Origin of the sequence: Amycolatopsis sp. lyj-84 (assembly GCF_046549075.1) — a bacterium.
Classification (GTDB): Bacteria; Actinomycetota; Actinomycetes; order Mycobacteriales; family Pseudonocardiaceae; genus Amycolatopsis.
On sequence record NZ_JAJPWO010000009.1, the window covers coordinates 1 to 57,149 of the forward strand.

Annotated in this window: 49 protein-coding genes; 16 read left to right on the plus strand and 33 right to left on the minus strand. The window is 68.8% G+C overall.

Annotation, left to right across the window (positions count from 1 at the left end; all coding sequences use genetic code 11):
- Positions 1-277: 277 nt before the first annotated feature.
- From ACLJRM_RS26160 to ACLJRM_RS26170, 3 genes are all read right to left on the minus strand, one after another.
- The gene (locus ACLJRM_RS26160) at positions 278-1,177 is read right to left on the minus strand and encodes an alpha/beta fold hydrolase (RefSeq protein ID WP_410664542.1); all 900 of its coding nucleotides are present in this window, start codon (positions 1,175-1,177) and stop codon (positions 278-280) included.
- A 145-nt stretch (positions 1,178-1,322) separates the two neighbouring features.
- Entirely contained in the window at positions 1,323-2,099 is a 777-nt protein-coding gene (locus ACLJRM_RS26165) for a hypothetical protein (protein ID WP_410664543.1), read from the minus strand.
- Positions 2,100-2,191: 92 nt separating this feature from the next.
- A complete protein-coding gene (locus tag ACLJRM_RS26170; protein ID WP_410664544.1) occupies positions 2,192-5,389 on the minus strand; it encodes an ATP-binding protein in 3,198 nt (1,065 codons plus the stop codon).
- Between the two features lie 72 nt (positions 5,390-5,461).
- Between ACLJRM_RS26170 and ACLJRM_RS26175 the strand changes: the two genes are divergently transcribed.
- The 3 genes from ACLJRM_RS26175 to ACLJRM_RS26185 all read left to right on the plus strand — a co-directional run bounded on the left by ACLJRM_RS26175 (position 5,462) and on the right by ACLJRM_RS26185 (position 9,254).
- Positions 5,462-6,964 carry an MFS transporter gene (locus ACLJRM_RS26175; RefSeq protein ID WP_101607231.1) on the plus strand — a complete coding sequence of 501 codons (1,503 nt, stop codon included), beginning with the start codon at positions 5,462-5,464 and terminating at the stop codon, positions 6,962-6,964.
- Positions 6,965-7,208: 244 nt separating this feature from the next.
- The gene (locus ACLJRM_RS26180; RefSeq protein WP_101607230.1) at positions 7,209-8,354 is read left to right on the plus strand and encodes a hypothetical protein; all 1,146 of its coding nucleotides are present in this window, start codon (positions 7,209-7,211) and stop codon (positions 8,352-8,354) included.
- 147 nt (positions 8,355-8,501) lie between these two features.
- A complete protein-coding gene (locus ACLJRM_RS26185) occupies positions 8,502-9,254 on the plus strand; it encodes a nucleotidyltransferase domain-containing protein (RefSeq protein WP_410664545.1) in 753 nt (250 codons plus the stop codon).
- Positions 9,255-9,275: 21 nt separating this feature from the next.
- Here the strand turns inward: ACLJRM_RS26185 and ACLJRM_RS26190 are convergent, their stop codons facing one another.
- The gene (locus tag ACLJRM_RS26190) at positions 9,276-10,064 is read right to left on the minus strand and encodes an LLM class flavin-dependent oxidoreductase (protein WP_101607228.1); all 789 of its coding nucleotides are present in this window, start codon (positions 10,062-10,064) and stop codon (positions 9,276-9,278) included.
- Between the two features lie 104 nt (positions 10,065-10,168).
- Between ACLJRM_RS26190 and ACLJRM_RS26195 the strand changes: the two genes are divergently transcribed.
- Complete coding sequence (locus ACLJRM_RS26195; protein WP_410664546.1) at positions 10,169-10,753, plus strand: dihydrofolate reductase family protein; 585 nt, start codon at positions 10,169-10,171, stop codon at positions 10,751-10,753.
- Positions 10,754-10,768: 15 nt separating this feature from the next.
- Here ACLJRM_RS26195 and ACLJRM_RS26200 read toward each other — a convergent pair whose 3' ends face one another.
- On the minus strand, positions 10,769-11,776 hold the full coding sequence (locus ACLJRM_RS26200) for an RNA polymerase subunit sigma-70 (protein ID WP_410664547.1): 1,008 nt from the start codon (positions 11,774-11,776) through the stop codon (positions 10,769-10,771).
- Between the two features lie 180 nt (positions 11,777-11,956).
- Positions 11,957-12,358, minus strand: a complete 402-nt coding sequence (locus ACLJRM_RS26205; RefSeq protein WP_101613132.1) for an HPF/RaiA family ribosome-associated protein — start codon at positions 12,356-12,358, stop codon at positions 11,957-11,959.
- Positions 12,359-12,774: 416 nt separating this feature from the next.
- Between ACLJRM_RS26205 and ACLJRM_RS26210 the strand changes: the two genes are divergently transcribed.
- Entirely contained in the window at positions 12,775-12,930 is a 156-nt protein-coding gene (locus tag ACLJRM_RS26210; RefSeq protein ID WP_101607226.1) for a hypothetical protein, read from the plus strand.
- A 207-nt stretch (positions 12,931-13,137) separates the two neighbouring features.
- Here the strand turns inward: ACLJRM_RS26210 and ACLJRM_RS26215 are convergent, their stop codons facing one another.
- The 3 genes from ACLJRM_RS26215 to ACLJRM_RS26225 all read right to left on the minus strand — a co-directional run bounded on the left by ACLJRM_RS26215 (position 13,138) and on the right by ACLJRM_RS26225 (position 15,686).
- The gene (locus tag ACLJRM_RS26215) at positions 13,138-13,905 is read right to left on the minus strand and encodes a twin-arginine translocation pathway signal protein (protein ID WP_101607225.1); all 768 of its coding nucleotides are present in this window, start codon (positions 13,903-13,905) and stop codon (positions 13,138-13,140) included.
- A 331-nt stretch (positions 13,906-14,236) separates the two neighbouring features.
- Positions 14,237-15,121: a CU044_5270 family protein gene (locus tag ACLJRM_RS26220; RefSeq protein ID WP_410664548.1), complete on the minus strand. Its 885-nt coding sequence runs from the start codon at positions 15,119-15,121 to the stop codon at positions 14,237-14,239.
- Positions 15,114-15,686, minus strand: a complete 573-nt coding sequence (locus ACLJRM_RS26225; RefSeq protein ID WP_168214296.1) for an RNA polymerase sigma factor — start codon at positions 15,684-15,686, stop codon at positions 15,114-15,116. Before ACLJRM_RS26225 ends, ACLJRM_RS26220 begins: the two co-directional genes overlap by 8 nt.
- Before the next feature lie 209 nt (positions 15,687-15,895).
- Between ACLJRM_RS26225 and ACLJRM_RS26230 the strand changes: the two genes are divergently transcribed.
- The gene (locus ACLJRM_RS26230) at positions 15,896-16,840 is read left to right on the plus strand and encodes an RNA-binding protein (protein WP_101607223.1); all 945 of its coding nucleotides are present in this window, start codon (positions 15,896-15,898) and stop codon (positions 16,838-16,840) included.
- Positions 16,841-17,030: 190 nt separating this feature from the next.
- On the opposite strand, the gene ACLJRM_RS26235 is transcribed toward ACLJRM_RS26230, so the two are convergent.
- Both ACLJRM_RS26235 and ACLJRM_RS26240 read right to left on the minus strand, forming a co-directional pair.
- Positions 17,031-17,540, minus strand: coding sequence for a hypothetical protein (locus ACLJRM_RS26235; protein ID WP_410664549.1), 510 nt, complete (start codon positions 17,538-17,540; stop codon positions 17,031-17,033).
- Between the two features lie 184 nt (positions 17,541-17,724).
- Entirely contained in the window at positions 17,725-18,582 is an 858-nt protein-coding gene (locus ACLJRM_RS26240) for a phosphotransferase family protein (protein ID WP_199193109.1), read from the minus strand.
- A 246-nt stretch (positions 18,583-18,828) separates the two neighbouring features.
- Between ACLJRM_RS26240 and ACLJRM_RS26245 the strand changes: the two genes are divergently transcribed.
- A complete protein-coding gene (locus ACLJRM_RS26245) occupies positions 18,829-19,434 on the plus strand; it encodes a hypothetical protein (protein WP_410664550.1) in 606 nt (201 codons plus the stop codon).
- A 98-nt stretch (positions 19,435-19,532) separates the two neighbouring features.
- Here the strand turns inward: ACLJRM_RS26245 and ACLJRM_RS26250 are convergent, their stop codons facing one another.
- The 5 genes from ACLJRM_RS26250 to ACLJRM_RS26270 all read right to left on the minus strand — a co-directional run bounded on the left by ACLJRM_RS26250 (position 19,533) and on the right by ACLJRM_RS26270 (position 28,142).
- On the minus strand, positions 19,533-20,654 hold the full coding sequence (locus tag ACLJRM_RS26250) for a hypothetical protein (protein ID WP_410664551.1): 1,122 nt from the start codon (positions 20,652-20,654) through the stop codon (positions 19,533-19,535).
- A gap of 241 nt (positions 20,655-20,895) precedes the next feature.
- Positions 20,896-24,999: a hypothetical protein gene (locus ACLJRM_RS26255; protein WP_410664552.1), complete on the minus strand. Its 4,104-nt coding sequence runs from the start codon at positions 24,997-24,999 to the stop codon at positions 20,896-20,898.
- 389 nt (positions 25,000-25,388) lie between these two features.
- Entirely contained in the window at positions 25,389-25,682 is a 294-nt protein-coding gene (locus ACLJRM_RS26260; protein ID WP_410664553.1) for a hypothetical protein, read from the minus strand.
- 401 nt (positions 25,683-26,083) lie between these two features.
- Positions 26,084-26,710, minus strand: a complete 627-nt coding sequence (locus ACLJRM_RS26265; protein ID WP_101607216.1) for a helix-turn-helix transcriptional regulator — start codon at positions 26,708-26,710, stop codon at positions 26,084-26,086.
- Between the two features lie 136 nt (positions 26,711-26,846).
- On the minus strand, positions 26,847-28,142 hold the full coding sequence (locus tag ACLJRM_RS26270; protein ID WP_158255815.1) for a hypothetical protein: 1,296 nt from the start codon (positions 28,140-28,142) through the stop codon (positions 26,847-26,849).
- Between the two features lie 162 nt (positions 28,143-28,304).
- Between ACLJRM_RS26270 and ACLJRM_RS26275 the strand changes: the two genes are divergently transcribed.
- Positions 28,305-30,569, plus strand: a complete 2,265-nt coding sequence (locus ACLJRM_RS26275) for a choice-of-anchor D domain-containing protein (protein WP_410664554.1) — start codon at positions 28,305-28,307, stop codon at positions 30,567-30,569.
- Here ACLJRM_RS26275 and ACLJRM_RS26280 read toward each other — a convergent pair.
- From ACLJRM_RS26280 to ACLJRM_RS26340, 13 genes are read right to left on the minus strand one after another with little or no spacing between them, the layout of a single operon-like run.
- Positions 30,553-31,083, minus strand: coding sequence for a phage tail protein (locus ACLJRM_RS26280; RefSeq protein WP_101607213.1), 531 nt, complete (start codon positions 31,081-31,083; stop codon positions 30,553-30,555). The two genes, ACLJRM_RS26275 and ACLJRM_RS26280, sit on opposite strands and share 17 nt — an antisense overlap.
- An 18-nt stretch (positions 31,084-31,101) precedes the next feature.
- Complete coding sequence (locus ACLJRM_RS26285; protein ID WP_410664555.1) at positions 31,102-32,433, minus strand: NADase-type glycan-binding domain-containing protein; 1,332 nt, start codon at positions 32,431-32,433, stop codon at positions 31,102-31,104.
- Positions 32,433-34,376 carry a putative baseplate assembly protein gene (locus tag ACLJRM_RS26290; RefSeq protein WP_410664556.1) on the minus strand — a complete coding sequence of 648 codons (1,944 nt, stop codon included), beginning with the start codon at positions 34,374-34,376 and terminating at the stop codon, positions 32,433-32,435. The genes ACLJRM_RS26285 and ACLJRM_RS26290 overlap by 1 nt, the downstream gene beginning before the upstream one ends.
- A complete protein-coding gene (locus ACLJRM_RS26295; protein ID WP_101607209.1) occupies positions 34,376-34,768 on the minus strand; it encodes a GPW/gp25 family protein in 393 nt (130 codons plus the stop codon). Before ACLJRM_RS26295 ends, ACLJRM_RS26290 begins: the two co-directional genes overlap by 1 nt.
- A gap of 8 nt (positions 34,769-34,776) precedes the next feature.
- Positions 34,777-36,597, minus strand: a complete 1,821-nt coding sequence (locus ACLJRM_RS26300) for a VgrG-related protein (protein ID WP_410664557.1) — start codon at positions 36,595-36,597, stop codon at positions 34,777-34,779.
- Positions 36,594-37,709 carry a phage tail protein gene (locus tag ACLJRM_RS26305; protein WP_101607207.1) on the minus strand — a complete coding sequence of 372 codons (1,116 nt, stop codon included), beginning with the start codon at positions 37,707-37,709 and terminating at the stop codon, positions 36,594-36,596. Before ACLJRM_RS26305 ends, ACLJRM_RS26300 begins: the two co-directional genes overlap by 4 nt.
- Complete coding sequence (locus ACLJRM_RS26310; RefSeq protein ID WP_101607206.1) at positions 37,706-38,200, minus strand: phage tail protein; 495 nt, start codon at positions 38,198-38,200, stop codon at positions 37,706-37,708. The genes ACLJRM_RS26305 and ACLJRM_RS26310 overlap by 4 nt, the downstream gene beginning before the upstream one ends.
- A gap of 7 nt (positions 38,201-38,207) precedes the next feature.
- Positions 38,208-40,292, minus strand: a complete 2,085-nt coding sequence (locus tag ACLJRM_RS26315) for a DUF4157 domain-containing protein (RefSeq protein ID WP_410664558.1) — start codon at positions 40,290-40,292, stop codon at positions 38,208-38,210.
- Positions 40,293-40,309: 17 nt separating this feature from the next.
- Positions 40,310-40,462, minus strand: a complete 153-nt coding sequence (locus tag ACLJRM_RS26320; protein ID WP_168214295.1) for a DUF6760 family protein — start codon at positions 40,460-40,462, stop codon at positions 40,310-40,312.
- Entirely contained in the window at positions 40,459-40,866 is a 408-nt protein-coding gene (locus tag ACLJRM_RS26325) for a hypothetical protein (protein ID WP_101607204.1), read from the minus strand. Before ACLJRM_RS26325 ends, ACLJRM_RS26320 begins: the two co-directional genes overlap by 4 nt.
- Entirely contained in the window at positions 40,866-41,336 is a 471-nt protein-coding gene (locus ACLJRM_RS26330; RefSeq protein WP_101607203.1) for a phage tail protein, read from the minus strand. Before ACLJRM_RS26330 ends, ACLJRM_RS26325 begins: the two co-directional genes overlap by 1 nt.
- Before the next feature lie 28 nt (positions 41,337-41,364).
- The gene (locus ACLJRM_RS26335) at positions 41,365-41,832 is read right to left on the minus strand and encodes a phage tail protein (RefSeq protein ID WP_101607202.1); all 468 of its coding nucleotides are present in this window, start codon (positions 41,830-41,832) and stop codon (positions 41,365-41,367) included.
- Positions 41,829-43,337 carry a phage tail sheath family protein gene (locus ACLJRM_RS26340; RefSeq protein ID WP_410664559.1) on the minus strand — a complete coding sequence of 503 codons (1,509 nt, stop codon included), beginning with the start codon at positions 43,335-43,337 and terminating at the stop codon, positions 41,829-41,831. Before ACLJRM_RS26340 ends, ACLJRM_RS26335 begins: the two co-directional genes overlap by 4 nt.
- A gap of 170 nt (positions 43,338-43,507) precedes the next feature.
- Between ACLJRM_RS26340 and ACLJRM_RS26345 the strand changes: the two genes are divergently transcribed.
- From ACLJRM_RS26345 to ACLJRM_RS26370, 6 genes are all read left to right on the plus strand, one after another.
- On the plus strand, positions 43,508-44,167 hold the full coding sequence (locus ACLJRM_RS26345) for a DUF4255 domain-containing protein (RefSeq protein ID WP_158255817.1): 660 nt from the start codon (positions 43,508-43,510) through the stop codon (positions 44,165-44,167).
- Positions 44,139-44,531 (plus strand): PAAR domain-containing protein, encoded by a 393-nt coding sequence (locus tag ACLJRM_RS26350; RefSeq protein WP_101607199.1) that lies wholly within the window; start codon positions 44,139-44,141, stop codon positions 44,529-44,531. Before ACLJRM_RS26345 ends, ACLJRM_RS26350 begins: the two co-directional genes overlap by 29 nt.
- A 31-nt stretch (positions 44,532-44,562) precedes the next feature.
- On the plus strand, positions 44,563-45,735 hold the full coding sequence (locus tag ACLJRM_RS26355) for a hypothetical protein (RefSeq protein ID WP_101607198.1): 1,173 nt from the start codon (positions 44,563-44,565) through the stop codon (positions 45,733-45,735).
- Between the two features lie 25 nt (positions 45,736-45,760).
- On the plus strand, positions 45,761-47,404 hold the full coding sequence (locus tag ACLJRM_RS26360) for a hypothetical protein (RefSeq protein WP_410664560.1): 1,644 nt from the start codon (positions 45,761-45,763) through the stop codon (positions 47,402-47,404).
- A gap of 95 nt (positions 47,405-47,499) precedes the next feature.
- Entirely contained in the window at positions 47,500-50,298 is a 2,799-nt protein-coding gene (locus tag ACLJRM_RS26365) for a helix-turn-helix transcriptional regulator (protein WP_101607195.1), read from the plus strand.
- 69 nt (positions 50,299-50,367) lie between these two features.
- On the plus strand, positions 50,368-51,594 hold the full coding sequence (locus ACLJRM_RS26370) for an acyltransferase family protein (RefSeq protein ID WP_101607193.1): 1,227 nt from the start codon (positions 50,368-50,370) through the stop codon (positions 51,592-51,594).
- Here ACLJRM_RS26370 and ACLJRM_RS26375 read toward each other — a convergent pair whose 3' ends face one another.
- Genes ACLJRM_RS26375 through ACLJRM_RS26385 form a run of 3 tightly spaced genes read right to left on the minus strand, consistent with a single transcriptional unit; the run spans position 51,595 to position 54,124 of the window.
- On the minus strand, positions 51,595-52,068 hold the full coding sequence (locus ACLJRM_RS26375) for a hypothetical protein (protein ID WP_101607187.1): 474 nt from the start codon (positions 52,066-52,068) through the stop codon (positions 51,595-51,597).
- On the minus strand, positions 52,065-53,453 hold the full coding sequence (locus tag ACLJRM_RS26380; protein WP_101607186.1) for a sensor histidine kinase: 1,389 nt from the start codon (positions 53,451-53,453) through the stop codon (positions 52,065-52,067). The genes ACLJRM_RS26375 and ACLJRM_RS26380 overlap by 4 nt, the downstream gene beginning before the upstream one ends.
- Entirely contained in the window at positions 53,450-54,124 is a 675-nt protein-coding gene (locus ACLJRM_RS26385; RefSeq protein ID WP_101607184.1) for a response regulator transcription factor, read from the minus strand. The genes ACLJRM_RS26380 and ACLJRM_RS26385 overlap by 4 nt, the downstream gene beginning before the upstream one ends.
- Before the next feature lie 111 nt (positions 54,125-54,235).
- On the opposite strand from ACLJRM_RS26385, the gene ACLJRM_RS26390 reads away from it, so the two are divergent.
- Positions 54,236-54,982: an SGNH/GDSL hydrolase family protein gene (locus tag ACLJRM_RS26390; RefSeq protein ID WP_174720404.1), complete on the plus strand. Its 747-nt coding sequence runs from the start codon at positions 54,236-54,238 to the stop codon at positions 54,980-54,982.
- Between the two features lie 218 nt (positions 54,983-55,200).
- Here ACLJRM_RS26390 and ACLJRM_RS26395 read toward each other — a convergent pair whose 3' ends face one another.
- Positions 55,201-55,680: a MarR family winged helix-turn-helix transcriptional regulator gene (locus ACLJRM_RS26395; RefSeq protein WP_410664561.1), complete on the minus strand. Its 480-nt coding sequence runs from the start codon at positions 55,678-55,680 to the stop codon at positions 55,201-55,203.
- A 57-nt stretch (positions 55,681-55,737) separates the two neighbouring features.
- On the opposite strand from ACLJRM_RS26395, the gene ACLJRM_RS26400 reads away from it, so the two are divergent.
- On the plus strand, positions 55,738-56,961 hold the full coding sequence (locus tag ACLJRM_RS26400; protein WP_410664562.1) for a multidrug effflux MFS transporter: 1,224 nt from the start codon (positions 55,738-55,740) through the stop codon (positions 56,959-56,961).
- Positions 56,962-57,149: the final 188 nt, after the last annotated feature.

Below are 57,149 nucleotides of genomic sequence, written 5' to 3' on the forward strand. Positions count from 1 at the left end.
CTCGCCGCGGTCGCCGCACGACTCAACAACCGCCCCCGCAAAACACTCGACTGGCACACCCCACTCGAGAAACTCACCACGCTACTGTCCTAACAGAGCACGTTGCGACCACCACATGAATCCGCCCCACTTTCGCGACATCTGATGTCCCGAAAGTGGCTTTCGCGACACGGCCACACGGCATCGGACGCGGCGAAGGACACCTTCATCCGTCACCGGCCCCGCCACCTTTGACTTACCCCTCAATAGAACATCCAGCCAGCAGTCCTTGGCCTTCCTAGGAACACACCGACGCGAGATGTGCGAGGAGCAGTGCCGTCGTGGTCTCGGCGGCCTCTTCGGGGATGTTGTGCCCGATCCCTTCGAGATTCTCCAGCCGGTACGGTCCGGTGACCCAGTTCTTGGTCGCCGCCACACCCGAGGGGGCGACCATGCGATCCTTCGTGCTCGCGATGAAGAGCGTCGGCACGGTGACCCGCTGCTCGTAACCCGTGAAATCGTTGGCCCGGTACCAGTTCAACGCGGCGGTCAGGGCGCCCGGTTCGGAAAGCCGCCGGAAGTACTCCGCGCACTTCTCCGGCGAGGCACCCGGAATCTTGGGCGGCCCGCCCGAGAGAATCCAGTTCTCCGGGATCGGGGCCGGCGCCCGGAAGTCGTCCATGTACTTGGACGCCTCCTGCTGCACGGGATCGGTCCGCAGCGCCTCGGCGAAGGCGCCGAGATGCGGCACGGAAACAGCGGTCAGCGACCGCACCCGGCGTGCGTACTTCGCCGCGGCGACCCAGGCGACCGCGGCGCCCCAGTCGTGTCCGACCAGGTCGAACCGGTGCCAGCCGAGGGAATCGGCCATCGCCCGGACGTCCCGGACGGCGTGATCCAGGTGGTAGTTCTCGATCCCGAGAGGGCGTACGCCCGGTGAGTAGCCCCGTTGGTCGGGAGCCACCGCCCGGTAACCGGCGGCGGCGAGTGCGCTCAACTGATGCTCCCACTCGATGCCGAACTCCGGGAATCCGTGCAACAACAGTACTTTCCGGCCGTGCCGCGGACCGGCGGCCACCGCGTCAAAGGTCCCGGCGGGAGTGGGGATCCGCAGCGGTTTGATCCGCGCCGGCTCGGCGGCTTGTGCGGTGCCCGCGATGCCCAGGGACGCCACGCCGATGGCGGCCGTGGCACTCATGGTGAGGAAACCGCGACGAGAAGGAGAGAACGACATGCGGCCAGCCTGTCGGCCGAGCAAGACGAAGAACATCGGGAACACCCCCGTCATCCCACTGGTGCAGGCCCTACCAACGGCGGGCCTGGCTTCGTCGGAGGCTCTGGCGTCACCCTGCCGGGATCCGCCGGGTTTCGACGATCTTGGCGTTGTAGTGGGCACCGTTCACGACCGTGGTCTCGAGAAGAACCTCGAAGTGCTCCATCTTCTTCATCGTGCGAAGAAACTTCCGGTCTCCGAGCTTTTCCGCCGCAGCGGCGGTGCCGTGTTCCCAGCACCCCGCCACGATGACGATCTCCGAGGTGTCCGGCGCCAAGGGATTTCGCGTCCGGATGATCAAGGCGTGGTCACTGACCGGATACCCTGACTCGTCGTACTGCGGCGCGAACACGCGGCCGGTGCGCACATCGTGCACCACGGCCGCCTCATGGTCCCGATCTTCAGCGAAACCGTAGGAGATCACTCCGGTCAGGTTCTCCAACATCGTCCTCGCCACGGCATTCGCCACCGGCCCGCCGATCAGGACCAGGTCCGAACTCAGCTCACGCGGCGACAGCTGCCTCGACTCCGCGATCCTGCCGGCGAACCCCAGTTTGCGGAGCTGGGCCTCGATTTCCACCAGCGCCCCGATATCTCCCATCCCCACCACACCCGCCCTGGCCCACCGCCGTTGCTGCCCCAAGTCATGAGCCCCCAGGACGATCAACGGATGACGACCACCCAGCGCCCGCCAGAACCTGCGCGCACGGACCAGGCCGAGGCGCCGTCTCGCATTCGTCGACAACCAGACCAGGACGCCCCCGATGGCCGCCGCGATCAGATTGCTGGAGATGTCGGGCAAAGCTTGGACCAGCCAACCGCCGACACCCCCGACAGCCAGGCCCATACACAGCCACCCCTCACCGACACGATCCCCTCCCCCAGTCGCACCCGGCCCGCGCCCTGTTACCGCCGGTTCAAACCGCCGACGTCATCGGCTCACACGCTCGACCACGAGGAATGACCGTCGGCGCCCCGGGCGAATTCGGCGGCGTACGCGGCTTCGCCCAAGGCATCGCGCGCTCGCGCCGCGATGCGGTCGACGTCGTCCTGTTCACCGGCGGGCAGGGGCATCCCGACCGAACGCCGGGCCGCCTCGGCCTGTCCGAGCAGCCTCGCCGCCTCCCCCGCGTGGCCCGCCAGTCCCTGTGCACCGGCCAGGCCCTCCAGCGCCAGGGCGATCGTGCGGGGATCCCCGGTGCCGCGGGCGACGGACAGGCCTTCCTGCTGGAGCTTCAGCGCGGAAGCCGCCTCGCCCCTCAGCTCGGCGACGAATCCCAGTTCGGCGAGGATCAACGCGGGCAGACCGGTTTCGTGCGCCATCTTCCGGTGCAGGTCGAGCACGTTCCGCAGGTGTGTCTCCGCGGCATCGAGGTCGCCTTCCCGGCGCGCTCCCATTCCGAGCCCGATCTCGGCGAACAACTCGGCGACCACGTTCGACAGCTCGACCGCGAGCAGCCTTCCGCGCTCGTGGAACTCCCGGGCTCGCGGATAGTCCCTGGTGAGCAAGGCGATCCGGCCCAGCCCCGAAAGCCGGAAGGACACCTCCGTCCACAGCCCGAGCTCCTCGGCCATCCGCAGTCCCTCACGGCACAGCCGTCCGGCGCGTTCGTAGTCGCCCGTCGACTCGGCCAGTGCCTGGAGCGGCTCCATGGCCTTCACCTGCCCCCACTGATCACCCAGCTCGCGAAAGAGCTCCAGGCTCTGCTCACCGTGGCGCCGCAGCGCGTCAAAGTCCCCCACCAGCATGGCGTAGAACGCCAGGCTGCTCAGCGCGGCTGCTGTGCCCCATCGGTCGTCGAGCAACCGGAATGTCGCCAGCGCCGATTCGGCCAGCTTCCGGCTCGGCGACACATCGCTGATGGCGAACAGGTTCAACCCCAGGAACCATTCGGCGCGAGCCTTGCCGAGCGGATCGTCGATCTCCTCGTACGGTCGCAGCGCTTCGCGGCATTTCGCGACCGGGTCGGCGCTTCCGCCGAGCAGCAGCCGGACGCCGCCCAGCCGGCCCGAGGCACCGGCCACCAGTGCGGGCGGCGCTTCGTCGCCGACCGACAGCGCCAGCGCCAGCGACCGCTCGGCCTCGCCGTTCCGCCCGCGCAGGTACCAGTACCAGGCCATCGCGTTGACCAGGCGCAGGGCGTGTCCGCCGTCTTCGGCCCGTACGGCGCCTTCCAATGCGGTCCGCAGATTCGCGGCCTCGGCGTCCAGCAGGCGAAGCCACCGGCGCTGCCCGTGCTCCCGCAGCCGCGGCTCGGCCCGCTCGGCCAGTTCCGTGTAGTACGCGCGATGCCGGAGCTGGAGCGCGTCGAACTCACCGGCTTCGGTCAGCCGTTCGAGGCAGTAGGCGGTGACCGACTCCAGCATCCGGTACCGGGCGCCGTCGTGCGTGTCGATCAGGACGACCAGCGAACAGTCCACCAGCCGGGCGAGGAGGTCGAGGACCTCCGCCCGGTCCACCCCGTCCCCCGCACAGACCTCCTCGGCCGCGGCGAGCGTGCAGCCGTCGGCGTGCACGGCCAGGCGCCGCAGCACCACCCGCTCCGGCTCGCCCAGCAGGTCCCAGGTCCAGTCGATGACCGCCCGCAGCGTCCGCTGGCGTGCCGGGGCGCCTCGCGTGCTCACCAGCAGGCGGAAACGGTCGTCCAGCCGGGCGGCCAGTTCGTGCACGCCCAGGGTCCGGACCCGGGTCGCGGCCATCTCCAACGCCAGGGGAAGCCCGTCGAGGCGGCGGCAGAGGGAGACGACGGCGTCGACGGTGGTCTCGTCGAGGACGAACCGTGGCGCGGACGCCGCCGCTCGCGCCACGAACAGCTCCACGGCGCTGAACCCGCGTATCTCCTCAAGGCTCAGGCCCGCCTCGGCCGCCGGGCGTACCAGCGGAGGCACTTCACTGAGCCGTTCACCGGCGACACCGAGCGGGAGCTGGCTGGTGGCCAGGAAATGCAGGGCAGGCGCCACCTTCAGCAACTGCTCGGCGAGTTCCGCGACGGGCGTGGCGACGTGCTCGCAGTTGTCCAAGATCAGCAGGGTGGGCCGGTCACCCACGGCGCGTGCGACGCGTTCGGCCCGCGGCAGCGGCTTCCCGGAATCGTCGCGGACCCCGAGTGCCGCGTCGACCACCGAGGTCACCTCGGTCCGCCCCGGTGACGGATCGAGCGCGGAGAACTCTGCCAGGTGGACGCCGCCGGGAAACGCCGAGCCGAGCCGAGCGGCGACAGCCAGCGCCAGCCGCGTCTTGCCGACGCCGCCGGGCCCGGTCAGCGTCACCAGCCGATGCGCGCTCAGCAGCGAACGCAGCTCCTCGATCGCCTCGTCGCGGCCGACGAGGCCGGTCAGTGGGGCCGGCAGGGTGGCCGGCGGGCGGGCCACGGTGGTCGCGGGGACGGGCGGGGCGGCCAGCGCCGGATCCTGGGTGAGGATCGCCTGGTACAGCGCGGTGAGTTCGGCGCCGGGATCGACCCCCAGTTCCTCGACCAGCCGGGTGCGCAGATCGGTGTAGCTGCCGAGCGCGGCGCTCTGCCGTCCGGCCAGGTACAGCGCCCGGACGTGGACCGCGCGCAACCGCTCCCGTAGCGGATGCAGGGCGACGAGGTCTCCCAGCTCGTCGGCCACCAGCGCGTGTTCGCCCAGCTCGACCCGAGTCTCGGCGGCTTCCTCGATCGCGGTCAGCCGCTGCTCCTCCCACCGGGCGGCCACGGCACGCGCGAACTCCTCGTCGGCGAAGCCGGCGAACGCGGGCCCGCGCCAGACGGCCAGCGCGTCCGCGAGCAGAACGGCCCGTACGTGTGGTTCGACGGCCTTGCGGGCCCGGGTCAGCAGTTCCTGGAAGTGGTCCGCGTCCGTACCGCCCCGCAGTTCGTAGCCGAGCGGGCCCGACACCACCAGGGAGCGCGCGCCCGGCTCGGCGTCCTCCAGCGCTCGCCGCAGCTGCCACACCTTGGTCTGCAGCACGGCGAGCGGATCACCCGGCCGCTTGGCGCCCCACAGGAACTCGACGAGCCGGTCGGCGGAGACCGGGCGTCCGGCGTGCGCCAGGAGACAGGCCAGCAGCGCACGGACCTTCCGTCCGGGGACCGCCACCGTCGCCCCGCCGGCCGCCCACACCACGAGTGGCCCGAGCACTCCGAAACGCATACGGCCAGGCTAACCCCCGGACCGAGAGCGAACCGAGAGCGGCTCAGGAGCGGCACGGCGCACCGTTCGGGCATGTCATCGAACACCGAGGAAACCGGCATCCGGAAAGCCGGGACCCGGGAATGGCTGGGGCTCGCCGCGCTGGCCCTGCCCACCCTGCTGATCGCCCTCGACCAGAGCGTCCTGTACCTGGCGTTGCCGCATCTCGCCGAGGGATTGCGTCCCACCGGCACCCAGACGCTGTGGATCATGGACATCTACGGCTTCATGATCGCCGGCTTTCTCATCACCATGGGCAGGCTCGGGGACCGGGTCGGCCGCCGCAAGCTGCTGATGATCGGCGCCGCGGCCGTCGGCGTCACCTCGGTGCTGGCCGCCTTCTCCGGCAGTGCCGAGCAGCTCATCGTCACCCGCGCGCTGCTCGGTATCGCCGCCGCGACGCTGATGCCCTCCACTCTCGCGCTGATCGGCACCCTGTTCCACGACCCGGCCCAGCGCGGCCGCGCCATCGCGGTCTGGGCCGGATGCTTCATGGGAGGCACCGCGCTCGGACCGGTGATCGGCGGCGCGCTGCTCGAGTTCTTCTGGTGGGGCTCGGTGTTCCTGATCGGCGTGCCGGTCATGGTGATCCTGCTGATCGTCGCCCCGCTCGTGCTGCCGGAGTACAAGGACCCCGACGCCGAACGACTCGATCTGGTCAGCGTCGTGTTGTCGCTGGCGTCGATCCTGCTGACCATCTACGGGCTGAAGGAGCTGGCACGCCACGGCCTGGCGACCACACCGGTCGCCGCGCTCGTCGCAGGCATCGTCCTCGGCGCGGTGTTCGTGAGGCGGCAACGCAAACTGGCGGACCCGCTGCTGGACCTGGGCCTGTTCAAGATCAGCGCGTTCGCCGCGGCACTGGTGATCCTGGTCGTCACGATGATCGGCACCGGCGGGGCGTACCTCTTCGTCACCGGGTTCCTCCAGATGGTCGAAGGGCTCTCGCCGCTGGACGCGGGCCTGTGGCTGGTGCCCGCGGCCCTCGCGTCGATCCTCGCCGCGCAACTGGCCCCGATCGTCGCCAAGCGGTATCCACTCGGGACCGTCCTCGGGGCGGGCCTGCTCGTCGGCGTAGTCGGCTACCTGCTGCTCGCCTTCGTCGAACCGGGCGGGATGCCGCTGCTGGTGACCGGTTTCGTGATCGTCTTCGTCGGCGTCGGCACCCTCGGCGCGCTCGGCACCGACCTGGTCGTCGGATCCGCCCCACCGGAGCGGGGCGGATCCGCCGCGGCCCTCTCGTCCATCGGCGGTGACCTGGGCACCGCGCTCGGCATCGCCTTGTTCGGCAGCCTCGGTAACGCCGTCTACCGCGGTGTCGTCGAGATACCCGGCGGCGGGCCCGCCGTGGAAAGCATGGAGAACGCCGTCACGACCGCCCAGTCCCTGCCCGGCGATGCCGCCGCCGGGCTGCTGACCGCCGCCGGGGAGGCCTACACCAGCGGACTCAACGCGATCGCCCTCGCCTGCGCCGTCGTCTCCGCGATCAGCGCGGCCATCGCACTGACCGTGCTGCGCAAGAAGGCCGCGGCATGAGAACACCGGCTCGACAGATCGAGCCCCACTTGTGCCCATCGCGCTCCTGCCCACTACACCAGGTCAAGACGTAGCATGGTGATCAGGCGGCGGCGGTCGATCGGCCGCCGCTGTCATCCTTCTTCGGTTCTCCTCGCATGCCACAGCCGGTTCTGACCGGTCCGACTCACTCCACAGGAGACCCTCCATCACTGTTCCCGTCGTTCTGCCGTACGCCGTCAGCGCTCCTCGTTCCCTCACCGATGTGTACGGTCCCGGCATCGCCGTCTGCGCACGCCCCGAACTGGCCGCCACCGAACCTGTGAACAGGCACCGCCACACCCGCGACGTGGTTTCCGCGCGACCGATCGCTGTCGCGGCCGACATGCCCGTGATCTGCAGCGCCGGTGGCACGGACCCGGATTTGCTGGCACACCTGCGTGACAGCGGCCTGCCTGTCGGCACCGACCTGCGCGAGTTCCGAACCGAAAGGGAATTCGCCACCCGCGTGACCGAAGCGATATCCGACGGCCTGCTGATGTCGATGGAATACCCGCAGCCGACCACGCTGTGCCCGGACGAACGCGCGCTCAAAAGCGCGCAACTCGTCGGCTATTTGAACAACAAAGCCAGCATCACCACGTTGGTCGATCCACGTTTCCAAGCGCACCGCAGCGTCGTGACCCGCGGGCAACTCGCGGAGGCAGCACCGGCGGAGAAGTCGTGGGTTCTCAAGGCCGCGACCAACGACGCGCACGGCGGCAGCCTCGATGTCTATCTGCATCAGGCCGACGAACAGATCACGCTGCCGGCTTTCACCGATGTTCTCAACGAGTTCGTCGTCGAGGAGTACCTGCAGATCCTGCGCAACTGGGGCCTGCAGTTCTACGTGGCAGCGGACGCGCGGGCCCGCCTGCTGGCCGTGACCGAACAACGCGTCGACGCGATCGGGGTCTATGCCGGCGGCAGATTCGGTGCGGTCACCACTCCTCCTGCCGAACTGCTCGCCGAATGCCTGGCGATCACCCAGCGCGCGGCCGATGTCGGCTATCGCGGCCTGTGCAGTCTCGACTGCGCCGAAACCCGGGACGGCCAGCAGGTCGTACTCGACCTGAACTTCCGGATCACCAGTGGCTCGATCCCTTTGCTGGCTATGCAGTCCGCCCGCCCCGACACCCTTGACCACCCCGCCGAATCCGTGAAGCTGACCGTCGCCGGTGCACTCACCGACCTGCTCGCCGAGATCCGTCCGGCCTTGGCCGCCGGCGGCCTGCTCGTCGTGGCTGGTCATGACACCGGCCACACGGACAATCCGATCCGGCAAAGCACCCTGCAACTACTGGTCCTCGGGGACGACCCCGACGAGGTGACCGCTCGACGCCGTGCGCTGGAAGAGAAAATCGGCCAATAGCGTTCGGCCGCGGAGTGAAATCCTTACCCCGCAAGAAGTCCTGAACGAGCAGGATCCCACTCTTGACGTGTCTTTCTCTGGTTATCAGGGAAAGACACGTCAAGGACAGGATGGTTTGTTCGCATGTCACTGGTAACGTACGGCGTCGTGTTCACAACAGTCGAGCGAGACCGTGTCCGTGACGAGCTGGTGGCGGCGGCAAAGGCCGAACCGAGGGTCACGGCGGCGGGATTCGCCGGATCAAGTGCACACGGCAAAGAAGACCGCTGGTCGGACATCGACCTGGCGCTGCGCTTGGCTCCCGACGTCGACTACGACGAATTCGTCGCACTATGGACCGAATCGCTCTATCGCAAGCACAATGCGATCACCCATCTGGATGTGCGGGCGGGAAACACGTTGTTCAGGGTGTTCTTGCTGCCCGGCACTCTCCAGGTCGATATCGCGTTCTGGCACGACGAAGACTTCGGCGCGACCGGTCCGCGTTTCGAAGTGCTTTTCGGTGAAGCGAACGATGTCGAGAAGACAAAGTCACCGATGGCGCGGGACCTCATCGACTGGGCTTGGCTCTACGCGCTGCATGCCAGGTCGAGCATCGCCAGGCGTCGAGTCCGGCAGGCGGAATACATGATCAGCGGAATGCGCGACGGGATCTTCACTCTCGCTTGCCTGCGCCACGATGTGCCCGCCACTCAAGGCCGGGGCATCGACGATCTCCCCGCCGAGACGGCCGACCCGATCATGGACGCGCTGGTGCGCTCGGTGGACCCCGCCGAGCTGAGCCGGGCGTTCACTGCCGCGTGCGAGGCTTTGCTGACCGAGGCCGAGCAGGTCGATCCGGACTACGCCGAGCGGCTCGCACCCTCACTCCGTGAGTTGGCCGCCGGCGCAAACCCGTGACCGACGAGGGCCGCCCGGTTGTCAGCGGGACAGCGCGGCGATGAGCGGGCCCGGGTCGGGGTGCTCCGACGTGCCTTGCAGGATGACGGAGGTGGCGCCGGCCGCGCCCAGTTCGGCGATCAGGGCGCGGGCCCGGTCGCCGAGGGCGGGTGCGTCCTGCTCGATCTCCGCGAAGGTGACTACCTGCGGCGCCGGCCGTCCCGCGGCCCGTGCGGCCTCCGTGGCACGGGCTTTCTCCGACGCGACGTACTCGGGGGTGGCGAGCGGGGAGTCGAGGAGCACGCCGTCGCCCACCTCTCCGGCCAGCGCGACGGTCTTCGGCCCCCGCGCGCCGATGATCAGGGGCGGGACCTGCACCGGCGGCCAGTCCAGTGCCACCGCGTCGAGGGTCACATAGCGTCCGGTCACGCTGACGGTCTCGCCGTGCAGCAGCCGCCGGACGGCGTCGGCGTGCTCGCGCAGCAACGTCATCGGCGACGCGGCCCGGGCGCCGACCTGCGCCATCCAGTCGAGCACCCCGTGCCCGACGGCCGGGACGAACCGGCCGGGGAACAGCCGCGCCAGCGTCGCGATCTCCATGGCGGCGACGGCCGGGTTGCGCAGCGGCACCGGCATCAGCCCGATCCCGACGGTGAGCCGCTCGCTCCACGCCAGCGCGGCCGCGGCACTGGTGGGACCACCTTCGAGAAAGCAGTCTTCCCACAGCCACAACTCGTCGATACCGGCCTCGTCAGCCGCGACGACGGTCTTTCGCAGCTCCTCCGGCGGCAACTGCGGACGGAACACCACACCAACACGAACCTCGGCCATACCTTCTACGCTAGTCCCACCTCCCGGATCTCCGCCGCAGAACCGATCAGGTTTTCGCGCCGCACCCGTCTGTACAGGTGAGATCGACTCACGGAGGCTGACGCATGCGGAAACTGACCTTTGGCATGAACGTGACCCTGGACGGCTACATCGCCGCGCCCGGCGACGACCTCGGGTGGAGCGGGGGTGAGGGCCCGGACTCGTCACCGAGCGACGAGCTGTTCCAGTGGTGGTCCGACCGGGTGGCGGCGACGGGTCTGGCGCTGTACGGGCGCAAACTGTGGGAGGCGATGAGTTCCCACTGGCCGACCGCCGACCGGCGGCCCGGCGCCACACCGGCGGTGATCGAGTACGCCCGTCGCTGGCGGGACATGCCGAAGGTGGTGTTCTCCTCGACGACCGGCACGGTCGACGGGAACACCCGCCTGGTCACCGGCGACGCGGTCACCGAGATCACCCGGCTCAAGGCCGAGGACGCCGGCCCGATGGACATCGGCGGCGCGACGCTCGCCGGGGCGGCCATGCGGGCCGGGCTGATCGACGAGTACGTGCTGGTCACCGTGCCGGTCTTGGTGGGCGGCGGCACGCCGTTCTTCACGGCGCTGGACAGCTGGGTGAACCTGAACCTGGTGGAGACCCGGACGTTTCCCGGCGGCGTGATGTTGACCCGATACGAGACGCGGCACTGATGGGGACTCGGGTGATCACAGTGTCCGCGGCAGGCCCAGCCATGGTTTGCCGGCGGCGTCGAATCCGGTGAGATCGGCGATCTTCCCGTCGACGATGTGCAGGACCGCGATGGCGAACAGCCGGTACTCCGGGTCGTCGGGGGTGCGCAGGTACAGCACGGCGGCGGGCATGCGGTTGACGGTCGTGGCGATACCGCGCCAGTCGTCGTGGCCGCGCTGGAAGAGCCCACCGGAGACCCAGCCGTCCACCGCTTCCTCGGCCGTCATGAGCACGGTGCCCGACTCGGGCAGCATCGCGAAGCGCAGGTCGTCGCGCAGCAGGGACATCAGCCCGTCGAGGTCGTTGCGCTCGTGGGCATCGATGTAGGACTTCACCACGCCGCGCTCGTCACTCGACAGCTCGTGGGTGGCGGGGCTCCGCCAGTCGAGGCGGCGGTCGGGCAGCTGTTCGCGCATCGTCACGCGCGCCCGTTGCAGTGCGCTGGTCACCGAGGCGACGGTCAGCTCGAGGGCTTCGGCGGCCTTCGACGCCGGCCAGCCGAGGACGTCGCGCAGGATGAACACCGCCCGCTGCCGCGGCGGCAGGTACTGGACGGCGACGATGAACGCCAGTTCGATCGTCTCCCGCGCCACCACCGATTCCTGCGGGTCCTCGGGGAGCATCCGGTCGGGGTACGGCTGCAGGTACAGCAGCTCGGAGCCGGGGTCCGACAGCCCGGCCGGTACGGGTGTGCGGTCGTTGCGCTTCTCCAGGAAGTCGAGACAGGCGTTCGTCGCGATCCGGTACAGCCAAGTCCGCAGCGCGGCGTGGCCTTTGAACGACTCCCGCTTGTTCCACACTCGCAGGAACGTCTCCTGCGTCATGTCCTGGGCGTCTTCGTAGTTCGCGAGCATCCGGTAGCAGTGCACCTGCAGCTCACGCCGGTGGCGCTCCGTGATGAGCGCGAATCGCGCCGTATCGCCTGAGCGGGCCACCGCGATGAACGCGGCCTCGTCGGCGCCCAGCGGTCCAGCGTCGGTCATGGTCATCGATCCTTCCACCGGGGCGAGGGGGTCACCAGAAATGACGACGCGGCGGAGGATTTCTGATCGGTGGAGTCGCTGACGCTGGGCCGTCGTCAGGGAGGCCGGGTCAGGTAGGTGGCCGCGGACGGCCGAGCGGGTGCACCGGATCCCGGCACACCCGCTCGGCGAACAGCGAAGTCAGTTAGTGGTCGTAGCCTGCGTTTCGCTCTCGATCACGCCGACCTGCTCAGGATCCTCCGGGGCGGCCATGTGGCGAATGCTTTCGCTGCCCTTGTGGTCGTGGGCGCGGGAATGCCGGGAATCCAGCAGACTCCTCAGTTTGTGCGCCGCACCGGCGTACGCGTCGTCCACCGTCGCCGCATGATGGGTGACCACGACGGGTTGCTTGCCTCCGGGGCGCGCTTCGATCACGCACTTCTTGTCTTCCGCCTTGGCACCTCCGTTGTCGCTGAGGTGCACCTCCACCCGGGTCAACCACCCTACGAACCTGGACAGGCTGCTCTCCAGATCCGTCTTCACGTAGGTAGCCAGGCGTTCGCCGCCGTGGACGTTGTGGTCGGTGTTGACTTGGATCTGCACGAGCACCCCTCCGCAGGAAGACAGCGATGATCTCCTTCAGTACCACGGGGACGAGTGGTTCAAACCGCACACGAGGATCGCGCCACCAAGGCCGCATAGCGTGACAGCGAGATGTGCCGCCGGCGCGCCATCTCCCTCAACTCCGCACCCGCCCGCCCACGACTGACCCCGCGGGCGACCAGCACGGCGATCGCTCGCTCGACATCACCAACGGGCACGAGCGCTTTCCTGCGAAACGACAACAAGATTCCTCCAGCGAGCCTTCACAACGACTCATCGCCACGTACCCATCGGCGGACGGATGAAACCTCCTACTTCGATGTTTGGCGCGGCACAGGCAGGGGAACAGGTAGGCAACGGTCCCCAATCGTGCCGGCAGATTCGTTTCGGCCGCGCAAAGAAAAGAGAGAGTCACCATGATCGTGCTCGGAGTCATCATCCTCGTGATCGGCCTGATCGTCGGCATTCCCGTGCTGACCACCATCGGCGCCGTACTCGCCGTCGTGGGTGTCGTTCTCGCGATCCTCGGCGGCACGGGACGCAAGGTGGGCGGCCGCGCTCACTGGTTCTGAGCCGGCCCTTCCCGCGAGGCCCCGGTCCACGCTCGATCGGACCGGGGCCTGTTCCGCTCCGGCCACGCTTCGAGCGCGGCCGGACTCAGTCTTCGCCTGGTCTCCTTCGATCCGAAGAACGGACATGCCGTCCGCCGCGTCAGCCCGTGACTGCGCGGCGGACGGCATGTCCGCTGTGACCTCAGATTCAGAGCAGCAGGGCTTGCGCTAGTCGGGACGGCCGACCTGGGTGTTCGCCAGGTCGAGACCGATCGCGAAGTCCGCCGTATAGCTGGTTCCGACCTGCTGTGGACGCAACAGCATTTGAGCTCCGCCACTGCGGTAGATCGAGTCGCGGCTGTTGGTCGTGTCGGCCGGACCTTTCCGCCGGTACGGTTCGGTCCGCAGATAGGCCGCGCCGAACTCGGGCGTGAAGTAAAGCTGCGACGTGAACTCGTACGGCCGGCCGTTGGTTCCGGTGGTTCGAATTTTGACGTGGATATGCAGCGTACGTCCCGTATACCAGCCTGGCAGAATGGTAGTGAACCGGGCAACCCCCGATTGGTCGGTATTCTGATAGCCGCGCAGGAATCGGCGGCCGGAACTTCCCTGCGACGGAATGTCCGAATACAGCCCGAACGCGTCGCACTGCCAGAGGTCGATCATCGCTCCCGGCAGTGGCGTGCACACCTGCTGGCGAATCTGCTGAATGGTGAAGTTGATTGCCAGCGCAGTGCCGGGAACCAGTTGTCCAGTGGCCGGCTCACTGCGGATATCGGAGCGGTTGAGCCGCTCGTCCACGAAGTACGGGCCCTCCATTTGTTCTGGCTTGACCACGCAATCCAGCGTGCAGATCTCGGGTGTGCCCGTGGTGGAGGTGGTGGCACTCGCCGTCGCGGATCCAGCGGCGGCGAGTGTCGCACCGGCGGCGCCGAGCAGAATCAACGCCTGCCGCCTACCGAGCACTCGTCCTACTGGCTCGTCATCGTCATGCATGGATTTCCTTTTCGCCGAATGATGGGAGCGGGAACTGAGCGCGACAAGAGCTTGCCGCAGGGTGCCGCGCGGATCCGATTGTCCGTCATGGCCAGTCCACTGTCGAGAAAGTTCACTCTGGCGCATCATACTTCGACATGAGCAGTATCTTTGATGGGCCAAATTCTCGAACCTCTACTACGGCATTTCGCCTACGACTTTATGAGGTTCAGGTTGAAAAAGTACAACAACAGCGACTATTTTCGCTTACCGCGTTTCGGGGAGGCAACTCATTTCGCATGCGGGGCGCGGAAGTGGCCGGGAGCGGGACACGCTCCCGGCCACCGATCCGCTACCCGGGCAGGACGTTGGTCCACTCGGCGTTGATCCCGGCGCCGGCGGGGTTGGCCACCTTGTACACCGCCCCGTCCATGGTGACGAAGACCGACGTCCCGTTCACCCGTCCGGTCGCCGGATCGACGACGAGCCGCTCGCCCTCGGGCAGCAACAGGCCATGCCCGCCCGGCACCGCACCGAGGTTTTGGACACCTGGATAGCCGGCGATCAAGCGGAAGGCCGTGGCCCGGACCTCCGGGGTGGCCGGCAGTGTGGACACCAGTGAGATCAACGACTGGAAGCCGGCTCGTTCCCGGTCGCTCGCGGTGAGCCTGCCCGCGCTCGTCCTGGCGTCGCTGCGCTCGAGGGCCTCGGCGATCCAGGCCTTCAACGCGTCCGGGTCCGCCGGCAGGGCACGCAACTGCTCGAGGGTCAGATCGACGGCGACCAGCGAGAACGGAGTGGCCGAATGCGCCCCGATCGGCATGACCTCGCCTCCCGTCTTCGCTCCCCGCATCCACGACTGGCCGTCCGGCTTGATCCAGTACTCGTACCCACTCGAAACAGCGGCGCCGTCCGCCTCGGTCACCTTCACGTGCCAGTAGGTGCCAGACCCCTCGGGGGAACGCTCGGCGGCGGTGGCGGCCGCGAGCAGGATCTCCTGCCCACTGACCGTTCGCACCGGCGGACCGTCGACCGGTGCGACCGGCATGGCCGCGATCGCCACGGCGGCAGCGGCGGCCGCCGTGAGCCCGGCCCCCGCGATCAGCCATCCGGTCCGCCGCCGGGAGACCCGGCCGCCGCGGATCCGGTTCTGGAGCCGGTGCCTGCTGCGGTCGACCACGTCCTGGGACGGCTCGTCCGTGGCCAGCGCGGCGCGCAGCGTCTGCAGGTCATTCATCGAGTGCCTCCGGGGTGAGGATGAAGTTGAGCTTCTTGCGTGCGCGGTTGAGCCGGGAACCGACCGTGCCGGAGGAGATACCGAGCGCCGCGGCCACTTCCTCGTACCCGAGCTGGCCGAGCGCCACGAGCATCAGCACGTCCCGTTCCCCGGCCGACAGCCGCGACAGCGCGTTCGCGAGCTGAGGAAGCAGCCGCCGGGCGGCCACCGACGCGACCACCCTGCTCTCGTGCCCCTCGACCGCCGGTGCGACGCTCACCCGTGCCAGCGCCCGATAGTGGCGAGCCTCCCTGCGGCGGTGCCTGGCCACCAGATTCGTGGCGATGCCGAACAACCAGACCCGCACCTCACCGCGTTCGGCGTCGAACGTGCCACGCCGGTCGAACGCGACGAGGAACGTCTCCGCGGCGATGTCCTCCGCGGTCTGCGCGTCCAGCCGGCCGGCCACATACCGGTAGATGGCCGCGAAGTAGCGGTCGTGCACTTCGGTGAACAGCTCCGGGTCCTGAGGCAACCGGGCGGCCAGGTCGGCATCGGTCACCTGCTCGCCCGTTCCCGCCGTCATATGTCCGCCTCTGACATGTGGATCCTTCCCGTCGACGGTCAGCTTTCACCACCACTTCGCCGTCGGCCGGTTTCTTCTTCCCACCCGGCTGCGACTCACCGGCATGACAGGACTCGAGGCTTGCTGTTTATCGGGTCGCTGTCGGCGTGGTGGCGCGGCTAACGTGGCCGAATCGATCATCCGCGCTTCGAAGGACGGCCCAGCCGATCATGAGCACGTCGTACGTCCACCGGATCACCAAATACGACCCAGCCGATCGCGACGACCGGGGCGTGTACCGCGGGTCCGAGGACGTGTCGAGCGACCATGGTCCGGTGGAGGGCGCCTACCTCGCCGCCGTGACGGCCTTCGCCGAGGACACCGGCGTGACCCTGCTGAATATCCGCGACCCCTCGGTCACTGGATTCGTCCACTTCGGAGTAGAGCCGCCCATCGACGGCCACGGACTGCACGGGCTCTTCCCCGCCGACCTCACCGGCTACCACGACGGCGCACAGATCACCCTGGACGTCGGGCGTGAACTGGTGCGCGCCATGCTGCGTGACAACGGCGCCTGGTGCCGGCTCGAGGCCGAAGACCGGTTCTTCGTCCACGTCGGCTACGACCAATACATGTACATCGGAAGCGACCAACCGTGCGGACGTGCGGTCGCGCTGACCACCGCGAACGGTTTGTTCGCCGAACCGGTGGACGGCTCGCCCTACGACCCGGATGACGGCGAGCCGTGCGAATCGCGTCCGGCGGACGCGGCGTTCTGGGCCGAGGTGGCGGCACTCGTGGCGCAGCGCGGCGGGGTCCTATTGGAAGAGCAGGTCGTCGGCAACCGTTCCCGTTGGCATCGGCTCACCGCCGGCACCGTGCCGACCTTGGGCCAGCGCGCCCTGCTGAACGTATGGCCGGACCTGTCCACCGATGTCCCGGCAGTGCTGCGCACGATGTCGCCGGAATTCCTCGGCTGGGCCGTCATTGAGCACGCGGACAGCCGCATCCAGGGCTTCCACGCCGACGGCCATGACCGGGCGGGCCTGGCCGAAGCGTTCGCCGGCGCCCGCGCGGCCAGCCTCCTGTCGCTCACCACCGACGACCACAACCCGCTGTTGGTGGCCGTGCGACCGGACGACGACGGAATCGTCCGCGCCCGCTGGCCCATCTGAATCACGGCGGACGTCCGCTCCTCGGTTGACCGCGCGCCCGGTCGCCGCACATCGACCGCCTCGCGGCGTTGCGGCTTTGCGGTCGGGCAGTTCGCTGCCAGTCCCCGCCCGGCGGCACCGGGGCGTCCAGGTGTACTTGCGGGAACCTCGGCGAGGATGGTGAGCCCCTTCGTGGGGCTCTGTTTGTGAGTCATTCTGCGATCATCAGGGCGACCCATCCGCCGGTGGCCGTGGCGAGCGCGCCGAAGATGAATCCGAGCCACCGTGGGTAGGTGCAGTCGTCGGTGATGAGTTCGCGTACCAAGGCGCCGAGCAGGCCGACCGTGCCGAGCCCGATGAGGACCACGTACCCGTCCACGGTGTCGCGCAGGTCCACGACGATGGTGCCCTTGCGCAGGAACACGATCTCACCGGTCGCTGTCGAGACCTGCACCACCACCGGGGTACCCGGTTCGGTGTCGGTCACCGGTTGGTGGTTGCCGAACTCGAAGTCCCCGGTCGCGCCGCGGACGGTGATGAAGTAGGTGAAATACAGTTGGTTGTGTTCCGATACGTGGCGCTCCTGCCGGTGCGCGATGACCGTGCCCTCGATGCTGGAGGTCGGTGCGTCCCGCACGTTCAGTTCGTAGACGGCGTAGGTGAGCATGCCGGCCGAAACGCCGAACCACAGCAGGGTTGCGAGGAGCCGCATTGCCAGCATCACCGCAACGTAGGGGCGGTGCGCGGCGGCCGGGGAGGGCATAACCACCCTCAGCCCCGCTCCGTACCGACGGTCCGGCCAGGGGCCGTCACCCGGGGCGGTTCGCGGGTCGATCCCACCGCAGCGGCCGACAACAGATCCAGACAGCGAAAGCACGCTGATCGCGGCACGAGAGTGTGTTTCACTACTTGGCGACGAGAGCACCGAGTGCGGGCCACGGCGGTCCTTGGCGGAGCAAGGACAGGATGTCTCGGCCGTGCTGATGCCCATCCGGGAATTCATCGCGGATGTCCCAGCGCCAGGCGGCGACCATCGCTAGTACGAGCCGCCGGCACTCCGCGAGCAGAACTTGGTCGATGTCCGGGTAAAGCGCGCTGACTTCCTCGGGCACGTGAGCCACATCAAACTCGATGGGTCCACGGCAGCAGGTTTCGAAGTCGATGAACAGCAGGCCGTCACGGGTGCTGAGAAGGTTGCCTGGATGCGGTTCGCCGTGCAGCAGCTGCTCGGCAGCACCACGGCTGCTGATCTGTTCACGAGCACTCTGCAGCGTACTGAGGAGGAGCTGCCGGTCGGCCTCGGCGAGCGCCGGGGTTTCGTCTCGATGCATGACCAGCCGTTCAGCTTCTGCGGCTCGGTCCAGGAAGTGCGTGGTTGCGATATCGACGTTGCGCATGCCGGCGTGCAGACGTTGGAGCGCGCCCGCGTATGCGCCTGGGAAGTCCCGTTCAGGACGCACGACCTCGTAGTAAGCCCACAAGGTCAATGCGAAGCCGTCGCGCTCGTAGACCCGCGGCTCGACCCCAGGCTCCAGCGCCGCGACGGGGCTCGCGGTTTCACCGAGTCGCAGAGCGAATTCGACCTCGAGTGCGGCTACTTCCTGTCCCGCCGGTGCTACTCGGGCGAGGACGCCACACGGCAATAGGTGTAGGGCGAGCCTGTTCGAATTATGAATCACGACGGCGTCGTCGACCCGCAGATGCAGCTCTCTGGCCAGTGTCGTCGCCGCAGCCATCGCACGTGAAACGATCTCTGCCTCCACAACGTGGATCCTCGCATGCGCTCGATCATCGGCACGCCAGCGGGCCAGCCGAAATGTGCACTCGGCGGCACGAGAGGGCGTTTGGTACAGGCTGGAGTTTTCGTGCCGGTGTAGCGCTTGGCGGCTGCGGTGCGAGGCAGCAAGACAGACCGCACTGCTCCAGCAGAGTGACATATTGCCTCGAACTGTCACACTCTTTGATGATCTTTGCTAGCGTCCGGGGAATCGACTTGAGGAGGCTGGACGATGGCAGGGGATCTCGGGCGGCGGGCCGCCTTTGGGGTGGCGGCGTCCGCGGGTGGCGCGTTGCTGGCCGGTGGCACCGCGGGCGCGGCGGAGTCCACGGTGAACGGCAAGCAGGTGAGCCCGTCGTTCACCGTGGTGGACAAGAGAGGGCGGCAGCGGTTTCTGCTCGACAGCCGTAAGCCGCCGTTGATCGTCGACGGTCAGACCTACCCGCCCGAGCGACGCTCCGGGCCGGAGAACGGCTCTTATCTGATCTTCAACGACGAGACCGGTGACGAAAAAGGCGGCCTGCTCGTCCACCCCACCGGCGGCCACATCGCCTTCGACTATCCGCACGCGGTGGACGGGATCAATCTCAGCCTGTCCGCGAAGGACGGCGTGGGTGGCGCGGGCCTGACCATCAACGGTATTCCGGATCCCGACGCCGGGCCCGGCGTCCGTGCCACGCCGCGCGCGCTCTTCGGCTGCCACACCGCCTTCGGCGCGCAACTGGCGTTGTGCGATTCACAAGGACGTCCGAGAATAGTGCTCCAGGTCGACGAGAACGACCGGCCGACCATCAAGATCCTTGACGGGGACGGCAAAACGATCAACGAACTGGCCTGACGCCGCAACCCGGCATCGGCACGTGGACGACACGGCTTTCGCGAGCTAGGTCTCACTCGGCATCCGCCAGTACGGCTCCCGATCCTGAACTTCCGGCGTCACCAAGGATTTTCGGCGTACTCGCGAAGTGCGGCCGAAATCTGCCGCCGGGTACCGGGGTCCGCGGGTGGCTCGAAGCGAACGACCGGCAGGCCGTACTGCCAGGCGGGCGTCATCGTCGCGCCGGGAAGGTCGCGAAGCCTGTCGAAGGGGATCCAGGCCCAGTCGTCCTGCTGGGGGTCCAGGTTTTCGAACCCGACGTACTCGACGAACGGAAGGTACTGGGTCGGGCCGACCAGGGTCGTGGAGCTGTAACTGAACGGGAGCGAGGTCTTCGCGTTCTCGCCCCGTTGCGCCGCCGCGACGTCCGCTTCGACACCGTGCAGGTGCTCACGGAGGTATTCGAGGAAGTCGGCGTACGCGACGACCCGCTGGATCACCTCGGCTTCGCGCACCGTCGGGTACGCCGGTGAATCCTCCGGTGGCCGCCAAGGGCTGAGTGCACCGTCGACGATCGCGTAGGGCGCGGGAGACAGCCGCCGGTCTCCTGAAGACCGGAAGTGGTCGATCGCGCTGCTCACCATGATTTCGAGATACTCGCCGTCCGCACCGATGATCATGATGTCGTCGTCGCAGGCGGGCAGGACGATGAGTTCACCCGGCACCCGATTCCGCCACGGCTCCAGCAGGGCCGGGGCAACGAGCGGAATGGTGCGACGGGAACTCCGCACGGACCGCACGGCGAAGCTCTTCGCCGGACCGCCGTCACCGATCTTCACCTCGGCCCCGCCGGTTCCGCCAAGCAGTCCGGCGGTGGTGGCCCGCGCCCGCTCGATCGCGGTCTCCCGGTCCGCGCCCAGTTTCTCCAGCAGTTCCGGCGTGACGACATGGTTCTCACCGGTCGGTTCCTCGAAGACCAGCCACGGCTGGAAAAGATCGAGTTCCGGCCGGAACCGCCAGGCCGCCGCGGTGTCGCCCCCGAGCACCGCGGTCCTGATGAGGTCGCCGTGCGGGTCGAGCGGGCCGGGGTCGCCGCTGTGAGGGTCACGGAAGACGGGAGCCCGCAGGGTCAGATACAGGTTGTCGATCGACGGTTCGGCCGGACTCGACGGCGACGGACTCGTGGTGCCGGCCGCGGCCGATCGCGTTCGGGTACGGCGCATCCGGTCCAGAATTCCCATTCGGCCACATTAGCAACGAGACGGATCAGGGAAGAGCGAGACGAACGATCTTCCGGATCACCGAGCCCGCTCGCCAGCACCACAGAACCCTCGGCCACGCCTGCGCCTTCGGTTCGAATGCGGTGCACGCCAATGTCAGGAAGACTTCCCAGCAGACGCGCCCGGTCGGCGCGGATCGCGAGCAAACGTGGCCGGTCTCGCGCTCCGTGACCGCTGGAGTTGAGCCAGGTTTACCCCTGCCTCAGGAACACGGCGGACTGTACGGCAGCTCAGCCGACACGAACTTGTCCCACATTTCGCGAGTGAGTGTGTTCCCCGTGATGGCACAGATGCTGTGCATGGCATGGGGCACGGTCATGTCCCACAGCCGCACGGTGTGGTCATGGCTGCCGGTGACGAGGGTGGCGCCATCGGGGCTGAACGCCACCGTGTTGACGTCGGCCTGGTGTCCGGTGAGCGGCTGACCCAACTGCGTCCGGTCGGCTGTCCGCCAGAGCCGCACGGTGTTGTCGCCGCTGCCGCTGGCCACCGTGTGTCCATCAGGGCTGAACGCCACCCCCAAGACGGGGTTGGTGTGGCCGACAAGGGGTTCACCGAGCGGTGTGGCGTGAGCAGGATCGGTGACGTCCCACAGCCGTACCTGCTCGTCGTCGCTGCCGCTGGCCAATGTCCGCCCATCCGGGCTGAACGCGACCTGGCGTATATCGTCCTGGTGCCCTTTGAGGGATCCGGCCAGCAACGTGGGCTTGGCCGGATCAGAAACGTTCCACAACCTCACGGCGACGTCGCTGTATTCGGCGCCCGTCGCCAAAGTTCTTCCGTTCGGGCTGAACGCCACCGCCAGGGCATTGGCGTCCGGTCCGATCACGATCTGGGCCAGCAGCACGGGTTTGGCCGGGTCGGCGACGTCCCACAACCGCGCGGTGTTCTCGTCCTTCACATCGCCGCCGGTGACCAGGATGCGGCCATCCGGGCTGAACGCCATCGACCGGACGCCGTCGGCATGCCCGGTGATCGGCGCGCCGATGGGCGCCAGGCGGGCTGGATCGCTGACGTCCCACAGCCGCACGGTCCGGTCGCCGCCGCCGGTGGCCAGTACGCGGCCATCCGGGCTGAACGCCAAGGCGTTGATGTCGTCTTGGTGGCCGGTGAGCGGCCGGCCCAGCTGCCGTCGATCGGCCAGCGTCCACAACCGGACGGTCCGGTCGCCGCCGCCGGTAGCCAGGATGTGCCCGTCCGGGCTGAACGCCAACGCGTTGACTTCTCTCGTATGTCCAGTTAGGACAGTGTCGGGCATGTTCCACAGCCTTACCGACCGGTCACCACTGGCGGTGGCCAGGATGCGGCCATCCGGGCTGAACGCCATCGACCGGACGCCGTCGGCATGCCCGGTGATCGGCGCGCCGATGGGCGCCGGGCGGGCTGGATCGGTGAGGTCCCACAGCCGCACGGTGTAGTCATCGCCGCCGGTGGCCAGCGTCCGCCCGTCGGGCCCGAACGCCAACGACCGGATTGCGCTGGCATGCCCCGTGATCGGCCGGCCCAGCGTCACCGGGCGAGCCGGGTCGGCAACGTTCCACAGCCGCACTGTCCGGTCGTTGCTCGCACTGGCCAGCGTCCGTCCATCGGGACTGAACGCCACCGAATGGACAGCCCCGGTATGTCCGGTCAACGGTGGCCCGAAGGGTTTGGCCCGGTCCGGCGCGGCGATGTCCCATAGACGCATTGTCCGGTCATCGCCGCCGGTAGCCAGAGTCCGGCCATCAGGACTGAACGCCACGGAGTAGATGGTGTCGGTGTGCGCGGCCATCGGTGGGCCGAGGGCCGTGGGCTGAGTGAGGTCGGTGACGTTCCACAGCCGTACGGTCCGATCGTCGCCCGCGCTGGCCAACGTCCGCCCGTCAGGACTGAACGCCAACGACCGGATCGTCTTGGTGTGCCTTGTAATCGGCAGGCCGAGCGCCTCAGGGCGGGCCGGGTTGGTGACGTTCCACAGCCGCACTCTGTTGTCAGCGCCGCCGGTGCCCAGAGTGCGTCCGTCCGGGCTGAACGCCAGCGCACGAGTTGCTTCGCCGTGACTGATGGTTTCGTTCAGTAGCACCGGGCGGGCCAGATCAGCGACGTTCCACAACCGCACGAGTCTGTCACCGCTGCCGCTGCCGGTGGCCAGCGTTCGCCCATCGGGACTGAACGCCACCACGCTGACGTCCTTGGCGCCCGAGGGCAACGTGGCGGACAGCGGCGCGTTCGCGTCAACGATCAAGTGGGTGCCCGTGTCCAGATCGGCCGGGCGCATGCGGTGGGCGACGAGATCGAGCTGCGCCGCCAGCGACACGTCGATGGTCCGTATCCGGTTCGCCTCTGCGGTGACCTTGTTGAAGATCGCGGCGTCACGTTGTTCATGGGCGATGTCGCGTTGCTGGAAGGCGTAGACAGCGGCACTGGACGCGACAAGGCCGAGAACGGCCAGCATGGTGACCGCGGTTCGACGAACTCTGGCCCGCCGGCTTTCGTGCCGGGTCGACGCGCTGAGGAAGGCCTCTCCGAGCGGCGTGATGGCGGCGCGGTGCTCACTCCTGTAGTGCCACCCCTTCGCGATGGCCAGCCGATCGCCGCGATACAGCGATCCGACCGGTTTCCCTTCTCTCTCCCACTGTTCGGCGGCCTCGATCGACTGCTGCCGGATGACCTGATCGTTGCGGCCCGTCTCGATCCAGGCGCCGAGCTGCGGCCACGCTCGCAGTAACACTTCGTGGGAAAGCTCGACGGCGTTGTCCTCCAGCGTGACCAGACGTTTCTCGATCAGCCAGCCGAGAACTGTCTCAGCGGTCCGCGGTGCTTCGAAACCCTTGACAAGGTCGGCCGGATCCGCGCGCCGCCTGGCAGGCGGCGCGTCGTGCCTGACCACGACCAAGTGCATGAGGATGTGCTGGAAAATCACACGCTGCTCGGCCGTGGAACAACGCGCGTAGGCCTCGTCCGCGGTAGCCACGATCGCGCCTTGGATCCGCCCGGTCCGATCGTAATCCGCCAAGGTCAGCTTGTCGCCCGCGCGCCGCTGCCAGGTGACGGCCAATGCGTGGGCCAGTAGTGGGAGCCCGCCCGCATCCGTCCCGATCTCGTGCAGGAGGATCTCGACCAGACTCGGCTCGACGTCGACGCCGATCTGCCGAGCCGGCCGCTCGATGGCCGCTCGCAACCCGTCCGGAGTCATCGCCTGGAGGTTGAACTGGCTTGCCGGCAGGAACGTTGCGAGCTGTTCGTCAGCGAGGCAGTGGTCGTAGAAGTCGCCCCGCACCCCGAGAACCGCACGCATCGCGATCAGTGCGGCGATGAAACGCCGCCGTTCGGCCTCGCCGGCGCACAGGGTGAACACCTCTTCGAACTGATCCACCACGATGACAGTCCCGTCAGGCAGCATGCTTGCCAGCAGGGCAGGATCAGATCTGACTGCTGAGAGCACGCCATCCACGCTGCCGTCGATGAGCTGCGCGACCTGCTGTGCCAGTGTCTCGCAAGGCTCCTTTGCCGGGGTGAGCAACAGCCATGGGCGTCCACTGTCGGCGACCGCGGTTGTCACGCCTGCTCGAAGCAGCGACGACTTGCCAACACCGGACGGTGCGACGACGAAGACCGGTCCACTGCGGTGATCGATCTTGTCCATCAACACCGACAAGGTCGCCTCGCGGCCGAAGAACCAACGCGCTTGGTCAGGTTGAAACGCACGCAGACCCGGATAGGGGCAGACGTCCTCCGGCCACTCCGACTGGCTGACGTCGGGCGGGTACGGGTCGTCCGGCAGGCAGATCCACCCCACCGTCTCCGTTTCCTTGACCCGGACGCGTTTGGGCCGATAGCGGGTCTCATCAGCAGCGCTGTGCCAGACCACTTCACGGAACAACCAGTCGGAGGTGATCACCGCGAGCACACCGCCCGACCCGGCGAGGGCGTCCTTCAACGGCGACGCGTCGAGCAACCGGAACGTGTGGTTGATCGCGACGCCGGTCGCGCCGTACGCGTCGAGCAGAACTTCCCCGGCGTGCACCGCCATCCTCAACCGGATCTGCTCGCCGGTCCCGTGCGCCCGGTTGTGCCTGTTCAACGCTTTCACCAGGCGACCGGGCACCTGCTCGACGAACAGTTGCTTCGGAACAGCCGCCGGCGCCAGAAGAAGCACACCGTCACCCCGGTCTTCGCGATGACAGGCGCTCCAGTGCGAGCCGAGCGCATGAGCCAAGGCCGCATAGACGGCGTAGCGCACATTTCTCTGTTCCGGGTTCTTCCGGCCGCTAAATTTCTCCACGTCCACAACCAGAACAGTGCGATGCAGCGCATCAGGCGACACGAAACCTCCCCGGATCACGTCACTCAGTCAAAGATCCCGCCATACTCCCGGCAGCCGCGCACAGCCTGACGAGCTTTCACTCGTTCGCGTGAACCGAGATCGGCACCACGATCCGGAGCCCATGGCCTGCCACGAGGCGAAACCCCATGTCGCATCACCGAGGCAACTCCAGCTGCCGGTCCTGAACCCGCGCTGCAGCTTGTCATCTTGCCCAGCCAGATGAGTTCTCCGCCGGCGTCGACGTACGGTGCCAGTGCTCGCAAGAGATGTACGTCGCCCCCTGCGGCGCGCGTTCCGCCGATCAATTCGACGCCGTCGATCTCACCGTCGCGTTCCGTCGTTGCCTCGTGCCGGAAAGCTCGCACGTCGGCATGAGCGGACGTGGCCCGTCACGGCCGTCTCATGCCGGCGGCCGGAGTCGCGTGGATGCCCGTGCCGTACTCGTAGCGCAAGCCGTTGTGGTCGATGAAACGCGCCGCGTTCGGCAGGACCGGGTGCGAGCCGATCTTGGTCACGGCCATCCGGCGAATAGCGCGGTTGAGCCTGCCGGAGGCGCTGGTGACCGTCGCCCAGTTCCACTCGGCGGGGTCACCGAGTCGCTGCAAGGTCGTGGACCAGGCCGCAGCCCGCTTCTCCGAGTTGTGGTTCGTATGACTCCATCGCAGCTGCTGCGTCCCGGACACCCAGCCATGGTGAAGCTGAATGAGCCCCCAACCCTCGCAGCAGTACCGAAAAGTGGCGTCAGGATGCACTCCTGGAAGGAACTCGATCCTTTTCGCGAGGGGCCCCGGCCCCGACCCGATGGCGAACAACGCCAGACTTCGTCCCGCCCGGCCGCCAGGGACCTCCGCGGCGGCGTGGAACTCACTCAGCTCACGGCCCGGCTCCGAGTCCGACTCGAAGACACGGAACAAGCCGAGATCGAAGACGGTCTCAAGGACCGCGGCCCAATCGTCGCCAACGGCGTAGAAGTCGAGGTTCGGCACAAGCGGACTATCCCAGCCGGGGGCACCGCGGTCGCCAACGGCTATGCAGAGATCAGAGAGTGCTGGGCTTTGCCCGTGCCGTCTCGATGAAGGGCGAGTCAGATGAGTCCTTCTCTCAACGCGTAGGCGACGGCGTGAGACCTGTTGCGCAGCTGGAAACGCATGGTCACGTCGTGGAGCGCGTTCTTGACGGTCCGGACCGAATAGCAGAGTTCGGACGCGATCTCGCCGGTGTCGAGGCCGTCGGCCACCAAGGACAGGATCGCGGCTTCGCGTTCGGTCAGCCCGGCGAGTCGCAGGCCGCGCGGGGTGAGCACTTCGGTCTGCATATGGGAGACCTGCTTGAGCAGTTTGGCGAGCATGTCCGGCGGGATCGCCGCCTCACCGGACGCGGCCTTCTCGATCAGGGCGGCCAGTTTCGCCGCGGTGACCTCGTTCCGGCGGATCAGGGCGCAGACGCCGGCTTCGATGATGGTGAGCAGGTCGTTGTCGTTCACCGCGGTGACCAGCAGGACGAGCCGCTCGAAGCCGTGCCGTTTCAGGTCGCCCAGGGTGCGCATCGTCGCGTCGTCCACGGTTTCCGCCGCCACCACGGCCACCACCGCGTCCGCGCGGCGCTCCTCCGGCATCAGGACCAGGCTCGGCTGGAAACGGAGCTGGCTTTCCAGCCCGGCCCGCGAGATCGGGTCGGCGGCGAACGCGTAGACCGGCACTCGACTTCCCATGGGCACCTCCGGTTCGCACGGTGACGGCACCACGAACGATGCCGCACCCACGCACCCGAGGGCACTAGGGAAGATCCCTAGTGCCCTCACGAGACCCCTGGGAACCGACACGATCCACACGGACCCGCTGAAGCGATCAGCTGAGCTTGCCGGAGAACGACACCGACGGCGTGCACCGCGCGGCGCCCGGTCCCGGCGTCGCACAGTTCACGGACACGATCACCGACGTCCCGGGGACGGCGTGCAGCGGGTCGAGGTAGTGATAGTCCAGGTCGCGGAAGTTGGCGAGACCGGTTTCGAGGACGACATCGGCACCGAGCGCGATCCGCAGGATCCCGGTGTCGCCCCTAGGGTTCTGCAGCACCAGGTCACCGATGTCGAGTGTTTTCCCGTCCGGTACACGGTAAGTGAATTCCTTGAACGACCCGTCGGTGACCGGGACGGAATCCGTCTGCACCCGGAAGCTGACCGGGTTCTTGCCCGCTTCGGCGGTACCGGGACGGGCCTCACCCGAAGGTTGCGAAGGGCTCGTCGGTGGCTTCGCCCCTGACTGGCCCGCGCTGGTGCCGCCGCTCACCGCCTGCGCCGTCGACGCCGCCGCGCCGGCGGCCTTCGCCGAGTCGTCCGCTCGGCTCGCCGCGCTTTCGGCGCGTTCGACCTGTTTCTGCGCCTGTTCGGTGGCGACCGAGACCACCGCCGGTTTCAGGACGGCGAACCAGAACGCGATGGCCGCGCCCACGAGTGCGACGAGCGCCAGCAGCGCGGGCAGCAGCCACTTCGGGATGAGCTGCTCCTGCTGCAGGACGGCGTCCTCGGTGTGCGGCTCCTCGTCGACGGGGGTGGCGATCACCTGGAACGGCAGGATCCGGGTCTGCCCGCGGAGGAATCGCTTGCGTGGCGCCGCCTTGATCGTCACGAAAGTGGCAGTGCCGGGCTCGGTGCGCACGAGGGCCGGGTCGGCGTGGAGCAGCAGGTCGCCGTCCGGGTCCTCCGGGAGGATTTCGACCACCGTGATGGTGTTGCCGAGGTTGTCGATCGCCAGCCGGTACTTGGCCTTGCGCCTGGCCTGCCGTTTGGCCGGGATCAGCTCGGTGACGATCTCCGTGAACGGTTCGACCGTGAGGACGGCTTCCTCGACGATCGAGCTTTCGGGATCCTCCCGGGACTCCGACCGAAGCCCGAAATGATGCTCCCCGGCCATCGCCTCGGGCGAGCGCGGCGGCTCGAACGTCACCGTGACGACGGCGGACGTTCCCGGCATCAGGTTGACCGACTCGGGTTCGACCGAGGTCCACGCGGCCGTTTCGCCCACCACGGTGAAGGTGAACCGGTCGACCAGGTCGCCGGTGTTGGCGATGCTCACCGCACACGTCATCGTTTCGCCGGGTACGACCGTGGGCGCGTCGCCGGTGAAGGACACAGTGGATGCCATCCGTCCAGTGTTCCCGCGGCCGGACCCGCGACCCCAGTGGTGCGAGGGCACGCACGGCGGCCTCATCGGGCAAGAAGTGCGCTCCCCGCGGTGGCATGGACTGCCCTCTCGGCAGGCCCGGAAGGCCTTAACGTCGGACCCGGTTCCGAGAAGGGGACGCAGATGGGAATACGACGGTTCGTCACGCTCGCGGTCGCGGTCACGGCGCTCACCGGGGAGGTGACCGCCTGGGGTGACACCTCCCCCGGCGGTACGGAAGTCGTCTCCGTCGCGCAAGACGGAACGGCCGGAACGGGGCTCGACCCGGACATCTCGGGGAACGCCCGCTACGTGGCCTTCTCGTCGACGGCACCGCTGGACCCGCTCGCCGCGCCGAGCGGACTGTCCACTGTGTACGTTCGCGATCGGTCGGCACCGGGCCGTACCATGCTGATCAGCCGCGGCTATCCGATCGAAGCTTTCACGCTCTCCGCTGTGGCCGCGCCTTGGGAAGCGCCCGCGAACGGATCGAGCGGGAGCGCGTCGATTTCCGCCGACGGACGGTATGTGGCGTTCGCGACCGAAGCGACGAACATCGCGGACGGCTACGTGGGTTACGGGCGGCACATCGTCGTGGCGGACCGTGATCCGGACGGCGACGGGAGCTACGACGAACCACGCGCCGACGGCGGCATGGACTACGGCTTCGTCTCGCTGGGTGTGCCCAACGAAACCCGGAACGACCGGCCGTCCCTCTCCGGCGACGGGACCACGATCGCTTGGAACGAAACGGATTCCGAAGACACCCGAGTGGTCGTCGCGCGGCTCGCCAAGGACTCCTCGGGTGCACTCGCACCACCCGATCCGACGACCTACCGGCGACTGGCGCCCGAGGCCACGGTCGGTACCGAAGATCGCCCCCGGGTGTCCGCCGACGGCACTCAGGTCGTTTTCGGCCGGGCTTCGTGCGAGGACTGCGAGGACCGGGCCACTTCGGTGTGGGTCCACGACGTCGGCGGCGCGAAGACCGGCCGCGTCGACTCCGGCGCGTTCTCCGGGCGCGCCCGGCGTCCCTCGGTGTCCGGGAACGGGAGGCTGATCGCGTTCGAGCACCGGGAACCGGACGGGACCGGCCAGGTGGTCGTGGCCGACCGGAACTCGCCGTCGCGCGTCTTCGTCGCCAGCCGCGACGCGAGCGGCGCCGCCACGGACAGCGCCGAACCGGCCCTTTCCGGCGACGGCAGATACCTCACCTTCCTGACGTCGACGGTGGTCCTGGTGCGAGACCTGACCGTGGACACGGCGAGAGAACAGGCGGGTCTCCCCCGTCTGGACGCCGAGCTGGCCTCGCCGTCCGCGGGCCCCTGCGGCACCTGCCCCGCGAACGGGCCGAGCACGGGACCCGCGTTGTCGAGCAACGGCTCGGTGACCGTCTTCGCCTCCGCCGCCGACGACCTCGTGCCGGGCTGCTGCGCGGGTTCCGTGTTCGCGCGTGTCTTTCGCCCGACCGTCTCCGGAGACGCCACCGACTACGGGACGGTCACCGTGGGCGAGTCGGCGGAGCGGACGATCACCGTACGCCACAACGGTTTCGGGCCGCTGAAAGTGGACAGCGTGGCCGTAGCCGGGCCATCGGCCGGAGACTTCGTGGTCTCGACGGCGGAGACCTGTGCGGGCGCCGTTCTGCATACGACCGGAACCTGCCTCGTCACGATCTCCTTCCGGCCCGTGGCGCCCGGCCGAAAGGACGCCGCACTGGTCGTCACGGCGGGCGGTGCGCCGGTCGCGATCGCCCTGACCGGAGGCGCCGGACCGCCGCGGGGCGGGCTCACCGTGGATCCGCCGTCCGTCGTCTTCGGTGAGCCGGTCCTCGCGTTGTCCCCCGCCGGATCGCGGCTCGTGCGCGTCGGGATCACCGGAGGTGTCCCTATCACCGTCGAGCGGGTCTCGATCGCCGCCGGTCCCCGGTTCTCCGCCGAGGACTTCGCCATCACGGCGACGACCTGCGCACCGGCAGTGCTCGCACCCGGCGCCACGTGCACCATCGAGGTCACGGCCTCACCGCGCGGCGCGGGACAGCGGATCGGGGCGCTGCTCATCCAGGCCGCACCGCCCGAACTCTCGCTTCTCGTGCCGCTTCAAGACGCGGGGATCGCGCCCGCGGTCAGCTTGTCGCCCGCAGTGGCGAGACCCCGGCGCGTCGTCCAGCTGACCGGTTCCGGTTTCCCCGCCGCGCACGACGTCACCGTGGCCTTCGGCGGGTTCACCACCACCGTGCGCACCGGCGCGGACGGGGCGTTCGGCGCGCCGGTGCTCGTGCCGGCGTACACGGACATCGGCGACCGGCGGGTGGTGGCGGCCGTTCCGGGTCTGCCGCTGACCGCGGAGGCTCCCCTGCTGGTCCAGCCGGGCACCTACCAGCCGCCGAACTTCACTTCGCGGCGGTGACCGTGACGTGATGGTGGACGTGCGCGGGCTTCGCGGCCGCGACAAGCGCTTCGACCGCCGCCAGGTCCAGGGAACCGCCCTCGACGACGACCGTCAGCTCGGGCGCCCGGTCCGGCTCGGGCGTCGTCGGGGTCAGTGACCACTCCACCCCGCCGCTGTCGGTGATCTCGACCCGGCCGCCGGTCGCCGTCTCGAGATCCGCGCGAAGCCCGGCGACCGTCCCTCGAGCCCGGTGCAGGCCGGCGGCCGCGGCGACGACGGCGCGGCGCCTGCCCAGCGGCCAGGACGGTGCCAGTTCGGCGCCGACCCAGCCCGCCAGCCAGTCCAGGAAGTCCTCCGGCGCCAGCGCCGGATCGAGGTAGCCGGGCAGGCAGTCGAGCACCGCGAACACCGGCGCCAGCACCCGGTCGAGCGCGGCGGTCAGCATCATCACCGTCACGTCGTCCTGGAACACCGCGGGCAGGATCTCGCCCAGCGGGCTCGGGGTCCCGAGCCCGGACGGGGTACCTCGCATGACCGTCCTCCCTTGCCGTCAGCCACCGATACCGAACAGCTCGACCTCGGCGACCGCCACGTCCTTGGCGTCCTGCGCCGCGTGCACCGCCGACACGGTGATCTTCAGCCCGGTCACCCCGACGGCGTTGGTGAGGGCGAGTTCCTGGGGCTGCGGGCTGTCGCGCACCGAGACGATGTCGGACTTCTCGTTCGAGTACGAGAACTCGAGGGACGCGGGACGGCCGTGCGCGGCGAAGGCGTCGCTCGCGCCACTGGTCACGATGACCTTGCGCAACGCGACCGGGCCGTTCAGCTTGATCACCAGCGAGGGTCGTTTCCGGGCGTCCCAGGTCGTCGCCCAGTAGGTGTTCTTGAACGTGTCGAAAGCGGCTTTGGGCGGATGGTCCGGCGATCCACCCGGACCGTCCACAGTGGACGGGCGAACCGGGCCCAGTGCCGTTTCCGCGGTGTCGAGCACCCATTGCCTGAGCCGGTCCACCTGGTGCAGCGCGGCGGTGCGCAACGGCGGATAGAGCCCCACCACCAGACCGCCGACGAGGATCACGACCCCGATCGCGGCGCGGATCCGCCGCGCGGCGAGCGAAAGGGCCCGCCGTCCCCGGCCGTCGCCCGGTCTCGACGGACGGCTGCCCGCCTTCCGCACCCGGCGCCGGGGCAGCAACCGCCGCCACCACGGCCGTTTCGCGACCTCGGCGGTGGCGAGCGAGTCCCCGCACCGGCGGCAGAACTTGCGGTGCACAGGGTTTCCCTCGCCGCACTCACCGCAGATGAGGTCGCCCGGCCGTGGCTTGGTCCTCGGCGGAACGCGGCTGACCGTCACCGCTCGCGGGCGGTCGGGCTGGGGTTTCTGTTCGGGGGGTTCGGTTTCGACCACCGGTGCCGCCAGATGACGTTCCGGACCGGGCAGATCCGCCGGATCGTCCGGGAGATCCGCGAAATCGACGAGACCGGCCGGATCGCCGGGCATCCCGGGCGGCATCCCCGGCGGAAGTCCTGGAGGCAAACCCGGTGGCATCCCCGGCGGGAGCCCGGGAGGCATGCCGGGCGGCATTCCCGGTGGCGGTCCCGGTGGGAGGCCGGGAGGCGCGGCTGGCGGAGCTTCGGCCGGTTCGGGTTTCTTCGCGGGCTTCGAGTCCGGAAGCGGTGTCCCGCCGACGAGTTCGTGTGCCGCGCGCCGGATCCGGACGAGCAGACCGCGTTTGGTCGCGTCCTCCTCCGCCTGCTCGATGAGCGCGGGCGCGACCTCGACCTTGACCCGCTTGCCGTCCCATTCGAGGAACTTCCCGCAAGCGCCGCAGAAGGTGTCCGGATCCGCGTTCGGATGGCCGCATTTCCCGCAGATCAGCATCAGCGTTCCTCCACCCGGACCTGGTGGTCGAACGAATAGATCAGGCTGTTCGGCTCCACCGTGATGTTCGGCTGCTCCGTGCCGCGTTTGCCGGTCACCGGGTCGGCGGTGAACAGGCGCACCTCCTCGACGAACTCCACCCCGCGGACGGCCTGCAGCACGCCGTAGATGTCGCCGATCCGCACCGAGCGCCCGAACGGCCAGCCGAGACCGTCCGGGCCGCCGCCCGGCAGCGGGTTCAGGAACCGGTACAGCCCGTCGAGCGCGTCCGCGGAGATCCGCCGCCGGTCGGCGCGCGTCAGCGTGGTGAGCCTGGCGACCACGGTCACGCCCCGGTAGCGCGGCGGCTCGACCACCACCGTCGTGCCGATGACGCGTACGTGGTCGAGCCGTGCGGCGAGCCTGTCGAGCATGGCGGGCGGCGGGAGCAGGTCGGCGAAGACGATCCGGCCGGTCTCCTGGGCGGCGGCCGGGATCACCAGCACCTTGACCGTCCCGCCCGGCACGTCCTCACCCCCGGCGGTCACGCAGCGGACCCGCGCCGCCTCCGGAACCTCTTGCCTGGCCAGGACTTCGTAGTCTTCCGCGGTGACGGCGCGCGCCCGGCTCCGCAACAGCAGCGGGGCGCGGTCGCGGGCTTCGGCGAGGGTCTCCCCCTCGGTACCGCCCTGGGCCGCCTTGCGGTTTTCGACGGCGGACACGAACGGCACCGAAGACTTGAGTACGCGGATCGCCGCCCGTGCCACGTTTCCCGCCGAGCCGCCGCCGGTCGCGTAGCCGCTCAGCCGGACCACCGCCCCCTCGGCCGGGATCGCGCCGTGCCATCGGAGGCCGCCGTCGGGCAACCGTACGACCGGGCCGAAAGAGACCTCGCCGAGCACGGCGTCGAGGCGGAAGTGCCGGTCGTCCGGCCCGCTGTCGGCGAAGTCGGGCACCTCGGTCCACTCCTGCCACCCGTCGTCCGACCCGATCTCGACGACCGGCGCGCCCACCCCGCCCAGCAGCGGCCGCGACCTGACCTCGAACGCCTGACCCGCCACGCCGCTCGCGGTGCCGAGCACCTCGCCGAAGACCAGTTCCGCGTGCACGGATTCCACCGTGCCGCCGACCGTGCCGGCGCCGAGCCGTCCGATGACCGGCGGCGCGGTGTAGTAGGGCCCGCCGTGCTCCACCGGAACGACCCTGGCCCGCAGCCAAGCCGCGAGAGCGCCGTCCACCGTCCCGGAACAGTGCTCCGGGGGCAGGTGCAGGACGACGGCGCCGTCCTGGTTCAGCCCGCCGGTCGTGTCGCTGTCCAGTTCGCAGGCGGCCCAGCCTTCGCCGGTCCACGCCTCCCACGCGAGCGGCGGGTCGGCGGGGGCGACACCGAGTCCTTCGGTCCGGCAGGCGAAGTCGAGGCGCACGGCGCAACCGGGTACCGCGTGGTCGAGCCCGATCAGCAGTTCGTCGCCGACCTTGGGCGGCTGCGAGAACGCGGGAAACCCGGCGCCACTGGTGCGCTGGACGCTTTCTTCCTCGTCCGGGTCCCTGGTCCGCAGCAGTTCGACGGCGCAGGGCGGCATGGTCAGCTCTTCGGTGGTGGTGAACACGATCGGTTCGGCCGTCTCGGTACGGTCGGTTCCCGCCTCCGTCCCGCGCGGCACGGTCATCGTCGTCCTGGCGGGGCTGGACAGCCAGAACGTCAGCGGTGCCCCGGCCGGGGTCGGCGGGACCAGCCGGAGCCCGATCAGGTCGAGGAACTTCACGTGCAGCCGGTCCGGGACCCGGTTCAGCCTGCCCAGCAGTTGATCGGTCATCGCGGCGAAGGCCTCGATCAGCGTCATCCCCGGGTCGGAGGCGGTCCGGTCCGTCCATTCCGGACAGGACTGGCGCACCAGGCGGATCGCGTCTTCGACCAGGTCGGCGAACCGCCGGTCGTCCAGATCGGGGGTGGGCAGTGGCATCAGGACACCTTGTCTTCCGGCAGCACGGAGAACGGGACCACCAGTTCGCGCCGCTCGGAGGACCCGGTGAGCCGGTAGCCGATCGCGATGTGCAGCAGGCCGTGCGCGGCCTCGTCCGGGGTCACGTCGATCGCGAGGACCTCGGCCCGCTCCTCCCACACCTCCAGCGCGCGGCGTACCTCGGCGGCGAGCCGGGCCGCGGTGTCCGGGGTCACCGGCTCGAAGACGAAATCCCGCAGCCTGCAGCCGAAATCGGGCCGGTGCGCGCGCTCGCCCGGATAAGTCAGCAGGACGAGCACCATCGCCTGTTCGACCTTGCGTGCCCGCCCGGCCACCGCGAAAGTCCCCCACGGCGTGAAGCCGATCGGGAAGGCGATCCCGTGGTCGCTCATCGGACACCTCAATTCAGCTTGATCGGATTGCCCTTGATCTCGACGACACCGGCGCTCTCGATGCTGATCGCGGCCTGTGCGGTGAGATTCAGTTGCGCGCCACCGTCCACGGTGATCGTTCCGCCCTGCCCGGCCACCAGGTCGATCGTTCCCGCCGGGCCGCATTCGATGGTCAGCTTGCCGACGGCGGGGCCACCGCCGGCGGCGGGCTGGGGATCGCAGCGCAGCAGGACGGTGCCCGCCTGCTGGTCGACCTGCAGGGTGAGATCGGCGGCCCCGGTGCCGAGTTCGATCAGTGACACCGCGGGAGCCTCGTCGTGGAACAGCAGCCGGGAGCCCGACGGTGCGACGATCCCCCGGCGCACCACCGAAGCCGTCGCTCCCTCGACCCGGACGGGTTCGCCGCCGAGAGTGGCCTGGCTGTGGTCGTTGACGATCCCGCCGAGCACGTACGGACGCCGGATGTCACCGAACTCGAAGCCCACGAGCACTTCGTCGCCGACCTCCGGCAGGAAGACGGTCCCACTCGCCTGCCCCGCGCCCGCCTGCACCGGGCAGGCCCAGTCGGATTCGTACTGCGGTGAGAGCCACGGCAGGGTCACCTTGACCCGGCCCTTCCGGAGCGGGTCGTTGATGTTGCTGACGATCCCGCAGACCACGCCGGGCACCCGCTCGCCGGTGTCCGCGACCCCGTTGGCGAGGCCGAGCAGCGAACGGTCCTGACGGCCGCTGACCTCGAACGACGTCCGGTAGGACCCGAACTCGAACCGGTGTCGCGTCCGGGTGAGCAGCCAGGTCCCCGCGAAGGTCGCGGCGACCCCGCGGACGTCGACCATCCGACCCGCGCCGAGCCAGGGGTCGCCGATGGCCTCACCGGAGGCTTCGGCGAATGTGTCCGACATCCGCTCGGACAGACCGTCCGCCGCCTGCCTCGCGGCCGCGCCGATCGCCGCACCCCAGCCCAAGGGCAGTTCCGAGACGACGGTCGCCTGCTCGGACGGTGCCGGTCCGTGAATACCTCCCGGCGCCGCTGGAGCAGCGGGAGCCATACCCGAAAAGCGCCTGGCGACGACGGGGACGTCGTCCGGCAGCCGGGCGGTGGAGGTGGACGGCGACCGCTGCTCGCTGACCACTCTCGCCGCGAGCGGATCCCAGATCCGGACCTCCGTGAACGGGGCGAGGTTCCCGGCGGTGACCCTGGCGGAGAACGACAGCAGGTTCGCGCCCAGCGCCAGGACCACCGGTTCGCTCGGGCCCGCGGCCGCGCGGAATTCGAAGCGGCCGCAGGTGACGCCGACCTGGTAGCCGATGGCCGCGGCCCGGCGGACGAGGAAGTCCCAATCGGTCTGGTTCACCTGGCCGGTGTGCTGGTGGGTGACCGTCGTCGGCTCGATCACGCCGATCATCAGCCCGGCCTCGGTGGCGATCTTCCGCGCGATGTCCGAGTCCGTCATGTCGAGGAAGGTCCGGGTCCGCTTCGTCCGCTGCAATCGATGATCCTCGGCGTAGCCGCGGAAGACGATCGACGCCGTCGAGTGGTACTCGGCTTCGATCGACGTCACCTCGCCGCTCATCAAGAGACGCGGATCGTTCGGATGCCCGGGCGCCGCGCCGCCGATCGCCACCTCCGTGCCGATCGCCAGCGCCCGCAACGCCTGCGCGCTCGCGTCACGATCGGTGACGACGATCTCGAACATGTCCGGCAGGTGCAGATGCGTGTCCACGGTGACACGCAGGACGGACTTCGCGACGGCGGGCGGAAGCGGGCGCTTCGCCGGTCCGATGTGGATCGACGAGGCCACCGGGTCGTCCTGCCACGGCGTACTCACGGCCGTCCCTTCGTGCCGGGTTTTTCCTGCAGTACCAGGCCGATGACGGCCCGGCTGGGCTTGCCGTCGGCGGTGAACCGGGTGAAGTTCACGTCGATGCTCTTGAGGACGACGGCGCTGGGCAGGTAGGCGACGTCGGCACCGAGTGAGAGCGTGAGGTTCGCGTACCGGGCCTCCGGACGGGTCGACGGGGGTTTTTGGCCGCACTGCCCACAGCTGAGCGGTTTGGCGTCCTTGCTGATAGGCGGCGGCACGGAGCTGACGGGTTTCCCGTCGGGAAGGGGTTCGAGCCATTTCTTGAGTTTGGTGATCCCGTCCTGGACGTCGTCGGTTCCTTCCAGGAGGAGGTCGTTGAGCTTGAGGCTGAGCGCGTCGTCGTCGACGACCTTCGCGCCGTCGCGGTAGGTCTTGCCCTCTTTGAGTTTCACCTGCCGTGATTGGTTGAGGCTGAACTTCGCCGGGCTGCAGTGGAACGTCACGCCGGTGGCCGGGGCCTGCGCCTCCGTGATCCGCAGCCGTGCCCGTTCCCCGGTCGGGCGGCCACCGGCGACCGCGGCGGTGTCCAGAAACCCGTTGTGCACGAACGAAAGCTTCTCGATCGCGATGCCGCCGCCGGAGCTGGACAACGTGGGCACGGACCAGGAGACGGGCATCGCGTCCCGCAGTTTCCACGTATGGACGACGTGATCCTCCGGGCTCAGCCCGCTGAACAGCTGGACGGTGATCGCCGGCCGATCCCGCCGGGGGCCGCCTCCGCCGTCCAGCCAGTCGGCCACCTGTTGTTGCAGCCACCGCCGGACCTTCAGCGATCCCGCCGTCGTCATGGCGCGCTCCAGGGTCACCTTGCCGTAGGTGATCTTGCCGGGCAGGTACCGGGGCGAGTCGTAGCTGCCCGCCTCGTCGAGCGGGCCCTCCGGGGCGAACTGCACGTCGAGCCCCGAACAGCCCGACCACAGGCCCAGCGAACCGGTCCGCGCCGAGCCGTCGAGGTCCGGCACGATCACGTTGAACCACATGGTCATGCCGTAGCGGTCGGCCCGCGTTTTCGCCCCCGATCTGGCCGGGCTCAAGCCCGCCGCGGCGGCCGCCGAGTTGATCTTCCCGTGGATCATGGCTTGCGCACCTCGTCGTCGAGGAAGCCGCCGTGGGCGAGTTCGAGCGTCTCGATCACCGGCCGGGCGCCGCCCGAGTCGAACTCGCCGATCTTCCAGCCGATCGGATAGAACTCCTTGAGTTTCCAGGTGATCATCGGCAGTCCGAGGAAATCGACCAGGTAGACCGCGCCGCTGAGCAACTGCCGTCTCCGGACGATGGTGGCCAGCCACTTCTGGACGGTGGACGAGTCGGTGCACGCGGCGCGCGAAAGGCTGATGGTGCCGTAGGAGGGCACGCCTGGCTGGAACCGTTCGACGTTGGTGTTCCCCGGCCGGTAGCCGTGTTTCGCCCAGCTGACACTCAGCCCGGACGCCTTGGCCCACCGGCCGAAGTCGTACTGCCCGTGGTCGATCTGGATCACGAAGTGGTGGCTCATGCTGACCTGTCCGGTCAGCATCTCCAGCGCTTTTCCCGGTGTCGAAAGACCCGGTTTGGCTATCGATGGCATGGCGTCCTCACCAGCGGTCGGCGAGCGTGCCCCGGCGCTCGCGGTCGACAAGGAGTTCCCCGCGCAGCCGGTGCCGGAGGCGGTGGTAGAGGCGGTCGGCGAGAAGATCGGGGTTCTCGCGCGCGGGAACCTCCCGGTCCCGCTCGTCCAGGCGGGTGATCGCCGCGTCCATGCGGTCGAGCCGGGTGAGAAGGTCGGCGTCGCTCCGCTCGGGAGCGGCGGGTTCCGGGGCCACGGCCCTGTCCGGGAACGTGTCGTCGATCGACCACGAAAGCCCCTGCTCCGGCTCAGCTTGGACAGGAGCGACGCCATCAGGTGCTTTCTCCTCCGCCCGCACCACCTCGGGCGGTGCGGCTTGCGGTGCTCCGGCAGCGACCTGCCGATGCACCAGCGCTTCGGGCGCCGTGTTCTCGCCGCGTGCCCAGCGTTCGGCCTCCAGCGCCCGGCGTTCGAGCTCGGCGCCGTCGGCGGAGACCTCGGGTGGCATGGCCGCCCCGAGCATCCGCTGCTGCGCGACGTGGGTGAGCTCGTGCACGAGCAGGCCGCGGGCGTTCACGGTGTCCAGCGCGCCCGCCTCGTCGGGCAGGAAGACTTCCCCGCCGGTCGTGAAGGCCCGCGCGGAGATCGCGGCGGCCTGCGCGCTCACGGTCTTCCCTCGCCGCACCGGGACATCCGCGACGTCGACGCCGAACTGCGCGCGGAACGAGTCGGCGATCGTCTCGGGCACCTGCAGTGTCGAGCGTTCGGGGTGGTCCGCCTCGATGAGCGGGACCGGGCTGGTCAGCGAAGCGATCGCGGCGCGGTAGACGTGCGGGCTCACTTCCTCGTGCACAAGGGACTTCCGAGTGGTGACGGCCGGGTGGGGCATGTCGGCTTGAGGGATCGGCTCCGGCAGGACGAACTCGGAAGTACTCGCCTCCTTCGCGGTGTCGCCGTATTTCGGCGATTCCGTCTCGACAGGCAGACTTGAGGCGGGATCCGGTGCGACATCGCTCGCTGCTTCCGTTGGCGTAGCGAGAACGCTCGTGGTTTCGATGGGCACAGCGATGCCGGAATCCGAGCCAGCGACCGGCTCCGCCCGCCCTGGCCGTTCCGGTATCACCGGACCGGCGACTGGACGGCTCACCACCTCCGGCGGCACAGCGAGAACGCTTGCGGCCTCGACAGGCACAGGGGTGTCTGAAACCGGACCGGCGACCGGCTCCACCCATCCCGACGATTCCGGTACCGCCGGACCGGCATCCGGATGGCTCACCACCTCCGGCGGTACGGCGAAATCACCTGCGATCTCGACGGGCACAGCGAAGCCGGGATCCTGAGTGGCAGGCGGCTCGTGTTCGAACACGACGGGCTCGGGGACTTCACCCGGAACCATGGGAGGTTCGGCCGGGCCACGATTCTGGACCGAAGCCGTGCCCTTCTCCGAGGCCGGCGCACCCGGTTCCCCGGCGGACGACGCCCGCGCGAGCCTGCGTGTCTGGCCCAGCGTCGGGCGTCGAAGCCGTCGCACCTCGGGCCGTGGAGGCTCGGGAACCGTCGTCGGCGGCCCGGTGACCGAAGAGAACCCGGTGAGTGCCGCCAATCCGGCGACGTCGTTCGCCTCGTACTCGGCGAACAGCCGCTCGACCTCGGTGATGCTGCGAAACGGCTGCACCGGTTCGGTCGGCTCGCCGACGGACTCCTCCGTCACCTTGGTGAGCACCGGACGCGGTGCCGGAGCGGGAGCCGGTGACGCCCGTCGCCGTACTGGCGGTGGCGGTTCCGGCTCGAACGTCTCCCCCGCCGTGACGGCCGGACCGACCGTCTCCCCCACTTCTCCGGAAGGCGGCTCTTCCAAGGGCTCGATGAGCCGGACCAGACCGTTCATCCGGCCGCGATGCGCGCCACCCCGGCGCTCGGGGAACAGGAGGACGGTCACCGCCGCATCGGGGACGAGGGGCGTCGCGCCCGTGACCGGTGGCGGCCGGTGAAGCGGGCTGAGCAAGGGCGGCCGGAGCGCGACCGTCGTGCCGAGCACGGGCAGCCGGGCCCAGTGGCGCCGGGGCGTCGGCACCCGGCCGGGCGGGCGATTCCGCCGGAACGGCCAGCGCATGGTTCACCTCCTGGGATTCAGGGACCGAGTTCCGTGTGGATGCCGCCGATCTCCCCGATGACCTTCGTCCTGACGTGGTGCTCCAGGTCGAGGATCTCGGCGGACGGCCAATGCAGGTAGTAGGCCACGTACACGACCTCCTTCCAGAGGCGGTCGGCCGTGTACGTCAAGATCCCCCCGGCGCATCACCGGCCACGTCGACGGCGAAGTCGTGCCGGCACTGGGGACAGGTCACGTCGACCTCGGTGTGCCCGCTCTGGTTGATCCGGCGGTACAGGTCCTGGAGGAAAGCCAGATCCGAAGCGAACAGGCATTCCACCACCAGCGTGTCCACTGTGGCCAGTGAGCCGAGCCGGGTGACGGTGCGCTCGAGCAGGAGCACGGTCAGGTAGGCCGGATTCTGCCGGACCCGGGGGTCGGTCTGCGTCGAGATCTCGTCCCGCGCGGTCGCGAGCCGCATGACGCCTTCGCGGTGCAGGACACCGTGCTCGTCGACGAATCCGCGCGGCAGGCAGAAGGGATACTCGGTGCGCAGCCCCGCTTCGGCCCGCGAGAGATCGGGTGCGAGCGTCATCAGCGGTTCCCCGCACCGGTGATCGACGCGCAGGTGATCTTGCATTCGATCATCGCGACGTCCGAAGTTCCCGCCTTGACACTGGTGATGTTCACTTCGGAGATCCAGGCTTCTTCGAGATGGTAGGTCGCCTGGACGGTTCCGCCCGCGTCGAAGACGGTGAGCGTGCCGGGACACCGCGCGCTGTTGTCGCCGCTGCGAGCGAACGCGTGCCAGGCGAGGATGGCGTTGCTGCCCGCCTGGTCGAGGCCGCGCTTGACGGAGATCGTCGGCGGTTCGGTCTTGCCGAACTGCTTGGTGTGGTTCACCTTTCCGGTGGCGTCGCTGAAGATGTACTCCTGGGAAGCCACCTTCGAGGTGATGCCGCCGAGTTCCGAGAACGCCATCCGGCCGATGGGCGAGCCGGTGAACTCCACCACGAAGCTCGCCGCGCTGACCACCTGGGTCTGGCTGGTGAGACTGGACGTCATGAGCAGGACTCCTTTGCCACGAGGACTTTCAGAGCAGCAGGATGCTGTCGCACACGATCGTGACCCGCATCATCGAGACCGCCGAGGCGTCCGCCTGGGTCTGGTCGATTTCGAGCTTCTGGCACCAGGCGTTCTCCAGCAGGCAGGCGAGCACCGGCTCCCCCGACTTCGTGAGGATGTCGAACGACGCCGGCAGTTTCGCCAGCGGGTTGTTCACCCTGGCCAGCAGGTGCCAGCCGTAGAGCTGGGCGAAACCGAGGCTGTCCAGCGCGCGTTCCAAGGTGATCGACGGCGGTTTCGCCCGGCCGAACTGCTTCGTGTGCGTGTTCCCGAGCCTGCTGTTGTAGGAGTACTCCTGGAACTCCACTTCGGACTGCAGGCTGCCGAGCTTCGAGAACCCCAGTCCCGCCGCCCAGCCCTCGCACATGATCACGAACCGGGGAGCGCTCAGCACCGCGGGCGCCGGGATACCGCCGAAGGACGCGGCGGTCGTCATTCCTTCAGCTCCGCGCCTTCGGAGAACTGGGCGAGGCGGAAGACCACGAACTCGGCGGGTTTGACCGGCGCGACGCCGATGTCCACGGTGAGGATGCCCGCGTCACGGTTCTCCGGCGGGTTGTTCTCCTCGTCGCATTTGACGTAGAACGCCTCCTCCGGAGTCCGGCCGAACAGCGCGCCGCTGCGCCAGATCCGCCGCAGGAACATGCTGATGATCCGCTCGACCGAGTTCCAGAGGAAGTGGTCGTTGGGCTCGAACACCACCCAGCTCGTCCCGGTGAGGATGGACTTCTCGATGTAGTTGAACAGCCGCCGCACGTTCAGGTAACGCCATTCCGGATCGCTGGACAGCGTGCGCGCGCCCCAGATCCGGATGCCCTGTCCGGGGAAGAACCGGATGCAGTTCACACCGACCGGGTTCAGCCGGTCGTGCTCGCCGCGGGTGATCCCGCACTGCAGGTCGGTCACCCCGCGCAGTACCTCGTTCGCCGGTGCCTTGTGCACGCCGCGGGTGTCGTCGTTGCGGGCCCACACACCGGCCACGTGCCCGCTCGGCGGCAGGAACACCGGCTTGCCCGAGCGCGGATCGGCCACCTTGACCCACGGCCAGTACAGCGCGGCGTACTTCGAGTCGTACCCGGCGATTTCCTCTCGCCATCGCACGACCTGCTGCGGGCGCAGTCCGGGTGGCGGGTCGAGGATCGCGACCCGGTCGGCCATCAGCTCGCAGTGCGCGATCATGGCGAGCTGGACCGCCTTGACGCCGTCCATGTCGATCTGCCCGGACTCGTAGGCCGTCATGAGGTCGGGGACGCACAGCATGGTGATGTCGTCGATCGCCTCCAGTGTCCCGAATCCGGTCCGTTCCTCGGGATCACCGACGTAGTCCTGGACGGTCAGCGCGCCCGACGGCGCCTCGGTGATCGTCGTACGGGTGTTCTTCGCGGGCAAGGCCAGTGTGGCCCCTTTGGTCTCCTCGACGGCGACCAAAGTGGACTTCCGCAACGCGGTCGCCACGTTCGTCGCGCCGCGGCGGTTGGTCACGTTGTCGAAGACCTCCTCCTCGTCCCCGAACCGGACGACGAGTTTGAACGCGTCGTCGCCGCGTTCCGTCGCTTCCTGCACCTCGACGCTCAACTGCCTGCCTTGCTCCGGCGCCTTCAGCGCCCGGACGACGATCGGCTTGCCGGCGCCTTCGCTCGGCAGTTCGGTGCCGGTGGGGGCGGGCTGTTCCGCCGAGCCGCCACCGACCCGGATGACGTAGGCGGCGCCACCGCCGTTCGCGAAGTAGGCGTAGACGGCGTGCGCCAGATACGCGCCTTCCGTGAACTGGCCGAAGTTCTGGGTGAACTGGGTCCAGTTGGTGACCAGGACCGGCTCGTCCACCGGTCCCGTCTCGGCGAAGCCGACGAACGCGGCGACAGCGGTGCCGACACCCTCGATCGGTTTCGAGCCGGATGACACCTCTTCGACGTAGACACCCGGTGACAGGTACGACGGCATGGCGCCTCCAAGAGAACGATGCGGGCTTCTCGATCACAGTGCTCGCCGGAACGGGGCCGCACCACGAGCCCGGGGGCACACCGGCTTGCCCGATCGGGTAGACCGTTCGGGCCGCTCCGATGCACCGGGATCGCTGCCGCCGGGACACCGGTTCTCCGCACACTGGCGCCATGTTCGATGAAGTCGACATAGCGCTGCGGTCGCTGTTGAGGGAGTCTTTGCCTCCCGAAGTCGTCGTGCGCTTCGACACGCCAGGCGAGAACTGGATCGCCGAGTGCTCCGGTACCGAAACGGTCGGCATCTTCCTGCACCGGGTGCGGGAAGACGTCGCGGCGGGTACGCCGATCGGCTGGTCGGACGAACGCGCGCCGGACGGTCGCGTCGTGCGGCGTACGCAGGAAGCACGGCGCTACGAGCTCTGCTATCTGGTCACCGCCTGGGCCGACGACATCGAACGGGAGCATCTGCTCCTCGGCGCCGTCCTTTCGGCCTGCACCCGGACCGCGCGACTCTCCGCGGCCCACCTCACCGGAACGCTCTCGGCCGCGACCTCTCCGGTCACCGTTTCCGTTGCCAGACCGGGACTTTCGAGTGCGCCGGTGGACATCTGGGCGGCACTGGGCCTGGTCGCGCGCGGCTGCCTGGACCTGGTGGTCGTCGCCCCGCTGGCCCCGCCGGAGTCCGGCGAACCGGCACCGCCGCCGGACTCGGTCGATCTGGGCGCTCGCACGCTACGGCCACCTCGGCCGTCCACCGGTGGTATGCGGCGCTTGCCGGCCAAGATCACGGAAGGGGTGCGCGATGGGCAGGGCCGCGGCGAAAATGGGTGACCTCGTCACCGGGACCGACACGCATGTCGTCATGGTCCCTTCGGCGGGCGGGCCCGTGCCGACGCCGACCCAGCTGCCGTTCGCCGGGAAGATCACGCTCGGCTGCAGTACCGACGTGCTCATCGGCGGGCAGCCCGCGGCGGTCGTGGGCAGCGTCGCGATCAACACCCCGCCGCACGTGCCGACCGGCGGCACGTTCCAGCGGCCGCCGGACAACCGCGGCACGGTACTGGCGGGCAGCCCGCTCGTGCTGGTGAACGGGAAACCGCTGGCACGCGACGGGGATCAGGTTCTCGACTGCAACGATCCGGCGCCCGCCCCGACCGGGACCGTCGTCGCCGTCGGCACCGTACTGGCCGGCTGAAACCGATCGAATCCGAAACGAGGTGAGGCACGTGGAACCGATGGAAGCGGCGATTGTCTCGGTCGCGGGCAAACTCCGGGACGACCAGGTGACGCCCTGGTTCGAGGCGGTGAGCTCCGCGCACCAGGAGTCCGAAGAGGACTGGACACGGTTCAAGCAGCTCCTGACGGCGCAGGTGTCCGAGCGTTCCCTGCCCCCGGAAGCACTGGAGACGTTCGTGGAGCACATGGACACCAAGGTCTCCGATCAACGGAGCGTGCTGTCCGAAATGGACGCCAGGAAGGACGAGCTGCCACGGCTCTACGAAGGTCTCCTCGCGAAGGCCCGCGAGAGCCGGCAGGATTCACCACCGCCGTGGGACGGCGCGACCGCCCCGCGCTGGTACGCACACCTCACCCAGGTGCTCGGCAACGGCTGGCCCGGCTGGTCGGGCAAGGAAGAGGAATGGGATCGCTTCAAGGCCTTCTTCCTCGGATACGCCGATCAGGCCGGTGTCCGCCCCCAGGCGCAGCTGCTGCTGGACGACGTCGAGCGTGCGCCGGACAAGATCGGGGGCTTCGCCGGGTACGGCATCGCCATCGCGACGCACGAGCAACTCGTCGCGCGGACGAAGGCGCCGGATCTCTGGTCGCAGTACGAGCCCAAGGCCTGGTACGCCACCCTGACGAAGGGCTGGGGCGGCTGGTCCGGCCGGGAAGCCGACTGGGCGAAGTTCAAGCGGTATTTCCTGAAGTTCGCCCAGGACCGGGGAGTCGGGGAAGGGGCAGGGAAGTTCCTCGACCTCGTCGAAGCCGGTGAGGACAAGAGAGCCGCGTTCGCCGAGCACGGCATCACGCTGCCGGACGAGCAGCCCGCGGAGCCCGGTGGCGAGATCGCCGAAAAGGTCGCCGAACGCGACAAGCGGGTGGAAGCGGAACTGGCCGAGCTCGTCGAGGCTTCCGAGGAACAGATGCGGCAGGCGGCCGAAGAACTCGAGAAGAACGACGCGTTCTTCGAAAAGGTCGTCGCCGAAATCATGGAAAAGGCGGACTTTTCGGAATTCGAAGGCCTGACCAGTGACGAGATCCAGGAAATCTGGGAGGAGGCGCTCCTCGCCAGAATCCAGGAATTCGCCGGCCAGGCATCGGCGGAAGAGCTGAGGGGCCTGACCGCGAACGAGGCCGTGTCCGGGAAGGTCAAGGCGATTCTCCCCGAACAGCACTGATCATTCGTGAACCAGGAGGAAGACCATGACGACGAGCACGCCGCCTGCCTCGAAGAAGGACGCCAAAGCCGCCGCCTCCGTGAAGCAGGCTCTCCGGGATCTGGATCTCGACTACGGGAAGACGCTCACCCTGTCGATCTGGGGCCTGAGCCGGGTCGGCGTCGGCCACGTCGGAGTCCGGGTCAAACACCACTCCGATGCCAAGAAGGCCAGGGAAACCGCCGCCAAGGACTATGGGGAGTTCGGCACCCTGCGCGAGGACAACCCGGAAATGGTCCGGCTGCGCAAGGAGATCGCACTCATGGCCGTCGACGCGGGCGCGGCACAGGGGGTCGTCCACGCACTCCACCAGAAGACCTTCCCGCTGCAGAAGATCACTCTCTATCGGAAGTGTTCCAAGGTCACCCTCAGCAACGCCGAGAACCTGCTCGCCTTCACCCTCAAGCGGAGCAATCACGTGAAGGAGATCTACGGCGAGTCCCACAAGTACGCCGCGCGCGACGCGTCGGCGGCCGTCGGCAAGGACGTCTATTGCGATGTCGTCGAACTGCACACGCGGATGCGCAAGTGCATCGACGACATCGTCCTGAATCTCGCCGTCTGCCGTCAGCTGGTCGTCAAGGAGATGAGCCTCCAGCGGTACGCGGCGGTGGCCGAGAACGACGAGTTCCGTGTCGGCGGGAAGAAGTTCACCGGAGACGAGGTCACCAGCGCGATCAAGCTGACCAAGGAGATCTTCAAGGGCGCCAACACCGGTGCCGGCGTCGCCGCCTCGGTGGTGCCGGAGGAAGGCACCTCGCAGGCCCTGAGCGCAGCCAACCTGGTCGGCGGGGTGATGATCAGCGAGTTCGGCGCCATCGCGGAATCGCTCGACCGCAAACGCCGGGCCAAGCAGATCATGAAGGATCCGCAGTACAAGCAGCAGGCGGACGAGTTCCTCGCGAAGCATCCCCTGGCGATCCTCGACTACATCATCAAGCGCAACGAGGACGACCTCGAGCGGGCCCTGTGCCGGGCCGAACCCGCGGCGGCGGCGTTCCTCTCGGTCGCGAGCTACGGACTGGACCTCACCGGTGTCGGCGGGGTGGTCGCGAAATGCGTCTTCCCGTTCGTGTTCCCCACCGTGAAGACCCTCGTGACGGAGTTCTTCTCCGGGGTGCACAAGGAGGCACGCAAGGCCGAGGAGGCGTCGGGCCGGAAGGATCTGGCCGCCTTCAAGGCGACCATGATCGCCGAATGGGCGGCGCTGAACGACGGTCGAGCAGTCGACAGGCTCATCGAAAAGGCTCGCACCAGGGTGAAGGCGAAAGCCGAACTGAGTGACGAACTGCAGGACGAGGTCGCCCTGCTCATCGCGGACTTCGATCAGATCAAGGACGTGAAGACCCGCGAAAAGATGCTGAAGAAGCACGCGGCCGCCCTCTCCGGCCTCGGTCTGAAGGCCGCGGCGGCGTCGGTCGAAAAGGCCAACGAACTCGGCGGCTACCTGACTCCGCAGTGGCTCATCGACGGCGTGATCGCGAAAAGTCTCAGGCCGGTGGTGGTGAGGGTGCTGGGCTACGTCGATCCGGCGCACGACCCCGGACTGATCTCCAATGTCGAGATGATGAAACTGCAGGACGGGGTGGCCGAGATGGCGGCCGTCGAACTCAAGTACGCGCGGGCCTGACCCGGCCCGGCGAGTACCCCGGGTGGCCCAACCTGCTGGTCCATTCGTCCCATGGCGGGCAGAATGCCTGAGTCTGCGGAGAAAGCGGGGGCGAAGTGAGGGAACGCGGCGCCATCACCCCGTTCACCGGTGGTTTCGTCGGGCGTGCCGCCGAACTCGCGCTCCTGGCCGATGTCACGGGGAAGGTCCGGATCGGCACTCACCATCTCGTCCGTTTGGAGGGTCTCGCGGGGATCGGCAAGACGGCGCTCGCCCGCCGGTTCTTGGCGGGCGTGCCGGACTTCCGGTTGTTGCGCGCGGTCGGCGACCCCGCGGAAGCCGGCAGCGAGTTCGGTGTCGTCGACCAGCTCGCGCTGTGCCTGCCCGCGGGCGCCGGCGAGTCGTTGCCGCTGCTGTCCGGACGGCGTCCGGCGGGAGTGGACCCGCTCGCGGTCGGCAAGCAGTTGCACGCCGCGCTGTCCGGGCTGCTGGACCGCAGCCCGGTCGCGCTGTTGCTGGACGGGCTCGACTGGGCCGACCCGCCGTCGCTGACCGCCCTCGGATTCGTGCTGCGGCGCAGCTGGGCCGATCAGCTGCTCGTGGTCGCCCTCAGCCGTACCGCCGCGGACGGCACCCGGGCGGGCGACCCGCTCGGTGAGGGGCCGGCGGCGGTACGGGTGGAACTGACCGGGCTGGCCACCGACGAGGTGGCCACCCTCGCGAGCACGATCCTCGGGCAGGCCATCCCTGGCAAGGTCGTCGAGCGGTTGTGTGCGTACACCGGAGGGCACCCCGCGCACCTGCGCACCCTCTTCAAGGAGGTCGAGCCGGAGGCTCTGGCCACCGGGGAACTGTTCCGGACGGCATCGAGTTCGGCGGTCGTCGCGGCGCGGAGGACTCTCGCCGGCCTGCCCGCCGAGACCAGGGAACTGCTGGCCGCGCTCGCCGTGCTCGGCGTCCGGTCTCCGCTGGCGAGGGTGGCGCAGGTGGCCGCGATCGAGCACGCGGAAGAGGCGCTGCAGCCGGCGCTCGAAGCGGGTCTGGTGACGTGGTGGCCGCGCGAGGTGTCGAGTCCGGTCGAGCTGACCCATGACGTGCAGCGGGAAGCCGTCTATCTCTCGCTGACACCGACCCGGCGGAGCAGGCTGCACCTGCGGGCGGCCGAGGCCGTGGACAGGGCGAGTTCGTGGCGGCACCGGGTCGCGGCGGTGACCATGACCGACGGCGACCTCGCGCGGGAGCTGGAGAAGGCCGCCCAGGAGGAGGCCGACCGCGGTGAGCACGGACCCGCCGCCACCTATCTCGGCTGGGCCGCCGACATCTCGCCGTCCGGGCCGGACGCCGAACGTCTGCTGCTCACGTCGGTCATCCATCAGCTGCTCAGCGAGGAACGGTGGCGTGCCTCGGGGGCGCAGGCCCGGATCGCCCGCTGCGCCCGGTCCGCCCTGCGTTCCCTGTGCGAAGGTCTCGTCTCCCTGTTCGGCTCGGGCGAACGGGTGCGGGCCGAACGGGAACTGACGGCCGCCTTGCGCCAGGCCGAGGCGGAGAACGCGCCCCGCTGGGTGCGCGCGTCGGCCGCGGCGGGTTTGGCGGGCGCGCTGACCTGGCGCGGCGAGTCCGATTCGGTGATCGAGCACGGGCGGCTCGCGTTGTCGCTCGGTGAGGTGCCGACCGGCCTCGCGGACTTCACCAAGGTGCTGCTCGCGGTGGCCAGGGGCCGACGCGACGGGCTTGAGAGCGGCCTCGACGAGCTCGGGCATCTGTCCCCCGAACCGGCCGAAGTCCCGACCCCCCACCTGGATTCACTCGCCTGCCGCGGCGCGCTGCGCACCGTGCTCGGCAGGCTCGACGAGGCCAAACGAGACCTGCACGAGGTGCGGCGCCGTCATCGGAGCGGTGCGCATTTCCTCAGTGGAACCTGCCCCTACTCGTATCTGACGGCGGCGCACTACCAGTCGGGAGACTGGGACGCGGCCGCGCTCACCGTCGCGCAGGTCGTGTCCGTCTCCCAGGCGGAAGAGCAGCCCACGAACCAGGCTCTCTGCAGTTTCGCCGCGTCCCTGGTCCCCGCGGGACGCGGCGACTGGGCGACGGCCGCCCGGCACGTCCGTCGCGCGGAAGAGGCCGCCGCGCGGACCGGCGCGCTCCAAGACCTGCGGTACGCCGGAATCGCGGGAGCCGTTCTCGGACAGGCGAAAGACGATCCGGCCGCGATACTTTCCGCGCTCCAAGCCATCCCGGGCCTGACCGAGGCGACGGGGGCACACGAATGGTGGAGTCTCTGGTGGCGCCCGCTCCTGGTGGAAGCCCTCCTGGGCACCGGCAGGATCGCCGAAGCGCGAGCGCAGCTCAAGGTGTTCGCGGCGAAGGCGAGCGGCGTCGGTTCCTGGGAAAGCACCGTGATCCGCCTGACGGCGTCGTTCTTGGCCGCCCGTGGTGACCACGCCGCCGCCCTCCACTGCGTGGAAAACCGTTACCCCACCCCGGCCGCGCTCGGCGTCTCTCTCGCCGATGGCCTGCTGCTCCATGAGCACGCTCGCCGCCTCCTCGGTACGGCGAGACCCGTCCCCGGCGCACAGTGGCTTCGTGCGGCCAAAATCCGCTTCGCCACCTTGGGCGCGGTCCCGTTCGAACGGCGGGCCGACGCGGACCTGACCGAGTCGCAGGTCGACGTCTCCCTCGATCCGACCGCGCTGGCCGGGCTGACCGACCGCGAAAGCGAGGTGGCCCGTCTCGTCGGCAAACACCTGACCAACCGGGAGATCGCCGCGGAGATCTTCGTGACGGTGAAGACCGTCGAATTCCACCTGGGGAACATCTACGCGAAATTCGGGCTCGGTTCACGAAAAGAACTGCGGGATCTCCTCACCGGGGGCCGCCACGCGCTCTCCGGACTGCCCGTCGACTCGAGATGAGCCTGCCTGCGACAAGACTGCGACAGTCCCGGGACCGGCGGCCGACATCGCCGCAGCACAGTCGGGATCATGACGAACATCGACCAGGCCCCGGTGGTTCGCGCGGACGCCGGACGCGGGACGCACGTCCCCGCGCTGGACGGGTTGCGAGGGATCGCGATCCTCGGCGTCCTGCTGTTCCACACCGATCTCCTGCCCGGCGGTTTCCTCGGGGTGGACCTGTTCTTCACCTTGTCCGGCTACCTCATCACCGACCTGATCCTGCGTGAGGCCGAGGCGACCGGGACGGTGTCACTGACCGCTTTCTGGGGCCGCAGGATCCGGCGGCTGCTTCCCGCCCTGGCGGCCATGCTCGCCGTGGTCACCGTCGTGGTGTGGCTCGCGGCGTCACCGGACGTGGTGCGGACGACGCTCGGGGACGGCCCCTGGGTGCAGCTGAACCTGGTCAACTGGCACCTGATCGCGGAGTCGTCCGGGTATTGGGACCGCTTCGGCTCGGCCCGGGTCTTCGAGCATCTGTGGAGCATCGCGGTCGAGGAGCAGTTCTATCTGGTGTGGCCGGCGCTGCTGTTGATCTCGACCCTGGCCGGACGACGGCTACTGCACCGGCGGGTCGCCGTGATCACGCTCGCGGCCTCGGTGGTCTCTCTGGTGCTGATGATCACGCTGCTGACGCCGTCCGATCCGACCCGGGTCTACACCGGCACCGACACCCGGGCGTTCTCCCTGCTGCTGGGCGCGATGGTCGCCACCGGTCCGGTGCGCGACGTCCTGGCCCGCTCGACTGCCCGGACAGCGGGAGTGGTGCCGGCGTTCTTGGCCGCCGGAATCGGTGTGCTGTGGTGGTTCGCCGACGGTGTGGGCTCACCGTGGCTGTTCACCGGTGGGCTCTTCGCGCACTCGCTGGCCGCCGCGGTGCTGATCGGGTTGTGTGTCCGGACGCCGGGAACGGTGGCCGCCAAGCTCCTTGCCTGGCGGCCACTGCGCTGGATGGGGCTGATCTCCTACAGCCTCTATCTGTGGCACTGGCCCGTTTTCGTGCTGGTGTCCGAGCAGTGGACCGGGATCGGCCGATGGCCCCGGACCGTGCTGGTCTGCGTCCTGTCGATCGGCTTGGCCGCGTTGTCGAAGTACGCGGTCGAAGACCCCATCCGGTTCCGCGCGAAGTGGGCACGCGGCCGCGGCGGGGTGCTCGCGTTCGCGGCGGTCATGGTCGCCCTTGCCTTGCTGTGGCTTGCCCTTCCCGCCCCCGAACCGCCCGGCATCGACATCACCCGGCTCGGAAGCGCCCGCTGATCACGTGTTCAGCGGGCAGGTCCGCTGAACATCCGATTCCGGGGTGGGCTGGGTGAAACCGATCCGTACCTTGGTGGCCTTCGATCCGCCGCTCTGCACGTGGACGCCGAGCGCCGTGCACACGATCTGGTCGATACCCAGTGGTGTGACCTCACGGTCGGTCAGCGGCACCAGAAGCTGGATGAGGCCGGGTTCGGTGGTCACCACGACCTGGGTGACCGGCGTCGACGCGATGTCGGTGTCCAGCTCCGAGCCGCCGGGACCGGTGAGCAGCAGTGATACCGCTTCGGCGATCGTGCCGAGTCGCCTGGTTTCCCTCAGCTGTGGCTGGAGCCGACGGTGCACGTCGACGAAGTACAGCGTCACCCCGGGCGCGACGCCGGTCGGGGCGTCACCGTCGGCGGCGGGTCCCGACGGTGCGACTCCGCAACCCGCCAGTAGCAGGGTCAGTGCGACAAGCCGGATGCGTTTCACCGGTCCTCCAGGTTCCGTGGCAGCCGCAGCTCGAACCGCGCGCCACCGTCGACGGTGTTGTCCGCGGTGAGGTCGCCGCCGTGCAGGCGCGCGTTCTCGCGCGCGATCGCCAGTCCGAGCCCGCTGCCCGGCGTTCGCGTGCGCGCGGTGTCCGCCTTGTAGAAGCGGTCGAACACCTTCGGCAGCACGTGTTCCGGCAAGCCGGGGCCGTGATCGGTCACCTCGACGCGGACCTGGTCCGGCAGCACCGAGATCCGCACGCGCACCGGTGGCGCGCCGTACCGCAGCGCGTTGCCGACCAGGTTGGCCACGACGACGTCCAGGCGGCGACGGTCCAGCCGCAGCGAAATCTCCTCCGGCACCAGCAGCTCGACCTGCTCCAGCCAGCCCCGGGAACGGAGGCATTCCCGCACGGCGGCCGCGACGTCCGTCTCCTCCCACCGCATCTGTGCGGTGCCCGCGTCGAAACGGGACACTTCCATCAGATCCTCGACCAGCCGGACCAGCCGGTGGGTCTCGGTGATCGCGAGCTGCGCCGATTCCCGGGCGTCCGGCTCCATCGTGTCCGCCGTGGCCGCCATCACCTCCACCACCGCGGTCAGCGTGCTCAGCGGGGTGCGCAGTTCGTGGGAGACGTCCGCGGCGAACCGTTTGGCGTCGGCCTGCATGCGCTGCAACGACTCGGCCATCTCGTTGACGGTGACGGTCAAGTCGGCCAGCTCGTCGGCACCCTGCGGTGGTGTGCGAGCGTCGAGATCACCCGCCGCGAGCCGGCGCGCGGTGTCACGGAGCTTCCGCACCGGCCGCAGGACACTGCCCGCCGCGAGCAGCGCCAGGAGCACCGCCAGAGGCAACGCCATCGCGGCGGTGATCGCCGCGGAGCGGGTGAGGTGATCGATCTGCTCCTCGACTCCGGTGAGATCGTGCGCCGAGTACACCTCGATACCGGACGGGGCACGGGCGCCGTCCGGGGCGGTGAGCATGACCGGCGTGCCGATCAGCAACCACGGGGTCTCGCCCGCGATGAGCCTCTGCGTGACCAGCCGTTTCTCGCCGCGCACGGCCGCTCGCAGCGAGCCCGTGCCGAGGTCGGCCCCGTCCTCGGAGCGCAGATCCCCGTAGGTGACCAGCGTGTTCGCGCCGAGGGCCGCGCGCAGCCGGTCGAGCGAGTCCTGAGTCGGCGGGTAGGTCAGCTGGGGCGCGACCGCGGCGATCTGGCCGGTGAGGGTGCCGGCGAGCCGCTGCTGGGTGGTCGCGACCAGCGCGGCGCTCGCCGACCGGGCGCTCGACCAGGCGGCCGCGGCGGCCGCGAGCACGGCGACCAGGACGAAAGCGACCAGCAGGCGGGCGCGAAGTCCCCGCGGCAGGAGCCGACCGGCATTCATACCGGCCCGAACCGGTAGCCGAACCCTCGGACGGTCTGCACGTACACCGGACTCGCCTGGTCGTCCTCGACCTTCGCCCGCAGCCGCTGCACACAGTTGTCGACCAGCCTGGAATCACCGAGGTAGTCGTGCTCCCACACCTCTTCCAGCAACTGGCTGCGGCTGAACACCCGGCCGGGCGACCGGGACAACGTCAACAGCAGCCGCATTTCCGTCGGCGTCAGCGAAACCGGCTCACCGCGCACGGCCACCGCGAGCGCGGCGGTGTCGATCCGCAGGTCGCGATGCACCCGCACACCCTCGGCCGGAGCGGCTCCACGGCGGAGTACCGCACGAATCCGCGCGTCCAGCACGGAGGGCCGCGCCGGTTTGATCACATAGTCGTCCGCGCCCGCCGCCAGGCCGCCGACGACATCGAAGTCGTCACCCCGCGCGGTCAGCATGATCACCGGCACCTCGCCCGCCGCCCGGATCCGGCGGCACACCTCGAAACCGTCGATCCCCGGCAACATCAGGTCGAGCACGACCAGGTCCGGCGCGGACACGTGGAACTGCTCCAGCCCGTCCTCACCGGTCTCCGCGGTCCGCACATCGTGTCCGTGTCTGGACAACGCCAGCTGAAGGCCGCGCCTGACCAGCGGATCGTCCTCGATGAGCAATATCGCCACCACGTGTCCATTATGGACTCCTCCGGGCCGTCTCATCGGTCAAGCGATCTTCTGCGACACAACCGGGACACGATCGCGGAACGCCCGGGACGCGGCGACGGCACGGTCGAAGACATGACCAAGAACCGAAAAATCATGCTCGGCCTGGCCGGTTTGGTCCTGGCGACCTCGGCCTGCTCGACCCAGGCCGCCCCAGGTCCGACCCCAGCGGCCAGTTCGGAACAGGCCAAGGTGCTCTTCCTCGGCGACTCCATCGCCGTCGGCGAGGCATTGCCGCTGTCCGCCGCGTTCAAAGCCGGTGGAGCCGGTTTCACCTCCATAGCCGCGGAGGGCGGCGGGAACGTCGTCGGCCCCTTCTCCGAGGAAAACTGGAAGAAACTGCCGGAACAGATCACCTCCGCCAAGCCCACCGTGGTCGTCTACCAGATAGCCAGCTACGACTGGGGAACCCAGCAGGAGCAGCAGACCGCCTACGAGAAACTGCTGAGCACCACGACGGGCGCCGGCGCGAAACTGGTCTTCGTCACCATGCCCCCGCTGAAGCCGGACGACTTCTACAAGCCGCACATGGCAGACCTCGATCGCACCCCGGACGTCGCCCGCGCGGTGGCGGCCGGATCCGGCGGCAAGGCCGTCGTGCTCGACGCCACCGAAGTGTGGGGCAGCGCCTACGAGCAGACGAAAGACGGCAAAGCGGATCGCAGCGCCGACGGCATCCATACCTGTCCTCAAGGAGCCGCGCGCTTCACCAGCTGGCTGCTCACCGGTTTGGCTGCGGTGATCCCGGGCTTCGCTCCCCCGGCGGCGGAAAGCTGGGCCAATACGGGCTGGTCGGCCGACAAGCACTTCCAAGGCTGCTGACGAACAACATCGCGCAGGTCACCGTGTGCGGTGGCCCCGGGCTGGGCGATGACGGCGGGAGACTGTGTACATGCCGAACGACGAGCTGCGGGCACAACCTCGATGGCGGAGAACGGGCGACACGTACTTCCCGTACGCGGCCAGTGTCGAGAGCCTGGAGGACTCCTTCGGTGGACGTGTCACCGGTGAGGGAGGGCGCCTTCGTTGTCGCTCGGTGCTCAACGCGGCGCTTCGGGCGTCAGCGGGTTTTTGAGCGCTTTCCCGAGCGAGGCCAGCGCTGGTCCCGCGGCGGCCAGCTTGTCTCGTTCGTCCGGAGAAAGGTTCTCCAGCGCGACGGCGAGCAGCTCGGCCCAGGAGCTCTCGATCCGTGCCATGCCGTGCTGTGCGTTCATCGTCGGAAGCAGTCGTACCGACCTTCGGTCGTCCGGGTCGGGCTCGCGTTCCACAAGCTCGCGGGCGACCAGGTTCCGCACCACGACGCTGGCGTTGCTGGTCTGCAATCCAAGCTCACGCGCCATCGTGCTCAGGGGAGTGCCCGGGGTGTCCATCACGTAGCGCAGCACTTCCAGCTCGGATGGCGGGAGCTGATACAGCCCCGCCTCGGCGACTCCTCGCAGCCGTAGTGCACGGGACAACCCGTACAGGCCGGGTACCAGGCCTCTCGCCTGCTTGAGTCGCGCGGCGTTGTCATCGGTCACGGCACCAGTGTACCGTTAGTTATGCTTATATAAGTATAACTAACTGGGAGACTTCGGATGCCCTCTGTCAAACCCGCCGGCACGCTCATCGCGGTGTTGGCCTTGTTGTCCTTCGTGCTGCCCATGGCCACCGACCTGTACCTGTCGGCGTTCCCGCGGATGGCCGAGGAACTCGGCACCGATGCCTCCGGTGTACAGCTCACACTCACCGCGTTCTTGATCGGACTGGCGGCCGGGCAACTCGTCCTCGGCCCGCTGTCCGACCGGTACGGACGCCGGGGTCTCTTGCTCGCCGGAACCGCCATGTGCGCGGCGAGCACGGCCCTTTGCGCTCTCGCTCCGACGCTGGAGTGGTTGGTGGCACTGCGTTTCGTCACCGGTTTCGCCGGCGCGGCCGGGGTGGTGCTCGGTCGCGCCGTTATCTCCGACATCGCCACCGGCAGCGCCGCGGCACGCCTGTTCGGCATCCTGATGGCCCTCGGCGGTATCGCGCCGATCGTCGCGCCGCTGGCAGGCGGAGCGGTTTTCGAGGAATTCGGCTGGCGTGCCGTCTTCTGGCTGCTGGCCACGGTCGTGATGTCGATGTTCGCCGCGGCGTTCTTCCTGGTCCCGGAAACCCTGCCGCGAGAACGACGCCACGCCAAGGGATTCGCGACTACGCTGCGCGCGGCGGCCGGAGTGCTGGGCAACCGGGTCTACCTCGGTCACACCCTGGTCTTCGTCTTCGCGTCCGGAGCGCTGTTCTCCTACATCTCCGCATCGCCCTTCCTTTATCAGAAGATGCTCGGCATGAGTGTCCAGGAGTACTCCGTCGTCTTCGCCGCGGGAGCACTGATTGCCACCCTTTCCAGCGGCGCCAGTGCCAAACTGGTCAACCGCGTCCATCCGTCGGTGCTACTGCGGATCGGATTGGTGGCCATGTCCGGCTCCACGGCCGCGTCCTTGCTGATCGCGACCATCGGGAAATTGGCCCCGGTCAGCGCGTTGTCGCTGCTGGCGATCACCGGTGCCGGCCTCGGTCTGGTATTCGGCAACGCGACCGCACTGGCGATCGAAGCGGTCCCCGAATCCGCCGGAACCGCGTCGGCATTGCTGGGAACACTCCAAAGTGGACTCGGCGCGCTCGCCGCACCCCTGGTCGGACTCGGCGGCCAGCACACCGCGATTCCCCTCTACCTGGCTATGACAGTGTGCTCGGTCGCGGCCCTGCTGTGCGGGTCGGTCCTGACGGGACAGAAGGCGAAGCGACCACAGTCCGTGCGATTCAAGCCCGCCTCTTGAAATGGGCACTCGCTCGGACGTCGCAGGTCGGCGATCCACCCGGTCCGGAGCGACGCCGGGCGAGTGTTCCGAACGCGACGGTGATCAGGTAGGCCTCGTTGTCGTCGGTCATCACCTAGGCGGAGGCGGCTATCGCAGCGGCACGAACACCCGCGCATGCCGCGATGCGGTCGATGCGCAGACCGGGC

Bases quoted from the DNA above. Each gene is read 5' to 3' on its own strand.
- ACLJRM_RS26160 (WP_410664542.1), bottom strand. From the start codon at position 1,177: ATGAGTGCCACGGCCGCCATCGGCGTGGCGTCCCTGGGCATCGCGGGC.
- ACLJRM_RS26165 (WP_410664543.1), bottom strand. From the start codon at position 2,099: ATGGGCCTGGCTGTCGGGGGTGTCGGCGGTTGGCTGGTCCAAGCTTTG.
- ACLJRM_RS26170 (WP_410664544.1), bottom strand. From the start codon at position 5,389: ATGCGTTTCGGAGTGCTCGGGCCACTCGTGGTGTGGGCGGCCGGCGGG.
- ACLJRM_RS26175 (WP_101607231.1), top strand. From the start codon at position 5,462: ATGTCATCGAACACCGAGGAAACCGGCATCCGGAAAGCCGGGACCCGG.
- ACLJRM_RS26190 (WP_101607228.1), bottom strand. From the start codon at position 10,064: ATGGCCGAGGTTCGTGTTGGTGTGGTGTTCCGTCCGCAGTTGCCGCCG.
- ACLJRM_RS26195 (WP_410664546.1), top strand. From the start codon at position 10,169: ATGCGGAAACTGACCTTTGGCATGAACGTGACCCTGGACGGCTACATC.
- ACLJRM_RS26200 (WP_410664547.1), bottom strand. From the start codon at position 11,776: ATGACCGACGCTGGACCGCTGGGCGCCGACGAGGCCGCGTTCATCGCG.
- ACLJRM_RS26210 (WP_101607226.1), top strand. From the start codon at position 12,775: ATGATCGTGCTCGGAGTCATCATCCTCGTGATCGGCCTGATCGTCGGC.
- ACLJRM_RS26215 (WP_101607225.1), bottom strand. From the start codon at position 13,905: ATGCATGACGATGACGAGCCAGTAGGACGAGTGCTCGGTAGGCGGCAG.
- ACLJRM_RS26220 (WP_410664548.1), bottom strand. From the start codon at position 15,121: ATGAATGACCTGCAGACGCTGCGCGCCGCGCTGGCCACGGACGAGCCG.
- ACLJRM_RS26225 (WP_168214296.1), bottom strand. From the start codon at position 15,686: ATGACGGCGGGAACGGGCGAGCAGGTGACCGATGCCGACCTGGCCGCC.
- ACLJRM_RS26230 (WP_101607223.1), top strand. From the start codon at position 15,896: ATGAGCACGTCGTACGTCCACCGGATCACCAAATACGACCCAGCCGAT.
- ACLJRM_RS26235 (WP_410664549.1), bottom strand. From the start codon at position 17,540: ATGCTGGCAATGCGGCTCCTCGCAACCCTGCTGTGGTTCGGCGTTTCG.
- ACLJRM_RS26245 (WP_410664550.1), top strand. From the start codon at position 18,829: ATGGCAGGGGATCTCGGGCGGCGGGCCGCCTTTGGGGTGGCGGCGTCC.
- ACLJRM_RS26250 (WP_410664551.1), bottom strand. From the start codon at position 20,654: ATGGGAATTCTGGACCGGATGCGCCGTACCCGAACGCGATCGGCCGCG.
- ACLJRM_RS26265 (WP_101607216.1), bottom strand. From the start codon at position 26,710: ATGGGAAGTCGAGTGCCGGTCTACGCGTTCGCCGCCGACCCGATCTCG.
- ACLJRM_RS26270 (WP_158255815.1), bottom strand. From the start codon at position 28,142: ATGGCATCCACTGTGTCCTTCACCGGCGACGCGCCCACGGTCGTACCC.
- ACLJRM_RS26275 (WP_410664554.1), top strand. From the start codon at position 28,305: ATGGGAATACGACGGTTCGTCACGCTCGCGGTCGCGGTCACGGCGCTC.
- ACLJRM_RS26280 (WP_101607213.1), bottom strand. From the start codon at position 31,083: ATGCGAGGTACCCCGTCCGGGCTCGGGACCCCGAGCCCGCTGGGCGAG.
- ACLJRM_RS26285 (WP_410664555.1), bottom strand. From the start codon at position 32,433: ATGCTGATCTGCGGGAAATGCGGCCATCCGAACGCGGATCCGGACACC.
- ACLJRM_RS26290 (WP_410664556.1), bottom strand. From the start codon at position 34,376: ATGCCACTGCCCACCCCCGATCTGGACGACCGGCGGTTCGCCGACCTG.
- ACLJRM_RS26295 (WP_101607209.1), bottom strand. From the start codon at position 34,768: ATGAGCGACCACGGGATCGCCTTCCCGATCGGCTTCACGCCGTGGGGG.
- ACLJRM_RS26305 (WP_101607207.1), bottom strand. From the start codon at position 37,709: ATGATCCACGGGAAGATCAACTCGGCGGCCGCCGCGGCGGGCTTGAGC.
- ACLJRM_RS26310 (WP_101607206.1), bottom strand. From the start codon at position 38,200: ATGCCATCGATAGCCAAACCGGGTCTTTCGACACCGGGAAAAGCGCTG.
- ACLJRM_RS26315 (WP_410664558.1), bottom strand. From the start codon at position 40,292: ATGCGCTGGCCGTTCCGGCGGAATCGCCCGCCCGGCCGGGTGCCGACG.
- ACLJRM_RS26325 (WP_101607204.1), bottom strand. From the start codon at position 40,866: ATGACGCTCGCACCCGATCTCTCGCGGGCCGAAGCGGGGCTGCGCACC.
- ACLJRM_RS26330 (WP_101607203.1), bottom strand. From the start codon at position 41,336: ATGACGTCCAGTCTCACCAGCCAGACCCAGGTGGTCAGCGCGGCGAGC.
- ACLJRM_RS26335 (WP_101607202.1), bottom strand. From the start codon at position 41,832: ATGACGACCGCCGCGTCCTTCGGCGGTATCCCGGCGCCCGCGGTGCTG.
- ACLJRM_RS26340 (WP_410664559.1), bottom strand. From the start codon at position 43,337: ATGCCGTCGTACCTGTCACCGGGTGTCTACGTCGAAGAGGTGTCATCC.
- ACLJRM_RS26345 (WP_158255817.1), top strand. From the start codon at position 43,508: ATGTTCGATGAAGTCGACATAGCGCTGCGGTCGCTGTTGAGGGAGTCT.
- ACLJRM_RS26350 (WP_101607199.1), top strand. From the start codon at position 44,139: ATGGGCAGGGCCGCGGCGAAAATGGGTGACCTCGTCACCGGGACCGAC.
- ACLJRM_RS26360 (WP_410664560.1), top strand. From the start codon at position 45,761: ATGACGACGAGCACGCCGCCTGCCTCGAAGAAGGACGCCAAAGCCGCC.
- ACLJRM_RS26370 (WP_101607193.1), top strand. From the start codon at position 50,368: ATGACGAACATCGACCAGGCCCCGGTGGTTCGCGCGGACGCCGGACGC.
- ACLJRM_RS26380 (WP_101607186.1), bottom strand. From the start codon at position 53,453: ATGAATGCCGGTCGGCTCCTGCCGCGGGGACTTCGCGCCCGCCTGCTG.
- ACLJRM_RS26390 (WP_174720404.1), top strand. From the start codon at position 54,236: ATGACCAAGAACCGAAAAATCATGCTCGGCCTGGCCGGTTTGGTCCTG.
- ACLJRM_RS26400 (WP_410664562.1), top strand. From the start codon at position 55,738: ATGCCCTCTGTCAAACCCGCCGGCACGCTCATCGCGGTGTTGGCCTTG.